At 71.8% G+C, this 54766-nt stretch carries 53 protein-coding genes and 1 pseudogene (2 of these 54 only partly in view); 25 read left to right on the top strand and 29 right to left on the bottom strand.

Annotated features, from left to right (window positions below; genetic code table 11):
• Nucleotides 1-8 carry the 5' end (the start) of a GNAT family N-acetyltransferase gene (locus AC0VY3_RS20345; RefSeq protein ID WP_475550217.1) on the bottom strand. 571 nt of this gene lie to the left of the window's left edge, so the window shows 8 of its 579 coding nt (coding positions 1-8); the start codon lies at nucleotides 6-8; its stop codon lies beyond the left edge, outside the window.
• Between the two features lie 130 nt (nucleotides 9-138).
• The gene (locus AC0VY3_RS20340) at nucleotides 139-1179 is read right to left on the bottom strand and encodes an SCO7460 family lipoprotein (protein WP_475550216.1); all 1041 of its coding nucleotides are present in this window, start codon (nucleotides 1177-1179) and stop codon (nucleotides 139-141) included.
• Between the two features lie 274 nt (nucleotides 1180-1453).
• On the opposite strand from AC0VY3_RS20340, the gene AC0VY3_RS20335 reads away from it, so the two are divergent.
• The 4 genes from AC0VY3_RS20335 (at nucleotide 1454) to AC0VY3_RS20320 (ending at nucleotide 6950) form a co-directional block, all read left to right on the top strand.
• A complete protein-coding gene (locus tag AC0VY3_RS20335; RefSeq protein ID WP_475550215.1) occupies nucleotides 1454-2599 on the top strand; it encodes a S1 family peptidase in 1146 nt (381 codons plus the stop codon).
• A gap of 429 nt (nucleotides 2600-3028) precedes the next feature.
• On the top strand, nucleotides 3029-4150 hold the full coding sequence (locus tag AC0VY3_RS20330) for a DUF1996 domain-containing protein (RefSeq protein WP_103507090.1): 1122 nt from the start codon (nucleotides 3029-3031) through the stop codon (nucleotides 4148-4150).
• Nucleotides 4151-4277: 127 nt separating this feature from the next.
• Nucleotides 4278-6044, top strand: coding sequence for a discoidin domain-containing protein (locus tag AC0VY3_RS20325; protein WP_103507089.1), 1767 nt, complete (start codon nucleotides 4278-4280; stop codon nucleotides 6042-6044).
• A 138-nt stretch (nucleotides 6045-6182) separates the two neighbouring features.
• Complete coding sequence (locus AC0VY3_RS20320; protein ID WP_103507088.1) at nucleotides 6183-6950, top strand: isocitrate lyase/PEP mutase family protein; 768 nt, start codon at nucleotides 6183-6185, stop codon at nucleotides 6948-6950.
• Between the two features lie 90 nt (nucleotides 6951-7040).
• Here the strand turns inward: AC0VY3_RS20320 and AC0VY3_RS20315 are convergent.
• The 4 genes and pseudogenes from AC0VY3_RS20315 to AC0VY3_RS20300 all read right to left on the bottom strand — a co-directional run bounded on the left by AC0VY3_RS20315 (nucleotide 7041) and on the right by AC0VY3_RS20300 (nucleotide 10908).
• Nucleotides 7041-7669, bottom strand: a pseudogene (locus AC0VY3_RS20315) (family 1 glycosylhydrolase).
• Nucleotides 7670-7689: 20 nt separating this feature from the next.
• Nucleotides 7690-8583 carry a carbohydrate ABC transporter permease gene (locus AC0VY3_RS20310; RefSeq protein ID WP_030089042.1) on the bottom strand — a complete coding sequence of 298 codons (894 nt, stop codon included), beginning with the start codon at nucleotides 8581-8583 and terminating at the stop codon, nucleotides 7690-7692.
• Nucleotides 8576-9586 carry a carbohydrate ABC transporter permease gene (locus AC0VY3_RS20305; RefSeq protein ID WP_103507087.1) on the bottom strand — a complete coding sequence of 337 codons (1011 nt, stop codon included), beginning with the start codon at nucleotides 9584-9586 and terminating at the stop codon, nucleotides 8576-8578. The genes AC0VY3_RS20310 and AC0VY3_RS20305 overlap by 8 nt, the downstream gene beginning before the upstream one ends.
• 11 nt (nucleotides 9587-9597) lie before the next feature.
• The gene (locus AC0VY3_RS20300; RefSeq protein ID WP_475550214.1) at nucleotides 9598-10908 is read right to left on the bottom strand and encodes an ABC transporter substrate-binding protein; all 1311 of its coding nucleotides are present in this window, start codon (nucleotides 10906-10908) and stop codon (nucleotides 9598-9600) included.
• A 141-nt stretch (nucleotides 10909-11049) separates the two neighbouring features.
• Here AC0VY3_RS20300 and AC0VY3_RS20295 point away from each other — a divergent pair, with 141 nt between their 5' ends.
• On the top strand, nucleotides 11050-12384 hold the full coding sequence (locus AC0VY3_RS20295) for an ROK family transcriptional regulator (protein WP_475550213.1): 1335 nt from the start codon (nucleotides 11050-11052) through the stop codon (nucleotides 12382-12384).
• Nucleotides 12385-12522: 138 nt separating this feature from the next.
• Here the strand turns inward: AC0VY3_RS20295 and AC0VY3_RS20290 are convergent, their stop codons facing one another.
• From AC0VY3_RS20290 to AC0VY3_RS20275, 4 genes are all read right to left on the bottom strand, one after another.
• Nucleotides 12523-13020, bottom strand: coding sequence for an NUDIX hydrolase (locus AC0VY3_RS20290; protein WP_475550212.1), 498 nt, complete (start codon nucleotides 13018-13020; stop codon nucleotides 12523-12525).
• A 75-nt stretch (nucleotides 13021-13095) separates the two neighbouring features.
• A complete protein-coding gene (locus AC0VY3_RS20285; RefSeq protein WP_146065781.1) occupies nucleotides 13096-15777 on the bottom strand; it encodes a hypothetical protein in 2682 nt (893 codons plus the stop codon).
• A 207-nt stretch (nucleotides 15778-15984) separates the two neighbouring features.
• On the bottom strand, nucleotides 15985-17139 hold the full coding sequence (locus AC0VY3_RS20280) for a LacI family DNA-binding transcriptional regulator (RefSeq protein WP_475550211.1): 1155 nt from the start codon (nucleotides 17137-17139) through the stop codon (nucleotides 15985-15987).
• Nucleotides 17140-17249: 110 nt separating this feature from the next.
• Nucleotides 17250-18002 carry an SDR family oxidoreductase gene (locus AC0VY3_RS20275; protein ID WP_242739340.1) on the bottom strand — a complete coding sequence of 251 codons (753 nt, stop codon included), beginning with the start codon at nucleotides 18000-18002 and terminating at the stop codon, nucleotides 17250-17252.
• 82 nt (nucleotides 18003-18084) lie between these two features.
• Between AC0VY3_RS20275 and AC0VY3_RS20270 the strand changes: the two genes are divergently transcribed.
• Entirely contained in the window at nucleotides 18085-18696 is a 612-nt protein-coding gene (locus AC0VY3_RS20270) for a TetR/AcrR family transcriptional regulator (RefSeq protein ID WP_475550210.1), read from the top strand.
• A gap of 193 nt (nucleotides 18697-18889) precedes the next feature.
• Entirely contained in the window at nucleotides 18890-20206 is a 1317-nt protein-coding gene (locus AC0VY3_RS20265; RefSeq protein WP_475550209.1) for a transglycosylase family protein, read from the top strand.
• Here AC0VY3_RS20265 and AC0VY3_RS20260 read toward each other — a convergent pair.
• A complete protein-coding gene (locus AC0VY3_RS20260) occupies nucleotides 20176-21354 on the bottom strand; it encodes a DMT family transporter (protein ID WP_242739334.1) in 1179 nt (392 codons plus the stop codon). The two genes, AC0VY3_RS20265 and AC0VY3_RS20260, sit on opposite strands and share 31 nt — an antisense overlap.
• A gap of 245 nt (nucleotides 21355-21599) precedes the next feature.
• Here AC0VY3_RS20260 and AC0VY3_RS20255 point away from each other — a divergent pair, with 245 nt between their 5' ends.
• A complete protein-coding gene (locus AC0VY3_RS20255; protein WP_475550208.1) occupies nucleotides 21600-22304 on the top strand; it encodes a (2Fe-2S)-binding protein in 705 nt (234 codons plus the stop codon).
• Between the two features lie 68 nt (nucleotides 22305-22372).
• On the opposite strand, the gene AC0VY3_RS20250 is transcribed toward AC0VY3_RS20255, so the two are convergent.
• Both AC0VY3_RS20250 and AC0VY3_RS20245 read right to left on the bottom strand, forming a co-directional pair.
• Nucleotides 22373-22735 (bottom strand): STAS domain-containing protein, encoded by a 363-nt coding sequence (locus tag AC0VY3_RS20250; protein ID WP_103507078.1) that lies wholly within the window; start codon nucleotides 22733-22735, stop codon nucleotides 22373-22375.
• A gap of 222 nt (nucleotides 22736-22957) precedes the next feature.
• Nucleotides 22958-23473: a MarR family winged helix-turn-helix transcriptional regulator gene (locus AC0VY3_RS20245; protein WP_475550207.1), complete on the bottom strand. Its 516-nt coding sequence runs from the start codon at nucleotides 23471-23473 to the stop codon at nucleotides 22958-22960.
• An 86-nt stretch (nucleotides 23474-23559) separates the two neighbouring features.
• Here AC0VY3_RS20245 and AC0VY3_RS20240 point away from each other — a divergent pair, with 86 nt between their 5' ends.
• Nucleotides 23560-24729, top strand: a complete 1170-nt coding sequence (locus tag AC0VY3_RS20240; RefSeq protein ID WP_103507076.1) for a PP2C family protein-serine/threonine phosphatase — start codon at nucleotides 23560-23562, stop codon at nucleotides 24727-24729.
• Here the strand turns inward: AC0VY3_RS20240 and AC0VY3_RS20235 are convergent, their stop codons facing one another.
• Nucleotides 24730-25113 carry a winged helix-turn-helix transcriptional regulator gene (locus tag AC0VY3_RS20235; RefSeq protein WP_103507075.1) on the bottom strand — a complete coding sequence of 128 codons (384 nt, stop codon included), beginning with the start codon at nucleotides 25111-25113 and terminating at the stop codon, nucleotides 24730-24732. It abuts the gene before it with no gap.
• A gap of 142 nt (nucleotides 25114-25255) precedes the next feature.
• Here AC0VY3_RS20235 and AC0VY3_RS20230 point away from each other — a divergent pair, with 142 nt between their 5' ends.
• Nucleotides 25256-25666 (top strand): RidA family protein, encoded by a 411-nt coding sequence (locus AC0VY3_RS20230; protein ID WP_103507074.1) that lies wholly within the window; start codon nucleotides 25256-25258, stop codon nucleotides 25664-25666.
• 16 nt (nucleotides 25667-25682) lie between these two features.
• Here the strand turns inward: AC0VY3_RS20230 and AC0VY3_RS20225 are convergent, their stop codons facing one another.
• From AC0VY3_RS20225 to AC0VY3_RS20205, 5 genes are all read right to left on the bottom strand, one after another.
• A complete protein-coding gene (locus tag AC0VY3_RS20225; RefSeq protein WP_103507096.1) occupies nucleotides 25683-26138 on the bottom strand; it encodes an ATP-binding protein in 456 nt (151 codons plus the stop codon).
• Nucleotides 26139-26235: 97 nt separating this feature from the next.
• Entirely contained in the window at nucleotides 26236-26679 is a 444-nt protein-coding gene (locus AC0VY3_RS20220) for a response regulator (RefSeq protein ID WP_103507073.1), read from the bottom strand.
• Nucleotides 26676-28307, bottom strand: coding sequence for a sensor histidine kinase (locus tag AC0VY3_RS20215; RefSeq protein WP_475550206.1), 1632 nt, complete (start codon nucleotides 28305-28307; stop codon nucleotides 26676-26678). The genes AC0VY3_RS20220 and AC0VY3_RS20215 overlap by 4 nt, the downstream gene beginning before the upstream one ends.
• Complete coding sequence (locus AC0VY3_RS20210; protein ID WP_475550205.1) at nucleotides 28297-29532, bottom strand: PP2C family protein-serine/threonine phosphatase; 1236 nt, start codon at nucleotides 29530-29532, stop codon at nucleotides 28297-28299. Before AC0VY3_RS20210 ends, AC0VY3_RS20215 begins: the two co-directional genes overlap by 11 nt.
• A 116-nt stretch (nucleotides 29533-29648) precedes the next feature.
• Nucleotides 29649-30545, bottom strand: coding sequence for an RNA polymerase sigma factor SigF (locus tag AC0VY3_RS20205; protein ID WP_103507070.1), 897 nt, complete (start codon nucleotides 30543-30545; stop codon nucleotides 29649-29651).
• Between the two features lie 234 nt (nucleotides 30546-30779).
• Between AC0VY3_RS20205 and AC0VY3_RS20200 the strand changes: the two genes are divergently transcribed.
• On the top strand, nucleotides 30780-32264 hold the full coding sequence (locus tag AC0VY3_RS20200) for an SDR family NAD(P)-dependent oxidoreductase (protein WP_475550204.1): 1485 nt from the start codon (nucleotides 30780-30782) through the stop codon (nucleotides 32262-32264).
• A gap of 361 nt (nucleotides 32265-32625) precedes the next feature.
• A complete protein-coding gene (locus AC0VY3_RS20195) occupies nucleotides 32626-32802 on the top strand; it encodes a hypothetical protein (RefSeq protein WP_158101233.1) in 177 nt (58 codons plus the stop codon).
• A 14-nt stretch (nucleotides 32803-32816) separates the two neighbouring features.
• Here AC0VY3_RS20195 and AC0VY3_RS20190 read toward each other — a convergent pair whose 3' ends face one another.
• From AC0VY3_RS20190 to AC0VY3_RS20180, 3 genes are read right to left on the bottom strand one after another with little or no spacing between them, the layout of a single operon-like run.
• Entirely contained in the window at nucleotides 32817-34268 is a 1452-nt protein-coding gene (locus AC0VY3_RS20190) for a lipase maturation factor family protein (protein ID WP_475550203.1), read from the bottom strand.
• A gap of 22 nt (nucleotides 34269-34290) precedes the next feature.
• Complete coding sequence (locus AC0VY3_RS20185; protein ID WP_103507067.1) at nucleotides 34291-34803, bottom strand: DUF1990 family protein; 513 nt, start codon at nucleotides 34801-34803, stop codon at nucleotides 34291-34293.
• Nucleotides 34800-35660 (bottom strand): YndJ family protein, encoded by an 861-nt coding sequence (locus AC0VY3_RS20180; protein WP_475550202.1) that lies wholly within the window; start codon nucleotides 35658-35660, stop codon nucleotides 34800-34802. The genes AC0VY3_RS20185 and AC0VY3_RS20180 overlap by 4 nt, the downstream gene beginning before the upstream one ends.
• 171 nt (nucleotides 35661-35831) lie before the next feature.
• Here AC0VY3_RS20180 and AC0VY3_RS20175 point away from each other — a divergent pair, with 171 nt between their 5' ends.
• The 4 genes from AC0VY3_RS20175 to AC0VY3_RS20160 all read left to right on the top strand — a co-directional run bounded on the left by AC0VY3_RS20175 (nucleotide 35832) and on the right by AC0VY3_RS20160 (nucleotide 41454).
• Nucleotides 35832-36947 (top strand): DUF6777 domain-containing protein, encoded by a 1116-nt coding sequence (locus AC0VY3_RS20175; protein WP_103507065.1) that lies wholly within the window; start codon nucleotides 35832-35834, stop codon nucleotides 36945-36947.
• Nucleotides 36948-37003: 56 nt separating this feature from the next.
• Nucleotides 37004-39067: a SpoIIE family protein phosphatase gene (locus tag AC0VY3_RS20170; RefSeq protein WP_103507064.1), complete on the top strand. Its 2064-nt coding sequence runs from the start codon at nucleotides 37004-37006 to the stop codon at nucleotides 39065-39067.
• 122 nt (nucleotides 39068-39189) lie between these two features.
• The gene (locus AC0VY3_RS20165) at nucleotides 39190-40557 is read left to right on the top strand and encodes a wax ester/triacylglycerol synthase family O-acyltransferase (protein ID WP_475550201.1); all 1368 of its coding nucleotides are present in this window, start codon (nucleotides 39190-39192) and stop codon (nucleotides 40555-40557) included.
• Nucleotides 40558-40593: 36 nt separating this feature from the next.
• Nucleotides 40594-41454 carry an Fpg/Nei family DNA glycosylase gene (locus AC0VY3_RS20160; protein ID WP_103506919.1) on the top strand — a complete coding sequence of 287 codons (861 nt, stop codon included), beginning with the start codon at nucleotides 40594-40596 and terminating at the stop codon, nucleotides 41452-41454.
• A gap of 48 nt (nucleotides 41455-41502) precedes the next feature.
• Here the strand turns inward: AC0VY3_RS20160 and AC0VY3_RS20155 are convergent, their stop codons facing one another.
• Nucleotides 41503-42138, bottom strand: a complete 636-nt coding sequence (locus AC0VY3_RS20155; RefSeq protein ID WP_475550200.1) for a zf-HC2 domain-containing protein — start codon at nucleotides 42136-42138, stop codon at nucleotides 41503-41505.
• Between the two features lie 71 nt (nucleotides 42139-42209).
• On the opposite strand from AC0VY3_RS20155, the gene AC0VY3_RS20150 reads away from it, so the two are divergent.
• The 4 genes from AC0VY3_RS20150 (at nucleotide 42210) to AC0VY3_RS20135 (ending at nucleotide 46097) form a co-directional block, all read left to right on the top strand.
• Entirely contained in the window at nucleotides 42210-42962 is a 753-nt protein-coding gene (locus tag AC0VY3_RS20150; protein ID WP_030088986.1) for a LytR/AlgR family response regulator transcription factor, read from the top strand.
• An 86-nt stretch (nucleotides 42963-43048) separates the two neighbouring features.
• Nucleotides 43049-43411, top strand: a complete 363-nt coding sequence (locus AC0VY3_RS20145; RefSeq protein ID WP_030622898.1) for a hypothetical protein — start codon at nucleotides 43049-43051, stop codon at nucleotides 43409-43411.
• Nucleotides 43408-44910: a sodium/solute symporter gene (locus AC0VY3_RS20140; protein WP_242739301.1), complete on the top strand. Its 1503-nt coding sequence runs from the start codon at nucleotides 43408-43410 to the stop codon at nucleotides 44908-44910. Before AC0VY3_RS20145 ends, AC0VY3_RS20140 begins: the two co-directional genes overlap by 4 nt.
• Nucleotides 44907-46097: a sensor histidine kinase gene (locus AC0VY3_RS20135; protein ID WP_103507232.1), complete on the top strand. Its 1191-nt coding sequence runs from the start codon at nucleotides 44907-44909 to the stop codon at nucleotides 46095-46097. Before AC0VY3_RS20140 ends, AC0VY3_RS20135 begins: the two co-directional genes overlap by 4 nt.
• A gap of 33 nt (nucleotides 46098-46130) precedes the next feature.
• On the opposite strand, the gene AC0VY3_RS20130 is transcribed toward AC0VY3_RS20135, so the two are convergent.
• The gene (locus tag AC0VY3_RS20130) at nucleotides 46131-46646 is read right to left on the bottom strand and encodes a hypothetical protein (RefSeq protein WP_103507231.1); all 516 of its coding nucleotides are present in this window, start codon (nucleotides 46644-46646) and stop codon (nucleotides 46131-46133) included.
• 112 nt (nucleotides 46647-46758) lie between these two features.
• On the opposite strand from AC0VY3_RS20130, the gene AC0VY3_RS20125 reads away from it, so the two are divergent.
• Nucleotides 46759-46956 carry a zf-HC2 domain-containing protein gene (locus AC0VY3_RS20125; protein ID WP_103507230.1) on the top strand — a complete coding sequence of 66 codons (198 nt, stop codon included), beginning with the start codon at nucleotides 46759-46761 and terminating at the stop codon, nucleotides 46954-46956.
• On the opposite strand, the gene AC0VY3_RS20120 is transcribed toward AC0VY3_RS20125, so the two are convergent.
• Entirely contained in the window at nucleotides 46890-47462 is a 573-nt protein-coding gene (locus AC0VY3_RS20120) for a sigma-70 family RNA polymerase sigma factor (RefSeq protein ID WP_103507229.1), read from the bottom strand. The genes AC0VY3_RS20125 and AC0VY3_RS20120 overlap by 67 nt on opposite strands.
• A 267-nt stretch (nucleotides 47463-47729) precedes the next feature.
• Between AC0VY3_RS20120 and AC0VY3_RS20115 the strand changes: the two genes are divergently transcribed.
• Nucleotides 47730-48938, top strand: a complete 1209-nt coding sequence (locus AC0VY3_RS20115; RefSeq protein WP_475550199.1) for a CapA family protein — start codon at nucleotides 47730-47732, stop codon at nucleotides 48936-48938.
• A gap of 16 nt (nucleotides 48939-48954) precedes the next feature.
• Here the strand turns inward: AC0VY3_RS20115 and AC0VY3_RS20110 are convergent, their stop codons facing one another.
• A complete protein-coding gene (locus AC0VY3_RS20110; protein WP_103509140.1) occupies nucleotides 48955-49416 on the bottom strand; it encodes a universal stress protein in 462 nt (153 codons plus the stop codon).
• Nucleotides 49417-49579: 163 nt separating this feature from the next.
• Between AC0VY3_RS20110 and AC0VY3_RS20105 the strand changes: the two genes are divergently transcribed.
• The gene (locus tag AC0VY3_RS20105; RefSeq protein ID WP_103509141.1) at nucleotides 49580-50422 is read left to right on the top strand and encodes a polysaccharide deacetylase family protein; all 843 of its coding nucleotides are present in this window, start codon (nucleotides 49580-49582) and stop codon (nucleotides 50420-50422) included.
• Between the two features lie 75 nt (nucleotides 50423-50497).
• Here AC0VY3_RS20105 and AC0VY3_RS20100 read toward each other — a convergent pair whose 3' ends face one another.
• On the bottom strand, nucleotides 50498-51160 hold the full coding sequence (locus AC0VY3_RS20100) for a class F sortase (RefSeq protein WP_103509142.1): 663 nt from the start codon (nucleotides 51158-51160) through the stop codon (nucleotides 50498-50500).
• 326 nt (nucleotides 51161-51486) lie between these two features.
• Between AC0VY3_RS20100 and AC0VY3_RS20095 the strand changes: the two genes are divergently transcribed.
• Entirely contained in the window at nucleotides 51487-51969 is a 483-nt protein-coding gene (locus AC0VY3_RS20095; protein ID WP_103509143.1) for a hypothetical protein, read from the top strand.
• 91 nt (nucleotides 51970-52060) lie between these two features.
• Here AC0VY3_RS20095 and AC0VY3_RS20090 read toward each other — a convergent pair whose 3' ends face one another.
• Both AC0VY3_RS20090 and AC0VY3_RS20085 read right to left on the bottom strand, forming a co-directional pair.
• On the bottom strand, nucleotides 52061-52618 hold the full coding sequence (locus tag AC0VY3_RS20090) for a hypothetical protein (RefSeq protein ID WP_103509144.1): 558 nt from the start codon (nucleotides 52616-52618) through the stop codon (nucleotides 52061-52063).
• 184 nt (nucleotides 52619-52802) lie between these two features.
• Nucleotides 52803-53567 carry a bestrophin-like domain gene (locus tag AC0VY3_RS20085; protein WP_242739290.1) on the bottom strand — a complete coding sequence of 255 codons (765 nt, stop codon included), beginning with the start codon at nucleotides 53565-53567 and terminating at the stop codon, nucleotides 52803-52805.
• An 803-nt stretch (nucleotides 53568-54370) separates the two neighbouring features.
• Here AC0VY3_RS20085 and AC0VY3_RS20080 point away from each other — a divergent pair.
• Nucleotides 54371-54766, top strand: the beginning of a protein-coding gene (locus AC0VY3_RS20080; protein WP_103509147.1) for an SCO0930 family lipoprotein. 570 nt of this gene lie beyond the right edge of the window; 396 of the gene's 966 nt are visible here — the first part of the coding sequence; it begins with the start codon at nucleotides 54371-54373; the stop codon falls past the right edge of the window.

The raw sequence follows: 54766 nt of genomic DNA, 5'->3' as shown, positions 1-54766 counted from the left end.
ATCGTCATGGTGCCACGATGCCACGAGGCGACGCTGCCACGTCGCAGCCGGTGACATCCGCTGTCCGAGCCGTCCGGAAGCCGCCCGCGCCGACAGGGAACACCCCGGCCCCAGGCTCCCGCCCGCCCACGACACCCCCTAGTACGGCGGCAGCCGCAGCACCCCCGTGCCCTCGCGGACGTCGTGCACGAGCCGGATCTTCCCCACCGGACTGCCGTGCTCGTCCGTGGTCACCAGGGCCGCGTCGTCGCTGTTGACGCACCGCCCGCTCGCTTCCGGCTCCGGGCAGAACAGGACGTAACCGGTCTGGCGGTCGACGCGGCCCGGCTCCAGCTGCCAGATCCACTGATAGGTGCTCATGACCACCCGGGGGTAGGTGGCGCGCAGCTGCTCCTTCACCGCGTTCTGCACCGTCTCGCCGAACTTCTGGCGCTCCCGGAACGGGCGGACCATCCGGGCACGGCCCGTCGTGTCGACGCGGCCCGCCTCGATCTCGTAACTCGCGGAGAAATAGGCGTGCTTGGTGAGCGAGCCCAGCAGGTTCGTCCGGGTCAGCCGCATCACCGTGGGCCAGGAGTCCTTGCCCCGGTCGCGGCGGTCCGCGACGGACGGGGAGACCACGTTCACGTACGAGGCCGTAGCCTTCGCGAGCGCGCTGTCCGCCCCGCTCGCGGTGACCCAGCGCTGGACGCACTCCCCGATCTCGCCGAGCACCCTCGTCACGGTGGCGTTCGTCAGCTCGGCGACGACGTAGGGCGCGGCGCCGGTCGTGCCCAGGGCGACGACCTCGTAACCACAGGCGTCGAAAGCGCCCTTGAGGGTACGGAAGTCGTCGGCCTGCTGCCGCCCGCGCTTCACCGCTTCGGCCAGTGCGCCGGCGCAGTCCTTGCGGTCGCACCGGCGCTGGTCCGCCCGGTCCGTGTCGATACGGAGCCGGACCACGGCGTCGCGGTCGTCGGTCACCGCGAACGTGACCTCCGAGCCTCCGGAGCCCGGGAAGAGCGTGCGCGCTCCGATCGCCCTCAGCTGACCCGGGAAGTGCTTATCGGCCAGCTCCTCCGCCGCCCTGCGGTCGTCCTTGGTGTCCACCACGCCGCACGCGCCCAGCAGCACGACCAGCGAACCCGCCAGTGCCCCGGTCAGCGCGGCTCTCCGCCGCCTGCGGCGTGATCCGGTCATGATCTGCTCCTCCAACTGGCCCTGTCCCTTGTTTCTGTGACAGTAGGACCAGTGTCTGCGGGCCGGATGAGTACACCTACTCAACCCGGCGCGCGACGTCCTCGCACATCTCTTCCCGGGTCGGCCCTGTGATTGGCATGGACCTGCCTATCGAACTCCGCTACAGTCCGGGACGGCACATCTGAGAGCGCTCTCAAGCGGCATGATCGGCGCGCTCCCGGACGCCTCCCGTTCCACCCCCACGTCGCTGGAACAAACAGGAAGGGTCACTCCCTTGAGACACGCAACCGTGCTGCGGACCGGTCTGTCCGCACTCCTGCTCCTCGGTGCCTGGGCCGCCGCCGGCCCGTCGTCCGCCTCCGCCGCCCCCACCGACTCCGCGCAGGCGCCCGCCTCCGCCGCCCTGCTCACCGCGATGCAGCGCGACCTCGGCCTCAGCGAGGGCCAGGCCCGGGCGAGGCTCGCCGACGAGAAGGCGGCCACCGCCCTGGAGCCGAAGGCCAAGCGCGCCGCGGGCTCCGCCTACGGCGGCTCCTGGTTCGACGCGGGCACCGGCAAGCTGACCGTCGCGGTCACCGACGCCGCCAAGGCCGACGTCGTCCAGGCCGCCGGAGCCGAGACCCGGCTGGTCGAGCACTCGGCCGCTCAGCTCGACGCAGCGAAGGCCCGCATCGACAAGCTGACCGCACCCGCCGGTGTGAGCAGCTGGCACGTCGACCCGGCGACCAGCAGCGTCGTCGTGAACGTCGTCGCCTCCGAGAAGCGTGACAACGATGTCCGATCCTTCGTCGCCAAGGCCCGCGAAGCCGGGCCCGTGACCGTGGAGACGACCTCCGAAGCGCCGCAGACCTTCGCCGCCGGAACGGTCGGCGGCGACCCGTACTACACGGGCAACGTCCGCTGTTCGATCGGCTTCTCCGTCCACGGCGGCTTCGTCACCGCCGGGCACTGCGGCGGCGCCGGCCAGTCCGTGCGCGGCTGGGACGGATCGGCCATCGGCAACTTCCAGGGCTCGTCCTTCCCCGGCAACGACTACGCCTGGGTGAACGTGGCCAACGGCTGGTGGACCGTGCCGGTCGTCCTCGGCTGGGGCACCGTCTCCGATCAGCTGGTCCGGGGCTCGAACGAGGCGCCGATCGGCGCGTCCATCTGCCGCTCCGGCTCCACCACGCACTGGCGCTGCGGCAACGTCCTGGCCAAGAACGAGACCGTCAACTACAGCCAGGGCGCCGTGCACCAGATGACCAAGACGAGCGTCTGCGCCGAGGGCGGCGACTCCGGCGGCTCCTTCATCAGCGGCGACCAGGCCCAGGGCGTCACCTCCGGCGGCTGGGGCAACTGCTCCGGCGGCGGCGAGACCTGGTACCAGCCGGTCAACGAGATCCTCAACCGGTACGGGCTGACCCTGCACACCGCGTGATCCGGGGGAGTCGTCCCGCCGTTCTCCCCGGCGGAGCGACTCCCACCGACGGGTGACCGGTGACCGGTGCTCACGGATGTCCGGTCACCGGTGCAGCGAAGGTATGAGTGAGCGGTCCCGCCCTTGCGCGGGACCGCTTTTTCCGTGTGGGCCCGGTCGCGTCCCGCTTCCTGTGCGGGCTGCCCTGGGCGGTGCCCCACTCGCCGCCCAACAGCCGTTGCGCGGTGCATCGTTCACAAGCTATTGACACCTTCTCAGCACCGGCGCAACACTGACACCGCCTTGGAGAGCGCTCTCCCAGATGATCCCGCGGTCCGCCGGCCTCGTGACGCGCAGGGTTGAGCCTCTTCCCGGCCGCACCGTCCAGCTCACCCTTTCCCCCCACCGTGCACCCGATGTGCAGGGATGAAGAGCGGCATGGAGGTCCCTATGGTGACAAGACTCAACAGAACGACCCTGGTGTCCGTCCTGATCGTGGCGACCGCCCTGGCGCTGGTCGTGCTCGGGCTGACCGCGATCACGAACGCCGGGGCGGCCACCGCCGAGGCGGACGGGCCCGCGTCGGACCGGCCCGCGGCGGCCTCGCACGTGATGCAGGGTCACAAGATGGCGCCGGCGAAGCCCGTGGCCTTCGGCGACGACCCCGACGGCGACGGCTACATACCGGCGGACCCGCCAGTCACCGGCGTGGAGCCGTCCGACGAGATCCCGCCGCACCGCTACTTCCACGAGTTCCAGGCCAACTGCTCGGTCACCCACACCGCCCCGGACGACCCGATCGTCTACCCGGGGCAGGCCGGCGCGTCGCACGACCACACGTTCATGGGCAACGACACCACGAACGCGGACAGCACCACCGCGTCCCTGGGCGCGGGCGGGACCGCCTGCCTGGCGCCCGGCGACCTGTCCGCGTACTGGATGCCGACCCTCTACAAGGGCGACGAGGAGATCCGTCCGATCGGCCCCCAGACCATCTACTACAAGGCCGGAGTCACCGACTACCGCACCGTGCGGCCCTTCCCCAAGGGGCTGCGGTTCGTCGTCGGCGGCCCCACGCAGACCGCCGAGGAGTTCCGCGACCACCCCGGCACGGTCGAGGGGTACGAGTGCGGCGAGAGCTACCACAACTACGACTTCCCGGCCGCCTGCCCGACCAGCCGGGACACCCAGCTCAACCTGCGCATGCAGGCGCCCAGTTGCTGGGACGGAAAGTACCTGGACACCCCCGACCACAAGGCCCACATGGCCTACCCGGTCGTGATGGGGGCCAACCAGGACGTCTGCCCGTCGAGCCACCCGGTCGCCCTGCCGATGATCGAGTTCAAGATGGCGTGGCCGGTCAACGGTGACATGTCGCAGGTGAGACTGGCCAGCGGCACCGGCCACTCCTTCCACTACGACTTCTTCAACGCCTGGGACGACGGCACGCTCGACGCACTGGTCGACCACTGCATCGTCGGTGCGCTCCAGTGCAACGCCCGTGGCTACGACGAGAACAACCCGGGCGAGGGCGCGGCCCTTGACGAGAACTACGAACTGCCCCGGCCCTGACGTCCGGCCCCGCCCCGTCGCGTCTCCCTCGTGGGTCACCGCGCCCATGAGGGAGAGCGCTCTCCCGTGCGTGCCCGTTCCTTCGGCCGTCTCCACCCGCACTCCCGTGAGGAGCCCTTCCCCCCCCATGATCATGTCCCGTTTCCGACGACCGGCCCGTTCCCGGGGCCGTACCACCGCGCGTCTCGCCGTCGCCGCGCTGCTGGCCGCCGCGGCGGCCGCCCTTCCGGCGCCCACCGCCCAGGCCGCCGGCAGTGTGGTGAAGGTGACCGGCTCCCGGGGCGCCTGGCAGCTGACCGTGGACGGCGCCCCGTACACCGTGAAGGGGCTGACCTGGGGTCCGTCCGTCGCGGACGCCGGGCAGTACATGCCCGACGTGAAGTCGATGGGCGTCAACACGATCCGTACGTGGGGCACCGACGCCACCACGAAGCCGCTTCTGGACACCGCGGCGGCCCACGGCATCAAGGTGATCGCCGGGTTCTGGCTGCAGCCGGGCGGCGGCCCCGGCAGCGGCGGCTGCGTCAACTACCAGACGGACACCGCCTACAAGAACGACATGCTCGCCGAGTTCCCGAAGTGGGTGGCGGCCTACAAGGACCATGAGGGCGTCCTCATGTGGAACGTCGGCAACGAATCCGTGCTCGGCCTGCAGAACTGCTACAGCGGCGACGAACTGGAGCAGCAGCGCGACGCGTACACCACGTTCGTCAACGAGATCGCCGAGAAGATCCACGCGGTCGACCCGAACCACCCGGTCACGTCGACCGACGCCTGGACCGGGGCCTGGCCGTACTACAAGAAGAACGCGCCCGACCTCGACCTGTACGCCGTGAACTCCTACGACGCCGTCTGCGACATCCGCGCCACCTGGGAGAGCGGCGGCTACGACAAGCCCTACATCGTCACCGAGGGCGGGCCCGCCGGTGAGTGGGAGGTGCCGGACGACGCCAACGGCGTACCGGACGAGCCCACCGACGTGGCGAAGGCCGCCGGGTACCGGAGCGCCTGGGACTGCGTCCAGGGGCACCCCGGGGTCTCGCTCGGGGCGACGCTCTTCCACTACGGCACCGAGTACGACTTCGGCGGCGTCTGGTTCAACCTGCTCCCCGCGGGCCAGAAGCGGCTCTCCTACTACGCGGTGAAGGAGGCGTACGGCGCGGACACCTCCGGCGACAACACCCCGCCGGTCATCAGTGACCTGAGCGTCGACAACGCCTCCGCCGTCGAGGCGGGCAAGCCGTTCACGCTCAGGGCGTCCGTCTCCGACCCGGACGGCGACGCGCTCACCCACCAGGTGCTGGTCAACTCCAAGTACATCGACGACAGCGGCCAGTTGACGGACGCGGGCTTCACCGACCGGGGTGACGGCTCCTTCGAGGTCACCGCGCCGGACCGGCTCGGCGTCTGGAAGGTCTACCTCAAGTCGACCGACGGGAAGGGCAACGTCGGGATCGAGACGAAGTCCTTCAAGGTGGTCCCGCCGCAGGCCGGCGGTGTGAACCTGGCATCCGGCAAGCCCGCCGAGGCCTCGTCCTTCCAGCCGGACAGCGTCGGCTGCCCCTGCCCGGCGGCCAACGCCGTCGACGGATCCTTCGACACCCGCTGGGCCAGCGAATGGGCCGACCAGCAGTGGATCCAGGTCGACCTGGGGGCGACCGCCTCCTTCGACCACGTCCAGCTGGCCTGGGAGGCGGCGTACGCCAAGGCGTACACGATCCAGACCTCGGAGAACGGCCAGGACTGGAACACCGTCCACACGGAGACGGCCGGCAACGGCGGCATCGATGACATCGAGGTCGCGGGCAACGCCCGCTACGTCCGCGTGAGCGCCACCGAGCGCGGCACCCCGTGGGGCTACTCGCTCTACGAGTTCGGCGTCTACCGGAGCTGATCCGGCGGGGCCGGGAAGGACTCCGCGCCGTCCCGTCCCCGCTGTCGGCGCGGCGGGAGCCCGCGGCGGCCACGGACATCCGTGGCCGCCGCGGGCTCGTCACGTCGTTCCCGGGCGATGCGGGGTAGCGTCTTCGGCATGGACTTTGGAACCACCGTTGAGCGCGCTCAACGCCTCAAGCAACTGCACGCCGACCACAAGCCGCTCGTGCTGCCCACCGTCTGGGACGTCTGGTCCGCGCGGACCGCGGTCGCCGCGGGCTTCCCCGCGCTGACCATCGGCAGCCACCCCCTCGCCGACTCCCGGGGGGCCGAGGACCAGGAGGGCCAGACCTTCGAGGAGGTGCTCGCCGCCGTCAGGCCGATCATCGCGGCGGTCGACGTCCCCGTCTCCGTGGACCTGGAGTCGGGCTACGGGCAGCAGCCCGCGGATCTCGTCGCCGGTCTGATCGAGGCCGGCGGTGTCGGGCTCAACATCGAGGACACCGTCCACTCCGAGGGTGGACGCGTGCGCAGCACGCAGGAGCACGCGAGCTACGTCGCGGGTCTGCGCACGGCGGCCGACGACGCGGGCGTCCCGGTCTGGGTCAACGGCCGCACCGACCTCTTCGTGCACGCGGAGAAGCCCTCCGACGTCCTCGACGAGGTGATCGAGCGGCTGCGGGCCCTGGAGCAGGCGGGCGCCGACAGTGTCTACCCGGTGCGCATCCAGGACGACGACGAACTGCTCGCGGCGGTGACCGCCGCCGTGGCCGTTCCGGTAAACACCACGGCGCATCCCGTGAAGCACGACCTGGAGCGCTTCCGTCGCCTCGGCATCGGCCGCATCACCTACGGTCCGCTGCTGCAGTTCGCGCTGACGGACGCGATGAAGGACATGCTGAAGCCGTGGGCGCCCTCCTCCTAGAGGCCGCCCGGCGAAGCGAAAAGCCCTCCGGCCGCGGCGAGAGTGCGCCGCGGCCGGAGGGCTGCCGGGAGGAGCGGGGGAGAGGCGGGGTCAGGCGGCCGTCCGGCCGGCGCGGCGTTCCGCGTGCTCCCGGACCAGCTCCGCGTACCGGAGTCCGCTGCTCTTGACCGTACGGCGCTGGGTCGCGTAGTCCACGTGGACCAGGCCGAACCGCTTGTCGTAGCCGTACGCCCACTCGAAGTTGTCCATCAGGGACCAGGCGAAGTACCCGGCCAGCGGGGCGCCCTTGGCGACCGCGCGGGCGCAGGCGGCGAGGTGCTCCTCCAGATAGCGGACACGCTCGGGGTCGTGCACCGAACCGTCCGCCGCGACGACGTCCTCGTACGCCGAACCGTTCTCCGTGACGTAGATCCGCTGGACGCCGTACTCCTCGGTCAGCCGCAGCAACAACTGCTCCAGGCCCTCCGCGTGGACCTCCCAGTCCATGTGGGTGTGCCGGGCGCCGGGGACGGAGACCTGCTCGGCCCGGGGCGCGGTGCCGGATAGTGGTCGCAGGCGATGTCACCGGTGTCGCCGCCCGCCACCTTTCCGGGGGTGTGCGAGAACGTGTCCCAGATCGAGGGGGAGCGGCCGTCCTCGGCCACGGCCCCCTCGATCTGGTACGCGGTGGTGGCGACACCCCAGGTGAAGTCCGCCGGGAGTGCATTGAGGTCGGACACGAACTGCCTTTCTGTGTAGGTCACTTGACTGCTCCCGCGGTCAGGCCGGCGACGAGGTAGCGCTGGAGGAGCAGGAACCCGACGACGATCGGGACGCTGACGACGAGCGAGGCGGCCATGACCTGGTTCCAGTACACGTCGTTCTGCGTTGCGTAGCCCTGGAGGCCGACGGAGAGGGTCCGGGTGGCGTCGTTCGTCATGACGGACGCGAAGAGCACTTCGCCCCAGGCCGTCATGAAGGAGTAGACGGAGACCGCGACGATGCCCGGCACGGCGGCCGGCACGACGACCTGGAAGAGCGCGCGGACCGGTCCGCAGCCGTCCACCAGAGCCGCCTCGTCCAGGTCGCGGGGGATGGAGTCGAAGTAGCCGATCAGCATCCAGATCGAGAACGGCAGCGAGAACGTGAGGTACGTCAGGATGAGGCCGCCCCGCGAGCCGTACAGAGCCACGCCGGTGCTGTTGCCGATGTTGACGAAGATGAGGAACAGCGGCAGCAGGAAGAGGATCCCCGGGAACATCTGCGTGGACAGCACCGTGACGGTGAAGACCCGCTTGCCCCGGAACCGGTAGCGGCTCACCGCGTACGCCGAGAAGACCGCGATCGTCACCGAGAGCACCGTCGCCGAGCCCGCCACGATCAGCGAGTTGACGAAGTACTTGGCGAGCGGCACGGTCTCCCAGATGTCGAAGTACGGCCGGATCGTCAGCGTGGACGGAATCCACTGGAACTTCCCCGACACGTCCTGCAGCGGCTTCAGCGAGCTGCTGACCATCACATAGACCGGCAGCAGGACGAAGCCGGCCAGCAGCGTCAGGACGATGCGGCGGGTCCAGAGGAAGGACTGCGGCGCGGCCATCGGCGAGCGGGCCCGCGACCGGGTGGTGCGGGTCGGCCGCGTGAGGCTAGACATCGGCGCCCTTCCTTCCGCGCGAGGTGAAGAACAGATAGACGGCCGTCACGACCAGCAGAAAGAGCAGCAGCAGGACCGACATCGCGGACCCGGTGCCGAAGTTCCAGGTGACGAACGACGACTGGTAGATGTGGATCGAGATCAGGTCCGCACTCTCCGGCGCCGACTTCCCGAACAGGACGTACGGCGTGTTGAAGTCGTTGAACGTCCACAGGAAGAGCACGAGGATCAGGACCTGGTTGACCGGGCGCAGCGAGGGCAGGGTGATCCGGCGGATCTGCTGCCAGATGCCCGCGCCGTCGATCGAGGCGGCCTCGTACAGCTCGCGCGGGATGTTCTGGAGCCCGGCCATCAGCATGAGGAAGGCGAACGGCCAGCCCTTCCACACCGAGACGATGATCAGTGTGTAGATGCTGTTCTCGCCGATCAGCCAGAAGGACGGCTCGTCGGTGATGCCGAGCTGATCGTGCAGGACGTGGTTGATCAGCCCGTTGTCCCGCTGGAACATGAACGCCCAGGTGATGACGGCCGCGTAGACCGGCAGGGCGTACGGGACGAGGAAGATCGCCCGCAGGACGCCCCGGCCCCGGAAGCTCTCCTGGAGGAGGATCGCCGCGGCGGTGCCCAGCAGCCAGGCGAACCCGACCGAGAAGAACGTGAAGACGCAGGTCACGAAGAACGAGTGGAGCAGGGCCTCGCCGATCGGCGCGTCGAAGTCGACGGCGATCCTGTAGTTGTCGAGGCCGGTCCAGGGGGCCGCGCCCCAGTTGTTGATGAAGAACTGGGTGAGCTGACGGAAGCTCATCACGATCCCGATGACCATCGGGATGATGTGGATGAGCAGTTCCAGCAGGACGGCGGGCAGCAGCAGGAGATAGGGCAGTCCGCCTTGGCGGATCCGGTCGGGGATGCGCGGCAGTCTCCTGCGCGCACCCCCGGCGCCCCGGCTCGTACCCGTGCCGGACTTGTCGACCTCGGGGTCCGTGGTGACGGTGGCGGTCATGGATCAGGGCCTCACTGCTGCATCGTCTGCTGGGCCTTTTCCAGGCGCGCCTTGACGGATTCGTCGGTGATGGGACGGCCGGCCGCCGCGTCCGCCCACAGCTCCTTGACCGCCGTGCCCACGGCCGTCTCGAACTGCGACTCGTTCGGGACCTGGGGGAGCGGGGCGGCGCTGGTGGCGAGGGTGTCGCGGAGGACCTTGAGGTCGGGGGCCCCGAACGCGGCGTCGGCCTGCGCGGCCTTGACCGGCGGGATCGAGCCGTAGGTCTTGTTGAGCAGCTTCTGCTCGGCGTCGCTCGTCATGAACTTCACGAACTTCTTCGCGCCGTCGATGTTCTTGGTGTTCTTGAACACCGCCATGTTGATGCCCGCGACCATGGAGTTGACCTGCTTGCCCGCGCCCGGCGCGCCCGAGGGCACCGGCACCGGGGCCGCGCCCCAGTCCTCCGGCTTCATGCCCTGGGCGGCGAAGGTGGAGGCGGCGGCCTGCCACAGCACCATGGCGGTCTTGCCCTTGGCGAAGTCGGTGAGCGACTGGTTCTGGGCGTACTCCGCGTTGCCCGGAGCGATGATCTTGTCCTTGGCCATGAAGTCGATGTACTGCTTCACCGCCGCGACCGCACCGTCCGAGGTGAACGTCGCCTTGCCGTCCTTGTCGAAGAAGTCGGCGCCGTGCTGCTGGCCCAGGACGAAGGTCTGGTGGATGTTGTTGGAGAGGTTGCCGCCCTCGGCGCCCAGCCCCCACTTGCCGCCCTTGGATATCTTCTTGCCGGTCGCGACCAGTTCGTCCCAGGTGGCCGGGGGCTTCTCGACGCCCGCCTCGGCGAACATCTTCTTGTTGTAGTAGAGGGCGTACGCCAGGGAGTAGAGCGGCACGGCGGCGGGCGGCTCGCCCTCCTTGCCGGCCGCGGCGACCGCCGAGTCGACGAAGCGGTCCCGGCCGCCGATCGCCTCGAAGTTCTTGTCGTCCCACGGCAGGAGCGCGCCGGTCGCCTGGAGCGAGGCCGACCAGGTGTTGCCGATGTTCAGCACGTCCGGGCCCTGACCGGAGCTGGTGGCGGCGAGGATCCGGTTCAGCAGGTCGGCCCACGGCACGACCTCCAGCTTCACCTTGATCCCGGTCTCCTTCTCGAACTTCTTCAGCTCGGGAGTGAGGATCTCCTTGTCGGCTTCGATGCTGGGGCCCTGGTTGGACGCCCAGTAGGTGAGGGTCTTCGGCGACTCGTTGCTGCCGCCCGAGGTGGTCCCGCCGCCACAGCCGGTGGCGGCTACGGCGATGGCGAGGGCGAGGGTGACGGCGCTTGCGGCTCTGACGTGACGCATGTGAGGTGGCCCCTTTCCGGGGATGGCTGCGTTCGGGAACCGAACGGCCTCCATGACTTAATTTATGCCGTGATTTAAGAGGTGAGAGAAGGTCGCGTCAAGGCCTGGGGCCGGGGTATGTTCTGGACGGGAAGGAGCAACATGGCCGAGCGCAACAGACGGACCGTGCGTGACCTGCGGCGGGGCAACCGGGCGAGGGTATTGCAACGGTTGTATTTCGACGGCCCGCTGAGCCGTCAGGAGCTCGGACCGGTCACGGGCCTGAGTTCAGGATCCATCAGCAACGTCGTCGCGGAACTCTCCGCCGAAGGCCTGCTGGAGGAGGCCGGCATCGTCGACTCCGACGGCGGCCGCCCGCGTACGCTGCTGCGCGTCGCCCCGGACGGCGGACTGCTCATCGGCATCGACATCGGCGAGACCCGGGTCCGGGTCGAGCTGTTCGACCTCTCCCTGACCGAACTGGCCCGCACCGAAAGGCTGCTGGCCCAGCACGGTTACGACGTCGACCGCATCGTCGCCCATGTCCGCACCGGTGTCGCGGACGTGCTGCGCGACGCGGGCGCCGATCCGCGCCGGCTCCTCGGCATCGGCATCGGGGTCCCCGGCATCATCGAGCGCGACGGCCCGGAAGGACCCGACGGCACACGCAGCGCGGTGGTGCACGGCCAGACGATCGGCTGGCGCGCGGTCCCCTTCGAGCAGCTGCTGCGCGAGGCGGTCGACGTGCCGCCCGAGGTGCCGCTCTTCATCGACAACGGCGCCAAGACGCTGGGCCAGGCCGAGATGTGGTTCGGCGGCGGCCGGGGCGCGGGCGCCGCCGCCATCGCCCTGATCGGCTCGGGCGTCGGCGCCTGCGTCGACCACGGCGACATCCTCGACGAGGACCGCACCAGCCTCGCCCTCGAATGGGGCCACACCACCGTCCAGTTGCGCGGCCGCCGGTGCCGCTGCGGCTCCATCGGCTGCCTGGAGGCGTACGCGGGCGCGGAAGCCCTGCGCGAGCGCTGGCGCGAGGCGGGCGGCCCGCTGCCCGAGGACGCCGACGACGAGACCGCGCTGGCGGCCCTGCTCGCCGCCGCCTACCCGGCACGCCGGGGCGCCACCCCGGACCCGGTGGCCCTCGCGCTGCTCGACGAGACGGCCGAATGCCTCGGCGCGGCCCTCGCCGACCTGATCAACCTCTTCCTGCCCGAGCGGATTCTGATCGGCGGCTGGGCGGGCCTGCTCATCGGCCCCCGCCTGCTGCCCGAGATCCGCCGGTACGCGAACGAGTACGCCCTGCGCCACGCGGCGGCCCGCACCACCATCGAGATGGGCCGCCTCGGCCCGGACGCGGTCACCGTGGGCGCGGCCACGCTGCCGCTCGCCGACTTCCTCACCCGGGGCGGCAGCCGCCCGGCGGCCGGCGTCACCGGTACGCCGCCGCGTACGGCAGCCCAGGCGGTCCGGGAACGCCACCGCACCCCGATGAGCTGAGCGTGAACGGAGCCGGGGGACCGGGGGACCGGGGACGCCCACGTGGTGCGTCGGTCGGCCGTGTGCCGGCTGCTCGTGTGCCGACAGGCCATGTGCCGGCCAACGCGTCGGCCGGCAGTGCGTCGTCGCTGCCGTGCTTCAGCGGGCCGTGTCCCCCGCGGGGCCAGGGCTCCCGGCCGCGCCGCCCGCGGCGATCCAGCGCGCGTCCACCATGCCCAGCCACGCGTCCTGGGCGTCGGCCAGCGGGTGCTCCAGGGGAAGCCGCGCGAACCGGCAGGCGAACCGCATCCCCGCGTCGGCCCCGTCACCGCGGACCCGGTGCTCCCAAGCGGAAGGCCCGCCCGGCGGGGCGTCGAGCAGGAGGAAGGTGGTCAGCCGGGGCTGCCCGGTCACGGGGTGCGGCCGCTCGTCCACCGTGATCCGCCGGACGACGCGGGCCCCCGTCAGCCCGGTCTCCTCGGCGACCTCGCGCAGGACGGCCGACTCCGGAACCTCGCCCCGGCCGACGCCGCCCGCGGGCACCTGGGTGCCCGCCTCGGGGAAGTCCGCGTGGTCGAACACCAGCAGAGCGGCCGAGGGGTGACGGCGTATCACATAGGCGGCGACCCGGATGCGGGGCGGGGGAGCGGTGGTCATGGGGACATCCTGGCGCACGCCGGGGAAGCGACGGGCGGGTGGGGCAGGTCCTGCGGCGGGGACGGCGGCTTTCGCTCAGCGCCGGCCGCCGCCTCCGGTCGTGCCGGTGCCGCCCGTGCCACTCCCGCCCGTCGTGGGGGCGGCGCAGCCCGTGCAGGGTCCGGTGCCCTGCCGGAGGTACCGGTGCTGGTTCGCCAGATCGACCGCAGGGGCCAGCGAGGAGTCCTCTGCGGGAACGCCGATGCCGAACCGCCCGTAGAAGGTGAGCAGGCCCGCGTCGGCCCGTTCGACCGCCGCCGCGGTGCGCTCGTAGGCCACCGCCGTCAGACGACGGACGTCGATGCGCACGAGCCGGCCGCCTTCGGGCGGAGGCTGCCCGATGCCCTCGCCCCAGCGGTGGAAGACCGTCTTCACCGGGCCGTCCTCCACCAGCCCGCCGAGGTACTCCTTGACCAGCTGCACGGCCTGGTTCTCGCCCACGTCGAGGGTGTCCAGGGCGCGGGTGATCGCGAGGGAGGCGAGCTCGGCGAACCGGTCGGTCTGCTCCTCCCGCTCCGCGCGCCGCTGCCGGCTCTCGTCGAGCTGCCCGAGCCGCCCGTCGAGGTCGTCGCCCTCCGGGGTCGGGTCCGCCTGTGGCGCCGGGTCGTCGACATCCAGCGTCCCGGCCTGAAAGCGTCCGGCTTGCCGGGCGATGTCCAACGCTGTCCGGTTCGCAGGCTCTCCGGGCGGCGAAGGAGCGATCCGGTGCGCGGCGATGATCACGTCGCCGATCTGTGCGGCGGCCCGGGGGTGCAGCACGACCTGCCGGTGGATCTCCTGGTACGCGGCCGCCGAGCCCTCGGCGTGTTCCCGGCGCTGCACCTCCAGTGCGTACCGCTCGTCCACCGACCGCTTCCACGCGCCTTCGGACACCGGAGCCACGACGACGAGGAAGATCAGCGCGACCATGATGCCGATGTTGATCCCGGAGAGGGAGCGCTGGACGAAGTTGGCGGTGAGGCCCAGCGGCAGCCGTGACGCGCCGAACCGCGCCGGGCGCAGCCGCCTGACCCGCGCGACGAGACCGGGCCGGCGCAGGAGGGCGTAGCTGCCGACGGCCAGCACGGTGTAGGCCGCCATCCAGTACAGCCAGTGCACCTCGGTCAGCCCCTGTACCTTCTCGACCACCTTCAGCACCACGGTCACCTGGGGCGGGGTGAACGAGAGGACGTTGGCCAGCCAGACCACGAGCAGGGTCAGCACCAGGCCGAGTTCCGCGGACAGGACGACGTCGGCCGCCGCCTGCACCGTCCGTCGCGGGGAGTCCTTCATCCACCGCCAGCCGCGCCAGGAGAGCCAGAGCGCGAGCGGGAAGAAGAGTCCGGCGGCCGGTGCGACGGTCAGTACGTCGCCGGATACCAGCTGCTCACAGGCGAGCACGGCGAGGAAGAGTCCGGGCAGATGCGGAAGGTGACGTACGGCCGGGCGCTCCGACCGTACGCACCGCATCAACCCGAGCAGCAAGGCCCAGCCGCCGAAGAAGAGCAGTACCACCAGGGGGATCAGCCGGGACGGAAAGGCGCGGAAAAGGACGAACAGCAGCGCCGTGGGCGCACCGACGATGCCCAGAGCGAGGACGGCCGCGGCGATGTACCGGCGGTGCCGGAACCAGCGGATCGCGGATTCGACGAGGATCTCGCCCCCGACCTTCGACACGGTCGTGAGGGCGGTCACGACGATCAGGCCGACCAGCACCCCGCCGATACCGCCGAGGATCGCCGTGACGACGGCGAGGAGGGCGGCCCCCAGCCCGTCGATCTCCTCCCGGGTGCCGAGGCGCCAGGCCGCCCACAGACCGATCCCGAAGGTGAGGTACTGGGCCAGGAGGTCCCGCAGTCCGTCGTCCCGGACAGCCGGAGCGGGGCCGGCCGGAGCCCGCGGGTCCGGGTGCGGGGTGTCCGGAACGGGTGCGTCCGGGGGCGGTGCGTGCGGTGTCGGTGGCGTCGGAACGGGCGCGGGCCGCGCTGCGCGTTCGTGCAGCCGACGGGCGAGGTCGAGGAAGATCTCCAGGTTGGGTATCCGGTACCGGTACCTCATGAAGTGCGTCGGGAAGTCGCTGCCGCGGGAGGAGACCATGAGGAGTCCCTCGGGCGAGAGGGCGAGCGAACGGACGTCCTCCCAGGCCGTGAAATCGTCCCGGCCGCGCCTGCGCCGTACGGTCAGTCCGTCCCGGCTCAACACGAGATCTCCGAAAGCGACTTCGCCGCCGTCGAGAGCCGTGGCGGTGGCCGGTGCCAGCCGCGCGTTCCGGACGCCGTGCAGGATCGCCGGGTTCCACTTCTCGTCCTGGAGGACCTGGGCGCCCCGGATCACCGTGCGGGTGCGCAGGCCCTTGATCCGCTCCCCGCCGAGTGCGGGTCTGCGGTCCGTCGGCCCCAGCGTGACGACCGTGCCTTCGGGGGTGGACAGTTTGAAGCGGTTCCAGCCGTCCGTGAAGACCGCTGTCGACTGCCAGGGGTAGACCACTTCCCGGCCGCCGGCGGCGACCGCGACGAGGCCCTTCTCGTAATGGCGGAACTCCACCCTCGTATGGCGTCGGTACCAGAGCACCCGTACGGCGAAGGGCACCAGCAGCGCCAGCCCGCCGAGCACCGCGGGGAGAAAGGCTCCGTCCCGGCCGAAGATCGCACCGAGGAGGAGCGTCAGGAGATAGGCGAGGACCGAGAAGGGGGTCAGGAACAGCAGCAGCGACGCGTACGCGGAGGGCTTCCTGCGCATCGGCCGATAGGTACGCTGATAAGTGCCCAGCTCCGGGTGCTCCGGGTGCTCCGGTGGTTCCGGATGCACCGTGTCGCTCTCCGCGCCCATGAGCTCACCCGTCCCGCGGCGTGACCCGCGCAACTCCTTTTCCACCGCGGCCGGTTGACCAGGCCGGTCGGCACGTTAGCACCCCGCCGCGCGGGTGAGCCGCAGAGGGTGCACGCCCTAGGCCGATCCCCGTACCACCAGCTCCGGTTCGAAGATCACGGAGGTCACCGGGCCGTCCGGCCGGGCCAGCCGGTCCAGCAGCAGGCGCGTCATCTCGGCGGCCATCCCCTCCACCGGCTGGCGGACCGTGGTCAGCGGCGGGCGGCAGGCCAGGGCGGCGCTGCTGTCGTCGAAGCCCACCACCGCCACGTCCCCCGGAATCGAGCGGCCGTGCTCCCGCAGGACATGGCAGGCCCCCAGAGCCATCAGGTCGTTGGCGGCGAACACCCCGTCCAGGTCGGGGTGTTCCGCCAACAGCCGTTCCATCGCCGCCTCGCCGCTCTCCTGGGTGAACTGCCCCTCGGCGATGGGGATGTACGGGTGCCCGTGGCGCGCCATGGTGTCCCGGAAGCCCGTCAGGCGGGCCTCGCCCGCCGGTACGTCCAGCGGACCGCTGATCGTCGCGATCCGGCGGCAGCCCCGGCCCAGGAGATGCTCGGCCGCCAGCCGCGCGCCGTCCCGGTGCGCGAGGTCGACATAGCTGACCGGGACCGGCCGGGCGGGGCGTGCGAACAGGACGGCCGCCAGACCGGCGTCCGCGATCAGGGCGGGCAGCGGGTCCTCGGCGTGCGTCGAGACGACCAGGGCCCCGTCCGCGTTGCCTTGCCGCAGGTACGCCACCACCTCCTCGCGCGCCCGTGAGGTCTCCGCGAACATCAGGACCGGGTGCATTCCGCGCGGACGCAGGTAGTCGACCACCCCGGTCACCACCCGGCCGAAGAACGGGTCGGCGAACACCTGAGCGGTGAACGAGCCGGAGACCCCGCCGCTGCCCTCGTCCTTCCCGGACGCCCGGCCGCCGGACCAGGCCCCGGGCCCGCTCCCGCCCCCGGACGCTCCGGTGGTGGAGTCCCCCCGGGACGCTTCCGGCTCGACGCCCGCGCCCGACACCACCAGGGCGATGGCGTCCGCCCGCCGGGTCACCAGGGACCTGGCTGCCCGGTTGGGGGTGTAGCCCGTCACGGAGACCGCCTGCCGCACGGCCTCCTGGATCACCGGGTCCACATTGCGCACCCCGTTGACGACCCGGGAGACGGTGGCGCGCGAGACGCCGGCCGCCCGCGCCACGTCCTCCAGGGTGGGCGCTCCGGCCGAGCGCGGATCATCCGTCATGAGCGCCTTTATAGCACTGGTGGAGAGCGCTCTCCATGTGGTGGCTGTCCGGTTGTTCCGAAACGGTGCGCCGAACCTTCGACCGGCGGCCGGCAGCTCGACGAAAGACCCTAGGCCAGTGAACCGCCCGTCGCGTCGATCCAGTGGCCCGTGACCCACCGGCCCTCGTCCGAGGCCAGGAAAGCCACCACGTCGGCGATGTCGGCCGGGGTGCCGACCTTCCCGAGGGCGGACAGGGCGGCCGCGTCGGCCCAGGCCTCGTCACTCGCGCGCAGCCAGTCCGCGTTGACGGCGGTGTCCACGATGCCTGGCGCCACCGCGTTGACGGTGATGCTCCGCCTGCCCAGCACTTTGGACAGATAGCGAGTGAACACGTCCAGCGCGCCCTTGGACATGGCGTAGGCGATCAGGTCCGGCATCATCGCCGCGTGGCTGAGGCCTGTCGAGATGTTGATGACGCGTCCACCGTCCCGCAGTCGGTCGAGCCCCTGCTGTGTGAGGAAGAACGGCGCCTTCGCGTTGACGGTGAACAGCCGGTCGTACTCCTCCTCCCCGATCTCCGCGAACTTCCGCGACGTGCCGATCCCCGCGTTGTTGACGAGGATGTCCAGGCCGTCCGTGTGCGCGTCGAAGGCGGCCCAGAGTGCGGCGGCGGCATTCGGGGCCGTCAGCTCCGCGCCGAGCGCGAACGCCTTGCCGCCTGCCGCCTCGATGGCGGCCACGGTCTCCGCGGCCGCTGACTCGTTGCTGCCGTAGTGCACGCCGACGACCGCTCCGTCTCGTCCCAGCCGTTCGGCTATCCCTCGTCCGATGCCCCTGCTGCCGCCGGTGACCAGTGCCGTCTTCCCCGTGAGCGAGCCCATGGCTCCGCCCTCCCTTTTTGATTAGCGGTCGCTACAGAAAGGACCGTAGCACGTTCTCTAGCGGTCGCTATAGAATTCGCGCATGGCGACGAGACAGCGCGGCAGGCCACGGTCCTTCGACCGGGAGGCCGCCCTCCAGCAGGCGACGCTGACCTTCTGGGAGCAGGGATACGAGGCGACCTCGATCGCGGACCTGACGCGAGTGATGGGCATCGCGGCACCGAGTCTGTACGCGGCGTTCGGCGACAAGCGCACCCTCTTCGGGGAGGTCGTCGAGAGGTACGCGACCCACTTCGGCGGTTTCGGCGACCGTGCCATGGCCGAGGAGCCGACCGCGCGACGCGGCGTCACGCGGATGCTGCGCGAGGCGGCGGCGGAGTACACGACGGCCGGCCGGCCGCACGGCTGCATGGTGCTCAGCGCCGCGGAGAACTGCTCGTCGGACGAGGTGGTGGCGGCGCTGCGCGGCCGACGCGAGCGGAACGTGACGGAGTTCCGGCTGCGGATCCAGGCGGACATCGATGCGGGAGTGCTGCCCGCGCACGCCGACGCGGCGGCACTCGCACGCTATACGGCGGCCGTCATCCAGGGAATGTCGCAGCAGGCGCGGGACGGTGCGAGCCGCGCGGAGCTGGAGACGCTCGCGGAGGTGGCCATGCGGGCCTGGCCGGAGGAGTCCGGAGGGGTGCGGTGATGGCTGAACACCTCGAGGAGTGAAGGAAGTTCGCGGCTCCGTCCGGATGTGCTGTCAGCGGGCATCCGGGGATCGGATTCCGGCCACGGACCGACCGGGGGCGGCCGAGTATCACGTTTTGCTTGTGATCAGTCACAGCGCGGACCTACGTTGCCCCTTGCGAGATGTCCCAAAGCCAGTGGGGGAGCCAAGTATGGCCGCGAACGGACGGCACCGCAGGTATCAGCCCAGCCGGATCAACCGTGCCTCGCTCACGGTGACGGCGGGCGGCGCGGGCATCGCGCTCCCGCTCATCACCGCGGCCTCGGCGGGCGCCGCACCGGTGGACACCTGGGAGAAGGTCGCCGCCTGTGAGTCCAGCGGCGATTGGGCGGTCAACACGGGCAACGGCTATTACGGCGGGCTGCAGTTCAGCGGCTCCACCTGGGCAGCCTTCGGCGGCACGCAGTACGCGCCGCGCGCCGACCTCGCCACCCGCGACCAGCAGATAGCCATCGCCGAGAAGGTGCTGGACGGCCAGGGCCCCGGCGCCTGGCCCACCTGTTCCGTACGGGCGGGGCTCACCCGGGGCGGCGACGCGCCGGGGTCCGCCCCGGAGGCGGGGCCCGACACGCAGAGCGCGGGAAACCGGCCCGTCCGGGCCGCGGCGCCGCAGAGCGCGCCCGCCAGGCAGCCGCAGACCCGGCCCGCCGAGGCGACGCCCACCCACGTACCGGGCAAGCGTGACTCGTACACCGTCGCGAGCGGCGACTCCCTCTCCGGGATCGCGTCCGCCCAGCGGGTGCGCGGCGGCTGGCAGAGCCTCTACGCGGCCAACCGCGGCGTCGTCGGCGGCGACCCGGACCTGATCTTCCCCGGCCAGCGGCTGAGTCTCGACCAGAAGGCGGGGGAGGGGAAGAGCTCCGGCAAGCCCGCGCGGCAGACCGCCCCGAAGCCCTCGGCGGACCGGCCCAAGGCCGCACCGAAGCAGGAAGCCCCGAAGCAGCAGGCGCCCCAGAAGGCAGCACCCAAGAAGGAAGCACCGAAGCAGGAAGCGCCTAAGAAGGAAGCGCCGAGGAAAGAAGCGCCCAAGAAGGAGGCGCCCGCACCGGAGCGCGCCGTGAAGCACTCCGGTTTCAGCGCCCCGGTGGCCGCCGGCACCGGCACCCCCTACCGGCAGGCCGGTTCCTGGTCCAGCGGCTATCACACGGGCGTGGACTTCCCCGTGCCCACCGGGACATCGGTGAAGTCGGTGGCCCCGGGGCACGTCGTCTCGGCCGGCTGGGCCGGAGCGTACGGCTACGAGGTCGTCATCCGGCACAGCGACGGCAAGTACAGCCAGTACGCCCATCTCTCCGCGCTCCATGTGCGCGCGGGCCAGACGGTCTCCGGCGGACAGCGCATCGCCCGCTCCGGCTCCACGGGCAACAGCACGGGCCCACACCTGCACTTCGAGGTCCGTACGGGCCCCGGCTACGGCTCGGACGTCGACCCGCTCGCCTACCTCCGGGCCGGCGGCGTCAGGGTCTGAACCGTCCGCTCGGAGCGGGGGCGCCGCAGGGTGGACCCGCCCCGCCGACGCTGCTCCGCGAGCGGGCCCGGCGCACCGAACTCCACCTGCGGCACCGCCTGTCCCGGCGGCAGGGGCGACGATGTGTGCGCCACGGGCAGCCGCCCCGACGCGGGTTCCGGCACGCCCGGTGACGGCGAGGGGCGGCCGCCCTCCCGCCCCTCCGCGCCGGATGCCGCGTCCTTCGAACCGGAGCCGTCGGCCGGGCCCGTCGCCGCAGGCGCTGCCGCCTCGGCGTCGACCGCCGCAGGGTCCGTCGGCGTCCGGGGTTCCTGGGCGGGCTCCTTGCCCATCCGCTCCAGAGTCAGCATGATCAGCCCGCCCGCGGCCACGGCCCCGCAGAAGAGGGCCAGAGCGGTGCCCGGGACGCCGAGGCGGAAGTGCTCGCCGAACAGCGTGATGCCGATCGCGGCGGCCACCACCGGGTTGACCACCGTCACCGTCGCGAGCGGAGCCGTGAGCCCCGCGCCCCGGTAGGCGGCCTGGGACAGGAACAGGCCCGCCGCCGCGAGCCCCGCGATCACCAGCAGCGGCAGAGCGCCCGAGCGCACCGAACCGGACGTCCACTCCACGGCCACGGTCTTCGTGAACACCGAGGCCATCCCGAACGCCCCGCCCGCCCCCGTGGCCAGCACGATGCTGCGCAGGACCGGCCGGCGCAGCGTACGGGCGAGCACGACGAGCGCGCCGACGGCCCCGAACGTCACCGAGGCCAACAGCACCTGCTCGGGACCGTTCAGGGTGTGCGGCTCGGCGTTCCCCGTGAGCGCCAGCAGTCCGCCGAGTCCCGCCGTCGCCATCAGGGCGCCGCGCCAGGCCGTCGCCCCGGCCCGCCGTCCGACGAACAGGGCCGCCATCGGCAGGGCGAAGACGATCGTCAGCGCGCCGAGCGGCTGGACCAGGCTGAGCGGCCCGTAGGCGAGCGCCACCACGTGCAGGACCGCACCGGTCCCGTTGAGCAGCACGGCGACCCACCACACGCCGTTGCGCACCAGGGCGCGCGAGGAGTTGTCACCGGTCGCGGCCACGCGCTCCTGGATGATCGCCCCGGCCGCGTACGCGACCGCGGAGATCAGTGACAGCAGCACGGACAGCGCAAGGGAACTCATGTACACCACGATGTCCCGTCCGGGGCCCCACGTCGTCGTCCTTGAGACTGCACTTCGGCCTACTGCCCCAGTAGTACGCCCGGCGGACCGACGTCCTCCTCCCGACGGTAGTCCTGCCGCCCCCAGCCGTCAGAAGTTGTCGCGCGGCGGATACGGTGAGCCGCGAGGACGACACAGCCGGTGGCCGAACGGCCGACGGCGCACGCGGCCCGGGGACGGACCGGGAACCGATGGGGGAGCAGGGCATGGACCTGGTGCTACAGGCGTCGGTCGGCGGATTCTTCGCGCTGCGGACCACCCCGGCGCCCGGCGGCGGACACCGGCCGCTGGAGCGGTTGTACGCGGGCGAGAACGGCCCTCTCGCCGCGCGTGTCGACAAGGTCGCGGCACGTCTCGCGGCCCCCGAGCGCAGGGTCGCCGCGTCCATCGCCCATCTCGGTCTCGCCGCCCGGCTCTGGTCCGTCGCCCTGGGCCCGGCCGCGCTCTTCGGGCGGATCCCCGCCCTGCCGCCCGCCGCCCTCCACTGGGACCCGTCGTCCACCTCGCCGGAGGACCTGTGGCTGTCGGAGGTGACGGAGCTGCCCGGCACGGCTGCCCGGATCCGCGAAGAGGTCCAGTACGGGCATCTGGTTCCGCTGGCCGAGGCGTTCCGGTGCGACGGGAACATCTCGCCGCAGCTGCTGTGGGGCAACGCGGGGTCCGCGCTGGCCGGAGCCGTACGCGAACTCGTCGCCTTCGCACGCGCCCAGGACCGGCCGGACGTGGCCGCCAGGGCCCGGGCGCTGGCGGCCGAACTGTTCGACGACGCGGCACTGCGCGGCACCGGCGCCCCGCACGGTCCGGCGTTCCGGCGGCGCAGTTGCTGCCTGTACTGGCGCTGCCCGGGCGGCGGGCTGTGCGGGGACTGCGTGTTCGACCGGGCTCCCGGACCCGCTCGGGCGGAACCGTAGCGTCAGGAAGGCAGTCGTCGGCCAGGAGGCCGGTCCGTCGGAAGGGCAGTCGGTCGGAAGGCGGTCCGTCAGGAAGGCAGGACCGCGTCGATGGCATCGTCCACGGCCGGCAGGACGGGCAGCGCGCTGTCGAGACCGATCATGTCGATCAGGCGTCGCACGAACGGGGACGGGGCTGCCAGCCGCAGCCGGTCGCCCAGCGCGGTGTGGCCCTGGAGGAGCACGTTCACCGTCGTCGAGTCCGCGAAACCGACGCCGGAGAGATCCACGACGACCGGGCCGGAGCCGTCGTCGGCCGCCGAGGTCAGGGCGAGGCCCAGCGGTGCGACGCTGTCGATGTCGAGGTCACCCGACACGGTGAGGACCAGAGCGCCCCGCTCCTGTCGGGTGGTGATTCTGACGGCTCGGTCTTCGTTGGGCGATGAAAGCACGGATGGCACCTCGGGCGGGTCGGAAGGGAGCGGCGAGCCGTTCTGTCGGACGGGTCGGCGTCGTTCCGTCCCTGGTCGCGGCGGGGTACGGGGCAACGATAGAAGTAACAGTTGCCATTTGACAACATTCCCCAAGGGGTAACAATCTGATCCGCGACGGTTGCTCGGGTGACCGTCGAAGGTCGGTCGACCGATGGATGCGGAAGCGGGAGCCGGATGAAGCTAGGCGCTGTCGGCGACATCGCCGCGGAGCGGGGCCGCGGCCGTATCCCCGCGCGGGGAAAGACGTTCCGAAGCGGCGGCGTGGAAGGCCGCGAGGCCCTCGGCGAGCGCGGCGAGCGCGGCGGGATCCATCCGCTCCAGCACGGCGTTCAGCTCGGCGGCGCGCAGGGCCCGGTACTCTTCGAGAAGGGCTCGGCCGCGCAGACTCAGTCGCAGCTCCACCTCCCGTCGGCTGGTCGGGCTGGGCGCACGCTGGAGGAGCCCCATCGCCTCCATCCGGTCGCAGAGCCTGCTGACGGAGGGGGCACTGGAGCCCAGGGCCTCGCCCAGCGCCCGCAGATTGGTGCCTTCCTGCCGCTCGATCACGAGCAGGGCCCGAAGCTGGGAGGGCGATACGGTTCCCGAGGCGGCGGATTCCTGGCCCCGTCCCCACAGCACCTCCAGCAGCTCCGAGGCGGCGACCGCGTCGGCGGACGCCTGTTCGCGGCTGCTCGGGCGAAATCCTCGGTGGGGCATTCAGCCACTGTGTCACCCGTCAGGCCCGCTTGTCAGCCCGGGCCCGGCCCCTACGACGTCGCAGGACGAAGATTGCGCGAGAGACCGTGAACAGACGAACGGACATCGAGGCCGCCGTGCGGGCCGCCGCGCCGCACGCCCTGCTGGCCACCCTGCGCACCGAACTCTGCGGCGTCTACGGGGCGCTCGCGGTGGAGCTCCATCTCGCCGACTACGGTCTGCGGGTCCTGAAATCCCTGGACCGGCCCGAGGGCGAGAACGAGCCGCTCTCCCTGCACAACAGTCCCGAGGGCCGGGCGTTCGGCAGCCAGGAGCCCCGCGAACAGCAGGTCCGGCACGACGACGCCGTCGACCACCACCTGCCCGTGACCGTACGCGGCGAACGGCTCGGCATTCTCACCGTCCGGCTGCCCCAGGCCCTGTCCACCCCGGAGCTGGTCCGCGAGCTGACCCACATGGCCGACCTGCTCGGCCACGAGATCCTGGTCGCCGAACGGGACACCGACCTCTACCAGCGCGCCCGGCGCACCACCCGGCTCACGCTCGCCGCCGAGATGCAGTGGCAGCTGCTGCCCGCCCGCGCGTGCACCGCCGCCGAGTTCGCGATCGGGGCCCAGCTGGAGCCCGCGTACGCCATCCACGGTGACAACTTCGACTGGGCGGCGGACGCCGACGAGCTGACCGTCGCGGTCACCAACGGCATGGGCGAGGGCATACAGGCCTCCCTCCTCACCAATCTCGCCGTCAACGCCCTGCGCAACGCACGCCGGGCCGGCATCGGCATCGCGGACCAGGCGGCCCTGGCCGACCAGGCCCTCTACGACCAGCACCGCGGCGCCTCCCATGTCTCCACCCTGCTGCTCCGCTTCGAACTGGCGACCGGGCGGGTCGGCGTCGTCGACGCGGGTTCGCCGCAGCTGTGGATCCAGCGCGGCCGCACGGTCCGCCGCGTGGAGCTGGAGGCGCAGCTGCCGCTCGGCATGTTCGAGGAGTCGCGGTACACGGTCCAGGAGTTCCGGGTGGAGCCCGGCGACCGGCTGCTGCTGTTCAGCGACGGCGTCTACGACGCGGTGTCCCCGCTCGGCGAGGCGTACGGCGAACGCATGCTGGCCCGCGCCATCCAGTCGACGCGGCTGCTTCCGGCCGCCACCGTCCCGCGCGCGATGCTCGGCGAACTGGCCGAGTACCGGGGCACCGAGACGCCCGACGACGCACTGGTGCTGTGCCTGGACTGGTTCGGCCGGCAGGAGGGCTAGCTAGGGCGCGTCGAAGGCGCGGCGGGAGGCCTCGATGTGCGTGATGTGCTCATGGGTCCAGTCGCACATCACATGGACCGTCCGGCGCAGGCCCTGCCCCGGCTCCGTGAGGGAGTACTCGACCCGCGGGGGCACGGTGGGATGCACACACCGCTCGACCAGTCCGTAGCGCTCCAGCATCCGCAGGTTCTGGGTGAGCATCTTGTGGCTGATGCCCTCGACCGCGCTCCGCAGCTCGGTGAAGCGGAGTGTGCCCTCGCCCAGGGCCTCGATGATCAACAACGCCCACTTGTTGGCGACGTCGGAGAAGATCTCCCGCGCCAGCGAGTCCGCGCGCCGCAGATCCGCATCCTCGGGTGAGCCGCTGAACTGCTTGGTCACCATCAGGTTCCCCCGTCACCGAAAAGTGCGTTCTTCCATGTCAGCTCATACTCTCCTACGGTTCCTGAGTAACCACAAGTGACCGGCGAAGGGCCGGTCCGGTGGACAATGGGGGCACGGTCCCCGGAACGAGGAGGCGGGCAGTATGGCCATCACCCTGGTGAACCCGAGCGGACTGCCGGAGATCGGCGCGTACAAGCAGGTGTCGGTCGCGACCGGAACGAAGCTGGTCTTCGTCGCCGGACAGGTCGCCTGGGACGCGGAGGGCTCCACCGTCGGTGTGGGCGACCTCGCCGCGCAGGTCGAGCAGTGTTACGTCAACGTCGGCACGGCCCTCGCCGCGGTCGGCGGCAGCTTCGAGGACCTGGCGAAGCTGACCGTGTACGTCGTGGACTGGACGCCCGAGAAGATGCCCCAGTTCATGGAAGGCGTGGCCCGGGCCGCCGCGCGCCTGGGGACCACCCCCGTACCGCCCGGCACGCTGGTGGGCGTCGCGGCCCTGGATATCCCGGAGCACCTGGTCGAGGTCGAGGCCACCGCCGTGCTCGACGCCTGAGGGACGCCGTCCCGGCTCAGGTGCTGAGCTGGAACTCCGCCCGGATCCGCTTGCCCACCGGCACCCGCTCGGCCGTGAGCCGGTCGCACAGGGCCACGACGATCTCCATGCCGTGACCGCCCAGACGGGACGGGTCGGGGGCGTACAGCACGGGCATCGCGGTGCTGCTGTCGTACACCGTGACGCTGATCTGCTGCGCGTTGCCCTCCAGCTCCAGGAGGTAGGGGCCGTGGCTGTAGCGGTCGGCGTTGGTGACCAGCTCGCTCACGGCCAGCATCAGGTCGCTGCGGGTGTGCTCGCCGATCCGGGCGAGGCACTCCACGGCGAGCCGCGTCAGAAAACGGTCGGCGAGCGCACGGGCCAGCGCGATACAGCCCGGCTCGCCGTCGAAGACCTCGGCGCTGAGCAGTACCTCGGCGGCAGCCAGCCCCTGACCCGGGTCTTCCGGTGGGGAGGTGACCTGTTCGTTCATGTGCTCCAGCCAGGGCGCCGAGTTGAGGTCGCAGACCTTTTCCGCCATTCGTCTACCCCTGGCGAAGGATCCCACTCCAGGAGATCCGGACCCGATCCTACGCACGTCCGGGCAGCCGCACCACGGTCACGAAGAACTCGTCGATCTGGCGCACCGCCGCGATGAACTGATCAAGGTCCACCGGCTTGGTCACGTACGCGTTGGCGTGCAGTTTGTAGCTGCGCAGAATGTCCTCCTCGGCCGAGGAGGTGGTGAGCACGACCACCGGGATCAGGGCGAGCTCGGGGTCGCCCTTGATCTGCTCCAGCACCTGCCGGCCGTCGTACTTCGGCAGGTTCAGGTCCAGCAGCACCAGGTCGGGGCGGGGGGCCTCGGTGTGCTCGCCCCGCCGGTAGAGGAAGTCCAGCGCCTCCTGGCCGTCGCGCACGACGTGCAGGGTGTTGCGGATCTTGTTGTCCTCGAAGGCCTCACGGGTCATCAGCTCGTCGCCGGGATCGTCCTCGACGAGCAGGACCTCGATGGGCTGGACAGGGCTGTTCACGAAGGATCTCCCGGCTGGCTGGTGAGCAGGGCGGGAGCGAGCAGCTCCGCCGTGGTGTGCGTGGGCGCGTCGGGCGCCACAGGCAGGGTGAAGTGGATGCGGGTGCCTTCGCCCGGTTCGGGCTCCAGCCAGATCCGGCCACCGTGGAACTCGATGATCTTCCGGCAGAGCGCCAGGCCGATGCCCGTGCCCTCGTACGCGTCACGGGCGTGCAGCCGCTGGAAGATGACGAACACCTTGTCCGCGAACTCGGGCGCGATCCCGATCCCGTTGTCCGACACGGTCAGATGCCAGTCCTCGCCCTCGCGTACGCAGTCGAGCGAGATCCGGCACGGGACGTCCTCCCGGCGGAACTTCACCGCGTTGCCGACGAGGTTCTGCCAGACCATGGTGAGCGCGGTCGCGTCCCCGAGCAGTTCGGGCAGGGACTCCGGCCGCTCGATCACCGTCCCCGACTCCTCGATCGCGAGGTTCAGATTGGCCAGGGCCCGGTCCAGGGCCTGGTCCAGATCGACCGGTTTCCAGCTCTCCTGCACCCGGCCCACCCGCGAGAACGTCAGCAGGTCGTTGATGAGGACCTGCATCCGCTTGGCGCCGTCCACCGCGAAGGCGATGTACTGCTTGCCCCGCTCGTCGAGCTCGTCGCCGTACCGCTTCTCCAGCAGCTGGCAGAAGGAGGCGACCTTGCGCAGCGGCTCCTGGAGGTCGTGCGAGGCGACGTACGCGAACTGCTCCAGCTCCGAATTGGAGCGGCGCAGCTCCTCCGTCTGCTCCGCGAGCAGGGCCTCGCGGTCCTGCGCCTCGGCCAGTTCGTCGGCCAGCCGTTGCCGCATCTCCTCCACCGCCCGGGCCACGGCCTGGACGTCGGACGGGCCCTTGATCTCGATCCGGGTGCCGAAGGCCCCGGACCTGACCCGCTCGGACGCGCCGCGCAGCCGGTTCAGCGGGACGCCCACCACCCGGTGGAACAGCAGGCTCAGCGCCACCACGGTCAGCACGAAGACGGCGACCAGCGCGATCAGCACCCGGTCACGGGTGGTGTGCGCCGAGCCGAGATCGGCCCGTGCCTGGTCGCGGGCCTCGGCGAGATGCCCCTGCTGGTCGCCGTACGCCTGCCGCAGCTGGTCGAAGTCCGCCTTGCTGCGCTGCAACTGCGCTCCGGTGGCGGCCTCGCTCGGCCCCATCTCCCGGACCGTCCGGACCAGCGGCTCGGCCTTGCTCCGCCGCCACTGCTCCGCCGCCGCGGCGATGGCGTCGAGATCGGCGGCGTACCGGTTGTCCGGCCCGACCAGGCGGCGGACCTGCGCGAGGCGATCCTGCTCGGCCTCCTTACCCGCCTCGTAGGGTTCGAGGAAGGAGTCGTCGCCGGTCAGCGCGTACCCCCTGATCCCGGTCTCCTGGTCGAGCAGGGCGTTCTGGAGCTGGAAGGACGCCGATCTGGCGGGCTGGATACGGTCCACCAGTTCGGTCGTACGGTCGGAGATCCGCGCCATCACGAGCCCGCCGGTCACCAGGCAGCCGCAGACCACCACGATGAAGCCGCCGAGCAGGAGATGGACCCAGTTCTGCACCGACAGCCGCGCGGCGAAGCCGCCGGCCGCCGGGTCCCTCGTCGTGTCACCGCTCATCGGACTCCGCTCCCCAGCCCAGATGCAGAACGGCCACATCGTCCGCGAGACCGCCGTAGGGCGCTGCGCCCTCGGCGGCTCCCGCCACCAGGGCGTCGACGAACGCACGGGCCGGCAGATGCCCGTTGGCCCGGGCCATCGCGAGCAGCCCTTCCTCCCCGAGGCGGCTGTCCGGGCCGTCGCGCCCCTCGAAGAGCCCGTCCGTCAAGAGCACGAGGCCCGCGCCGGGCGTCAGCGGGACGTCTACCGTCGGCCACCGGCCGGTCCCGGGCAGCAGCCCGAGCGCCATCCCTCCCTCGGGCTCCACCCAGGTCACGTCCGTGCCCTGACGGAGCAGCAGGCCGGGGTGACCGGCCCGCAGGATCTGGACGTGCCGCTGCCCGGGCGGGAACGCCAGCGAGGTGACGGTGGCGAACACATGCGAGTCCGAGCGCTCGGCGACCAGGATCTCCTCCAGCAGGGCTATCTGCTCGGGCTGGGACGTCCCGCACAGCACGGCGGTGCGCCAGGCCACCCGCAGACACACGCCGAGCGCGGCCTCGGCCGCCCCGTGCCCGGAGACATCGCCGATCACCGCGTGCACCGTGCCGTCCGAGGTCTGCACGACGTCGTAGAAGTCACCGCTCAGCAGCCCGTGGACCCGCCCCGGCTCATAGCGGGCGCGCGCCCGGAAGCGGTCGTCCCGCAGCAGGGGGACGGGCAGCAGTCCGCGCTCCAGCCGGGCGTTCTCCTGTGCGGTCAGCCGGTTGGCGCGCAGTGCGGCGGTGGCCCGTTCCACTTCCTTGCGCTGGAGGGCGTAGCGGATCGCGCGCGCCAGCACCTCAGGGTCCAGGAGGCCCTTGACCAGGTAGTCCTGGGCGCCGCCGGCGACCGCGCGGAGCCCGGTGCCGGACTCCTGCAGACCGGTGAGGACGACGATCGCGGCCTCGCTGTCGGACTCCAGTATCTGGCGCACGGCGTCCAGGCCGTGGACGTCGGGAAGGTGCAGATCGAGGAGCACGCACACTGGGGTGGTGGACGCGTCCAGGAAGGCGCGCGCCTCGGCCAGGGTCTTGCACCAGGTGAGGGCGGAGTCCAGCTCGCTGTCGGTGAGCATCTCCTCGACGAGCAGCGCATCGCCCGCGTCGTCCTCCACCAGCAGGATCGACGCGTCGAGGTTCCACGGCGGAGCCTCGACGGGTTCCGCCGTCCTGGCCTGCTGGGAGGGAATTCCGGAGATGCCCACAGGACCTGGTGATGTGCCCACGGGCGACTCGGTCAACCCTCCACCCCCTCGTACGACGGCGCGGCTCGTCCGGCCTGATCGTCAGGAAGCATAGGCGAGCGACGGAACCCGCGGACTCACACCTCGACGCTCATCCCCTTGCGCAGCTGCCGGACGATCCTGCTGAGCAGCCGCGACACATGCATCTGGGACACACCCAGCTCCGCGCCGATCTGCGACTGCGTCATCTCCGCCCCGAACCGCATCTGCACGATCCGGCGCTCCCGGTCGTCGAGCTGGTCCAGCAGCGGAGCCAGGGTGTGCAGGTTCTCGACGGTCTCCATGGCCGGATCCGTCTCGCCCAGGACATCGGCGTACGCCCGCTGCTCCTGGCCGGAGTCGCTGTCCGCGGAGGGAGTGTCCAGCGAACCGGCCGAGTAGCCGTTGGCCGCCACGAGCCCCTCGATGATCTCCTCCTCGGGGAGGTCGAGGTGGGCGGCCAGCTCCTTGACGGTGGGGTCGCGGTCCAGCTCGGCGGAGAGCTGCTCCTTCGCCTTGGCGAGGTCCACCCGCAGCTCCTGGAGCCGCCGCGGCACATGCACCGACCAGGTGGTGTCGCGGAAGAACCGCTTGATCTCCCCGACGATGTACGGCACGGCGAAGGTGGCGAACTCGACCTCGCGGGACAGGTCGAACCGGTCGATCGCCTTGATCAGGCCGATCGTGCCGACCTGGATGATGTCCTCGGTGTCGTCGCCGCCCCGGTTGCGGAACCGGGACGCGGCGAAGCGCACCAGCGAGAGGTTCATCTCGATCAGGGTGTTGCGGGCGTACTGGTGCTCGTGGGTGCCCTCCTCCAGGACCTGGAGCCGGTCGAAGAAGATCTTCGACAGGGCCCGTGCGTCCTGCGGGGCGATCTTTCCGGCGTCCTCGACCCAGGGCAGCTCTCCGGTGACGTCCGCTGTCCGCGCACCGGTCCGCTCGTCGCCCGGCGGCGTCGTCGTTCCGGTGGCTCGCGCTGACATGGCCGTCATGGTGTCGCCCTCCCTGCTGTCCAATGTGTCGGACGGTCGCCTGCCCGGTGCCCGCGAAGTCATGCCTCTCTTTTTCCGCTTCTTTCCTGCGGGCCTTTCCGCGCCCCTTCCGCAGGAGGCCGCTCGTACACCGCTCGAACGGAGCAGTGGCCCGCGCATGGCAAACTTGGGCGGGGTGTGTTTCGGCCTGCGGTGAACCACGATCCGCGGCGAGAAGATGACAGAGGAACGGCAATGACGGTGACAGAGGACAGCCCGGAGCTCGCTCCCGGAATCGAGGAGTTCGGTCCCGGTATCGACCCGGAGCGGCTGGCCGTCTGCCTGAGCGTGCTCGACGAGCTCGACCGGATCGAGGTGGACCACCCGGACGCCATCGCCGTCCGACGGGCCACCGCCGGGATCTACCGCACGGTGAAGCAGCGCCGCCGCCAGGAGCGCCGTGCCGCGAAGACCGCCCACGACCGGGCCGTCACCGAGGCCACGGCGACCGGCTCGGCCGAGCGCATCGACGACGAGACGCAGGGCGTGCTGCCCTCCTCCTCCGCCCAGGCCGAGATCGCGGGCATCCTCCAGCGGCCCCGCTCCTGCTACATCTGCAAGACGCGCTACGTCGAGGTCGACGCTTTCTACCACCAGCTCTGCCAGTCGTGCGCCAAGGAGAACCGCGCCCGCCGCGACGCCCGTACCGACCTGACCGGACGCCGGGCGCTGCTCACCGGCGGCCGGGCGAAGATCGGCATGTACATCGCGCTGCGGCTGCTGCGCGACGGCGCGCACACCACGATCACCACCCGCTTCCCCAACGACGCGATCCGCCGCTTCAAGGCGATGGAGGACAGCGACGAGTGGATCCACCGGCTGAAGATCGTCGGCATCGACCTCCGCGACCCGGCCCAGGTCGTCGCGCTGGCCGACTCGGTCGCGGCCGAGGGCCCGCTGGACATCCTGATCAACAACGCGGCCCAGACCGTCCGCCGCTCGCCCGGCGCGTACAGCGAGCTGGTCAACGCCGAGTCGGCCCCGCTGCCCGCCGGTGAGCTTCCGGCGGCCGAGGTCATCGGCACCTTCGGCAGCGGCACGGTCGACCGGGTGGCCGCGTTGCCCGCCGCCCGCAAGGAGAACCTGAGCGCCCAGGAGGTCACGGACCTCGCCCTGGTCACCGGTTCCGCCTCGCCGGCCCGGATCGCCGCGGGCACCGCGATCGACGCGGGCGGCCTCGTCCCGGACCTGCACGACACCAACAGCTGGGTCCAGACGGTCGAGGACGTCGAGCCGATCGAGCTCCTCGAAGTCCAGCTCTGCAACTCCACCGCGCCGTTCATCCTGATCAGCGGGCTGCGCCCGGCGATGGCCGCCACCGCGGCGAAGCACGCGTACGTCGTCAACGTCTCGGCGATGGAGGGCGTCTTCAGCCGCGGCTACAAGGGAGCGGGCCACCCGCACACCAACATGGCCAAGGCCGCGCTCAACATGCTGACGCGCACCAGCGCCCAGGAGATGTTCGAGAAGGACGGCATCCTGATGACGGCCGTGGACACCGGCTGGATCACCGACGAGCGCCCGCACCCGGACAAGATGCGCCTCGCCGAGGAGGGCTTCCACGCCCCTCTCGACCTGGTCGACGGCGCGGCCCGGGTCTACGACCCGATCGTGCGCGGCGAGGGCGGCGAGGCCCTCTACGGCTGCTTCCTCAAGGACTACGCCCCCGCGAACTGGTAGCCCGAACGGCTCAACCGGACCGGCGGACTCCGCGCGGCGACCCGAAACCCGGCCCAGGATGGTTCCTGGGCCGGGTTTTTGCCGTGAACAGTGGCCGAAAGTGACCTACCGCACACATTCTATCGAGCGCGGCGGCGCTCATTTGGTTACGCTGAGGCGAACGGACGCCACCGAGGGGCCCACGAAGGTTCCTCGACCGTCCTGGGACACGGTCGGAAACCCGGCCGCTGTTCCGCCCCGAACCGGCGCCACCGCGACCGACACATATCACCATCCCTGCCCCGCACAGGGCGGTCGCGCCACGGCATCGGTGCCGGAGCGTCGGCGGCGCCCTGGGTGACGCGACACAGAGGAGTGCGCGGTGACGACACCGGAACTGACCGAACGCGAAATGCGCCCTGCCGAACGGACCGCCGGGCGGCCCGGCCGCCCCGAGCAGCTGCGGAACATCGAGGTCTGGGCCAGGTCCGCCCCGATCCGGCTCGCCGGATACGAGGACGACCTCGCCGAGCCGCACATCCTGCCCGGCATCGACTGACCCCCGAGGATCTCCTAGGGCCTGCGGCCCGTCCCCCCGCCCTCCCGCTCCGGCGGCAGCGGCCGGGAGACGGGCCGCAGGAATTCCCGGACGTAGGTGCGGTGCCACCAGCACCCGGTGGCCCGCAGCTCCCGGAGCCCGGTGAACCGGTAGCGGTAGACCCGGGCGCGCACCTGCCGGGGCGGTCCGTCGGGGAACGGGTTGTGACCGAGCAGCCGGAGCGTGTCCCGGTCGCCCTCCAGCAGCCGCTCGGTGAACGGCCCGAACCAGGAGCGGGCGTACGCGGGGGAGAGCGCCGCGAACCACATCATCCAGTCGAGCCGCAAATGGTACGGGGCGAACAGGCGCGGAAGCCGGCGCGGATCGCCCGGCTTGCCGCGGAAGCCGTACTCCCGCCACTCGGCGCCCTCGTGCACCACCGGATCGGCGCTGCCCTCCACCACGACCTCCAGCCGCATCCGGCTGATGGAGCCGAACGCGCCATAGGTGTTGACCAGGTGCAGCGGATCGTAGGACCGGTTCATCGCCTGCCGCCGCGAGAGCAGATTGCGCACCGGGCGGTAGCTGAGCACCAGCACCAGGGCGGTCACCGCGAAGACCATCACTTCGTACCAGAGGGGCGGTGCGACCTGGGCCGGCGGCGGACCGGCCGGCGGGGTCCAGTCGATCGCGGAGAGCGCCAGTGCGATGGTGAGCCAGTTCAGCCAGGCGAAGTTCCCCGACAGGACGAGCCAGAGCTGGGTGAGCACCATCAGTCCGGCGGCCGCGCTCGCCACCGGCTGCGGGGTGAACAGCAGGAAGGGCACCAGCAGCTGGGTGACATGGTTGGCGGCCACCTCGATCCGGTGCACGGGCCGGGGCAGATGGTGGAAGAACCAGCTCAGCGGCCCCGGCATCGGCTGCGTCTCGTGATGGAAGTCCAGGCACGTCAGTTCGCGCCAGCACGCGTCCCCGCGCATCTTGATCAGCCCCGCGCCGAACTCCACCCGGAACAGCAGCCACCGCAGCAGCCACAGCACCAGCACCGGCGCGGCCGTGTCCCCGGAGCCGAGGAAGACCGCCAGGAACCCGGTCTCCAGCAGCAGTGACTCCCAGCCGAACCCGTACCAGACCTGCCCCACCTGGACGATCGACAGATACAGCACCCACGGCAGCGCCCAGAGCAGCATGCCGCCCCACAGCGGCAGCGAGCCGTCGAGACCGGCGATCAGCGCGACCGAGACGGCGCAGCCGCTCCAGGCGACGGCGGCGAAGAAGCGGTCCGAGTAGTGCAGCCGGAAGAGCCCCGGAGCGGCCCGCCAGGGCGTGCGCCGCAGCAACGCGGGGACGGGCAGCATGCCGCGCTCGCCGATCAGCGCCCGGAACTGGAGCGCGGCGGAGAGGAAGGCGACCAGATAGACCACGGCCAGCGCCCGCTGGAAGATCAGCCGGCTCAGCCAGTAGCCGTCCGCGGTGAACCATTCCATCCCTGCCAGTATCGGCCAGGAGTCAGCCCGCGGCGACGATCCGGCGCAGCGTGCGGCCGAGCCTGCGCGCGTACCAGTGCTGCACGCGCGGTACCAGCGGCCCGGCGAGCCGGGTGTACCAGGAGGCGGGGCGCGAGAACGCCAGCACCGTGAACCACACGGTCCCGTCGTCCGCGAGGTCCACCACGAAGCACTCCTCGCCGCGCTCCGGATGCCCGGCCCGGGTGCCGTAGCCGAAGCCGGTGCGTCCGTCCTCCCCGTACGCCGTCCAGACCACCTCGCAGGGAGCCGTGAAGCGCAGCGGTCCAAGCCCCAGGGAGACCCGGACGCTGCCGCCGGGCTCCGCGCGCCGGGCCGGGGCCTCCACCCGTGCGCCGGACGCGCGGTGCATCCGCCATTCGGTTATCGCCGCGCCGGCGGCCGCGAGGTCCGCCTCGCCCCGGCCGACCCGGGTGCGGTGGTGGAGGTGGTGGTAGCCCCGGGGGAGCGGGCCGAGGCGGGTCGCGCCGACCTCCGGGTAGGTGAGGGTGCTCATGCGGTCCTGCCTCCGGTGCGGGTGAGTCCTGCGGTGCGGTCGGTTCGTTCGGTACGGATGCGCCGCCAGGCCAGCAGTGAGCAGAGCGCGAAGCCCAGCGCGTTGCCCAGGCCATGGGTGGCGGCCATCCAGGTCAGGGTGGGGTGGGGCAGCCCGGTCGCCTCGCCGAGCGCCCAGCTCAGCGCGAGCAGCATCGTCGCCACCAGGACGGCGGCGGAGGTGAGCAGCAGGAGCCGGGTCGTCCGGTCCCGGCCGTCGGCGCGCCCCATGCGCCAGGTGAGCAGGCCGACCGTCCACATCCCGGCCGTGAGGACGACCGCCCCGACGAGTTCGGCCCAGTCGCCGATGAAGTAGCCGGCCAGCACGAGCAGCGTGCCGACCGGCACGCTCAGTGCGGCGAAGCGGCCCGCCGGGCCGTCCGAGACCCGGCAGACCAGACCGGCGATCAGGGCGGCGGCGAACCCGGCGTAGTGGAAGTGCGGCACGGTCAGCGCGAGGATGCCGAGGTCGAACCCGAAGAGCTCGTGCCCCGAACGCTCGGCGACCAGGGCGGTCGCGGCGACGGCCGGGGTGACCAGTGCGGTGAGCATGGCGACCCCGGCGGGGTCGAGGTCCTGGGCGCGGACCGCCCGGCGTGGGGCGTGCAGGGCGAGCAGGACGGTGCCCAGTGCGTAGCAGCAGGCGAGCGCCGTGGCCGTGGTGCCGCGCGGCAGCCAGAGGGCGAGGGAGCCCGGTACGGCGAAGAGCGGCCAGAGCCGGCGGATCCGCTCCAGCTCCTGTCGCCCGGAGAGCCGCAGCCCCGCCGGTACGACGACGAGCATGCCCAGCATCACGATGGCGTTGACCAGTGCGGACATGACGGACCCCCCCTTGCTTTGAACGTGTTCAAGTTCTGGATGTGAGAGTAGAGGGTTTCTTGAACGCGTTCAAGACGGGGTGGTGGCCGGTCGTTCCGCTTGCGGGTCCGTGTCCGGTGCGGCACAGATGGTGACACCCATTCGTTCCTCAGGGACAGGCAGGAGAGCTCTGTGCGCTCACCAGGACGTTTCCGGCGTACCGCGCTCGCCGCGGTGTCCGCCGGAGTGCTGCTCGCCGTGGCCGGCTGCGACAACGGCGGTGACCGGACGGCCAAGGGCACCACGGGCACCGCCGAGGCCAAGGACGTCCTCCTCCAGTCGCTCGCGTCCCCGGGTCCAGGACCGTTCACCGCCTCCACGGCGCGGGCGACGGCCTCCGCTTCCCCCACCGGGGCACCGGACGCCGAACCGACCTCCGCCACCCGGACGGTCCATCCGGTCTCCGGCGCCGTCCCCGGGCTCTACGGCGGCACCCGTTCGGTCGCCGCCTGCGACGTCGAACAGCAGACGACCCTGCTGACCGACGACAAGGACAAGGCGAGCGCCTTCGCCGAGGCGGCGGGCGTCGAAGCCGTGCAGATCCCCGGCTATCTGAAGTCCCTCACCCCGGTCGTCCTGCGCGCCGACGCCCAGGTCACCAACCACGGCTACAGTGCCGGCTCGGCCACCGCCTTCCAGGCCGTGCTCCAGGCGGGCACCGCCGTCCTGGTCGACAGCCGGGGAATGCCCCGCGTCCGCTGCGCCTGCGGCAACCCGCTGGGCCCGCCCGTGGTCGCCGACGGAGAGGTCGCCCATCGCGGTGAGCGCTGGCCCGGCTACGACCCTGCGCGCATCCTCGCCATCGAGCCCGGCGTCAAGGCGGCCACCAGCCTCATCATCGTGAACGCCGACGACAACAGCTGGATCGAGCGGGCCATGGGCGACAGCGGTGGCCGCGACCGCGCGCCGGACGACCCGCCGCCGTTCGAGCCCGACGCCGAGCTGCTCTTCCCGTCGCCCGGCAGGCCCACCGAGTCCGCGCCCCCGGACTCGCCGCCGTCCGAACCGGCGCCCTCCGAGCCGCAGGCGCCGACGGACCCCGGCCCCGATGAGTCCTCCGACGACTTCGGCGACCCGCCGCCCGAGGAGCCATGGGACTACGAGGAGGGCGACCCGGACGTCGCGCCCGAGCCGACCCAGGTCTTCCCCGCCGAACCGGAGGAGCCCGTGGGGCCCGACGGGCTCATCGGGCCGGACGGGCCGGACGAGCCCATGGAGGCGGGCCTCGGCGACGTGTTCGCCGGCTGACCCGAGCGCCGTAGAACCAGTCGAAGAATCAGACAAATGGTGGCAGAGTGGCCGATATGGATGATCGGGTAGCGGGTGCCCTGTCACTCCCCGACGACTGGCCCGCCCACCCGGACCTCAGCCTCGCCCTGAACCGTATGGGCAGCTTCGACTGGGATCTCGACACCGGCCTCATGCACATGGACCAGGCCGCCCTGGGTGTGTTCGACCTGACCCCGGACGAGTACGACGACCGGCCGGCCTCGCTGTCGCCGCGCGTGCCCACGGACGAGGCCCAGCGGCTGGACGGGATGGTCTCGCACGCCCTGAAGAGCGGCCGCACCAACTACGGCGCGTACTTCCGCATCCTGCGGCGCGACGGCACCCTGCGCTGGACCCACACCCAGGGGTTCGTCCGTCGGGACGGGACCGGCCGCCCGCGCCGCATCATCGGAATCGTCCGCGACGCCACCCAGGAGCTGGCCGACTCCACCGCCCGGCGCGAGCTGGACGACGAGCGCCGCCAGCGCACCAGCCTGGTCGAGGGCACCACCGCCGCGCTGGCCCACGCCCGTACGGTCAAGGACGTCATCGCCGTCCTCAAGAACTCCCAGGGGCTTGCCCACCTGGGAGCCACCAGCCTCGTCATGGGCCTGCTGGAGTCCGGCCGCATCCACCTCGTGGCCGACGGCCCCGAAGGCGCGTACGTCCCCGGCACCCGGTACACCCGGGTGGACGAGCAGTACCCGATGAGCGAAGTGGTCCGCACCCTGTCCCCGCGCTTCATCGAGTCCGCCGAGGACTTCGCCACCTCGTATCCGGTCCTGTGGCCCGACATCAGCCACCTCGGGATCACCTCCGCCGCCTATATGCCGCTGATCGCCCAGGCCCGCCCGATCGGCGCGCTCGGCCTCCTCTACCGGGACAAGGCGGGCTTCACCGCCGACGAGCGCAACCTGCTGATGGCGCTCGGCACCTCGATCGCCCAGAGCCTCCAGCGCGCCATGCTCTACGAACAGGAGCATGACCTCGCCGAGGGCCTTCAGCAGGCGATGCTGCCGCGCCGGATCCCGTCCGTGCCCGGGGCGCAGGTCGCCGTCCGCTACCGCTCGGCCCGCCTCGGCCGCGACATCGGCGGCGACTGGTACGACCTGATCCCGCTGCCCGGCGGCCGGGTCGGCGCCGTCATCGGGGACGTCCAGGGGCACGACACCCACGCCGCCGCAGTCATGGGGCAGCTCAGGATCGTCCTGCGCGCCTACGCCGCCGAGGGGCACAGTCCCGCCACGGTCATGGCGCGCGCCTCCGTCTTTCTCCATGAACTGGACACCGACCGCTTCGCCACCTGTACCTACGCCGAGGTGGACCTCACCACCGGCGTCGTCCAGGTGGTCCGCGCCGGACACGTCGACCCGCTGGTGCGGGACGTGGACGGGAGCTGCCGCAGGATGCCGTCCGACGGCGGCCTGCCGCTCGGCCTCTCGGCGGAGTTCGGCCGGCTGGAGTACCCGGTCTCCACCGTCGAGCTGGACCCCGGCCAGACGATGATCCTGTTCACCGACGGCCTGGTCGAGCTGCCGGGCTCCGACCTCGACGAGGGCATGCAGCTGCTCACCACCCTCGTCACCAACGGCCCCCACGACCTGCAGAAACTGGCCGACCAACTCTGCGACGCCGTCGACGGGCGCGGCGGCCAGGACGATGTCGCGGTCCTGCTGCTGCGCCGCCGCGCCGCGCACGCCCCGCAGCCCGGCGGCCGGCTCCAGCAGCACGTCGCCCAGAACGACCCCGAGGCGCTGAGCTCCTCCCGGCACATGATCCGCGCCGCGGTCCGGGCCTGGGGGGCGAAGGACCGGGCCGACGAGATCGAGCTCGCGGCCGACGAACTGATCACCAACGCGCTCATGCACACCGACGGCGGCGCGATCGTGACGATCCGGGTGCTCGCCGGAACCGAGCGCCGCCTGCGCGTCGACGTCGAGGACCGCTCCAGCGCGCTGCCACGGCGACGTGACGCCGGGGAGTCCGGGGTGTCGGGGCGCGGCCTCATGCTGGTCGACCGGCTGGCCGACGTCTGGGGCGTGGAGTCGCGGGGCAGCGGCAAATGCGTTTGGTGCGAGTTCCTCATCCCGGCCCGCTGAACCCCGCACGCCGGCGTAACAGTACGTAACATGTCTGTGCTTGACCGTAACCGACCGCAAAGGATTGACTGCGGGCACCGGCCGCACTCGGCCCTGCCGCCTTCGACGACATGAGGCCCCCGTTGGGTACCGAGCTACTCGCCCCGCTCGATCTTGCATTCTGGCACCTCGAATCGGACGCCCATCCGATGCACCTGGGCGCGCTCGCCGTCTTCGCCCCGGCGCCCGGCGCCGGTCCGGAACGGATCCTCGATCTGCTCGGGACCCGCGCCGCCGCGATCCCCCGGCTGCGCATGTGCGTACGGGACGTCCTGCTGCCGGTCGGCGGCAAGGCCTGGACGGTGGACAAGGGCTTCGACGTGCACCGGCACGTCGAACGCGTCGTCGTGGCCGACGGCGACTTCATGGCGGAGGCCACCCGGCTGGCCGGCGAACTGATGGAGCGACCGCTCGGGCGGGGCCTGCCGCCCTGGCGGATGTATCTCATCGGCGGGGCGGACGGCGGGCCCTTCGCCGTCCTGGTCAAGCTGCACCACGCCCTGGCCGACGGGATGCGGGCGGTCGCCATCGGGGCCGGGATCTTCGACGAGATCGCCGCCGTCACCAGCGCCCGCACCGTCGCCCGGGGCCGCCCCGCCGTCCCGCCCCGCTCCTGGCTGCCCGACCCCCGCGAAATGGCGGGCATGGCGCTCGGACGGATCGGCGAGGTCGGCCGGGCCCTCGGCGTGGGCGCCTCCGTCGTCCGCGCCGGCCGCCTCGACCTGTGGGGCCCGTCCGCCTTCACCGCGCCCTCCAGCGGCACCCGCCGCCTGGCCACCGCCGACCTCGACGCCGGAGACCTCCAGCGGATCCGGCGGGTCGAGGGCGGCACCGCCAACGACATCCTGCTCGCCGTCGTCGCCGGGGCGCTGCGCCGCTGGATGGCCGGGCGCGGCGAGGTGCTGCCCGCCGCCGACCCGCGCGCCCTGGTCCCCGTCTCCCGGCGGCGGCCCGGCGGTGCCGCCGCCTCCGGCAACCGGCTCTCCGCCTATCTGCTCGGCCTGCCGGTCACCGCGGCCGACCCGCGCGAGCGGCTCCGGGCGGTCCGGACCGCGATGGAGCGCAACAAGGCGGCCGGCCCGCTCAAGGGCGCCGGAGCCGTCGCCGTACTCGCCGACCAACTGCCACCGCTGGCCCACCGGTTCGGCGCACCGCTGGCCGCCAACGCGGCCCGGATGCTGTTCGACGTGCTGGTCACCAGCGTGCCGCTGCCCCGCTCCGCGCTCTCGCTGGGCGGCTGCCCGCTGACCGCCCTCTACCCCATGGCGCCGCTGGCCCGGGGCCAGTCCCTGGCGGTCGCCCTGTCCACCTACGGCGGGCGGGTGCATGTGGGCCTGGTGGCCGACGGCAAGGCGCTGCCTGATCTGGACCGGCTCGCCGAGGCCGTCGAGGAGGAGTTCACCGAGCTGCACGCCGTCGTCACCGGCACGGACCGCACGCCGGTGTCCTGACAGGCAGCCGCCGATGGGCTGCGGCAGTCTTGAGCCATGCCCGAACTGCCCGAAGTCGAAGCCCTGCGGGTCTTCCTCGACGACCATCTGGTCGGCAAGGAGATCGCCCGCGTCCTCCCGCTGGCGATCAGCGTCCTGAAGACGTACGACCCGCCGCTCTCCGCCCTGGACGGCAGGACCGTCACCTCGGTCGCCCGGCACGGCAAGTTCCTCGACATCGAAGCGGGCGGGCTCCACCTCTGCACCCACCTCGCCCGGGCCGGCTGGCTCCGCTGGAAGGACTCCTTTCCGGCCGCCCCGCCCCGCCCCGGCAAGGGGCCCCTCGCCCTGCGCCTGGTCACCGCGGACGGCGACGGCTTCGACCTGACCGAGATGGGCACCAAGAAGCGTCTCTCGGTCCACCTCGTCCACGACCCCATGGACGTCCCCGGCATCGCCCGCCTCGGCCCGGACCCCCTCGCCGACGCCTTCGACCGCGACGCGTTCGCCGCGCTGCTCGCGGGGGAGCGCCGCCAGATCAAGGGCGCGCTGCGCGACCAGTCGCTCATCGCGGGCATCGGCAACGCCTACAGCGACGAGATCCTGCACGTCGCGAAGATGTCCCCGTTCAAACGGACCGCCGACCTCGGCGAGGGCGACGTCGCCCGCCTCCACACGGCGCTGCGCACCACGCTGAAGGACGCCGTGGCCCGCTCCAGCGGGGTGGAGGCCGGAAAGCTCAAGGCCGAGAAGAAGAGCGGGATGCGGGTCCACGGACGTACCGGAGAAGCCTGCCCGGTCTGCGGGGACACCATCCTGGAGGTCTCCTTCAGCGACTCCTCGCTGCAGTACTGCCCGACCTGCCAGACCGGCGGAAAGCCGCTGGCGGACCGCAGGCTCTCCAAGTTCCTGAAGTGACCGCCCCGGCCCACCGCACTCTCAGCCACACCCCCCCGGCTCACCGGCTCACCGCGTCACCGTCACCAGCCGCCGCCCGCCCGCCGTCCGCACCTCGAAGTGGTCGATGCCCTCCGGCCGCAGCGCCGCCCCGCCCGACACCTCCACCGGCCCCTCGCCCGCGCCCCCGGCCGACCAGCTGCCCACCGTCTCCTCGCTGCCGTCCCGGCCCACCGCGACCAGCGCGCACACCCCCACCACCGGAACCCGCGCCACCTCCAGCGCCACCGCCGTCCCCCATTCGTGCCCCGCGGCCGTCACGACCGCCGCCACCCCCGACGCCCCGTCGCTCCCGGACCACCGCTGCACATCCGCCCCGTCCGCCGGGCCGCCCGAGACACCGGCCACCCACGCGGGACCGCCCACCGCCAGCACGACCGCGGCCGCCACCAGGGCGAGCCGCCGTCGCCCCGCCCTGCGCCGCGCGGTCGCCACCACGGCCGTCAGACGCTCCGCGAGACCGGGCCCCGGGGCCGCCGGCGGCCCCGCCACCGCCAGACCGTCCCGCACCCCGGCGAACTCCCGAGCCCGCTCACGGCAACCGGGACAGTCCCCCAGATGCTCCTCGAACCGGAAGGTGTCGGTGCTCCCGAGCACGCCCAGGGCATAGGCCCCCACCCGGATGTGGGGTTCGGTCGTCTGCATGTACTGCGGTACGGGAACAAGCCACACATCACTCAAGCCATCAGGCCCCCGAGCCCCTAAACTCCGGCCTCATGCTGCGCGTACTCGCCGTCGACGACGAACAACCCGCCCTGGAGGAACTCCTCTACCTCCTGCGCGCCGATCCCCGGGTCCGCAGCGCCGAGGGCGCCACCGGTGCGACCGAGGCACTGCGCCGCATCGGCGGCGCGGTGGACGCCGGCCCCGACGACCCGTCCGCCATCGACGTGGTCTTCCTCGACATCCACATGGCCGGACTCACCGGACTCGACGTCGCCCAGCTCCTCGCCGGATTCGCCGCGCCCCCGCTCATCGTCTTCGTCACCGCGCACGAGGGCTTCGCCGTCCACGCCTTCGACCTCAAGGCCGTCGACTACGTCCTCAAACCGGTCCGCCGCGAACGCCTCGCCGAGGCCGTCCGCCGGGTCGCCGAGCAGGTGGGGGACCGGTCCGCACCGGTCCACGACAGCGCGGGCGACCAGATCCCGGTCGAGCTCGGCGGCGTCATCCGCTTCATCCCGATCGACGAGATCGCGTACGCCGAGGCGCAAGGAGACTACGCCCGCCTGCACACCGCCGGCGGCAGCCATCTCGTCCGCATCCCGCTCACCACCCTGGAGGAGCGCTGGCGCTCGCGCGGCTTCGTCCGGATCCACCGCCGCCACCTCGTGGCGCTGAACCGGATCGACGAACTGCGCCTGGACGCGGGCAGCATGAGCGTGCGCATCGGCGAGGCCGAGCTCGCCGTCAGCCGCCGCCACACCCGCGCCCTTCGCGACCTCCTGATGCGCCAGGGCGGCCGCTGACCGAAGCCGTGAGGCCGCCGCTGACCTGGGGCGACCTTCCTCGTTCCCTTCCCAGCACCACCCGCCGACGCCTACACTCCGAGCCCATGTCCGCAGAGCCAACGCCCCGGCGCGAAGTGGTCACGGGGGAGCCGCGGCGGGTGCGCCCGCTGCCCCGCTACCGCACCCAGTCGGAGATCGACGAGCAGACGGCCCTCGGTGGTGCCTATGTGCGCTCGCTGATGCGCGGCCAGCTGCGCGCCGGGCTCACCGTCTTCGGCGTCCTCGCCCTCGTCGCGGGCACACTCCCGCTCCTCTTCGCCGCGCTGAACAGCTCCGCCCTGGTCTGGGCGGTCCTCGGCTTCGCCACCTACCCGCCGCTCACCCTCGCCGCCTGGTGGTACGTCCGCCGGGCCGAGCGCAACGAACGCGACTTCGCCCGGCTGGTGGAGGGCCGCCCCGCCCCGTGAGCACCCCCGACCACATGGCGTCCTGGGTGGCCGTCGCCCTCGTCGTCCTCGCCACCGTCCTCGTCGGCGGCTTCGGCCTGCGCATCTCCCGTACGACCTCCGACTTCTACGTCGCCTCCCGCACCGTCCGCCCCCGCCTCAACGCCGCCGCGATCAGCGGCGAATACCTCTCCGCCGCCTCCTTCCTCGGCGTCGCCGGGCTCGTCCTCGTCCACGGCCCCGACATGCTCTGGTACCCGGTGGGCTACACCGCCGGATATCTGGTGCTCCTGGTCTTCGTCGCCGCGCCGCTGCGCCGCTCCGGGGCGTACACCCTGCCGGACTTCGCCGAGGGCCGGCTCGAATCACGGCAGGTCCGCCGCCTGGTCAGCGCGCTGGTCGTGGGCGCGGGCTGGCTCTACCTCGTACCGCAGCTCCAGGGCGCCGGACTCACCCTCAAGATCCTCACCGGCGCACCCGGCTGGCTCGGCGACGTCCTGGTCGCTACGGTCGTGACCGCCGCCGTCGCGGCCGGCGGCATGCGCTCCATCACCTTCGTCCAGGTCTTCCAGTACTGGCTGAAGCTCACCGCCCTGCTGGTCCCGGCTCTCTTCCTGGTCCTCGCCTGGCAGGGCGACGGCCGGCCCCGGGTCAGCTTCGACGCCCAGCTCGCCGTCTTCCGTGCCGACCATCCGCTCTACGCGACGTACGGGCTGATCGTGGCGACCTTCCTCGGCACCATGGGCCTGCCGCATGTCGTCGTCCGCTTCTACACGAGCCCCAACGGCCGCGACGCCCGCCGCACCACCGTCGCCGTCCTCGCCCTGGTCGGCCTGTTCTATCTGCTGCCGCCGGTCTACGGGGCGCTCGGCCGGCTCTACACACCCGAACTGCGGTACGGGGGAGACGCGGACGCCGCCGTTCTGCTGCTGCCCGCCCGGGTCATCGGCGGACTCGGCGGCGATCTTCTCGGCGCGCTGATCGCCGGCGGGGCCTTCGCCGCGTTCCTGTCCACCGCCTCCGGGCTCACCATGGCGGTCGCCGGGGTCATCACCCAGGACGTGCTGCCCTCGCGCGGGGTACGGCACTTCCGGCTCGCCACCGTCCTCGCCATCGCCGTGCCGCTCGCCGGTTCCCTGCTGGTGAGCCGGGTGCCGGTGGCCGACGCGGTGGGCATGGCCTTCGCCGTCTCCGCTTCCTCCTTCTGCCCGCTGCTCGTCCTCGGCATCTGGTGGCGACGGCTCACCCCGCCCGGGGCCGTCGCGGGGCTCCTGCTCGGCGGCGGGTCCGCGCTCCTCGCGGTGGCCATCACCGTCAGCGGAGCCGTACGCCCACCGGGCTGGCCGCACGCCCTGCTCGCCTGGCCCGCCGTCTGGTCCGTCCCCGTAGGGTTCCTCGCGATGATCCTCGTCTCGCTCGCCACCCCGGGCCGGATACCTCCGGGCACCAACGCCGCCATGACCCGCTTCCACCTGCCCGAGGCCCTGACGTCGGCGCGCGGCACGGTGAGGGAACGATGACCGGGGCCGCGATCGCCGTCCTCGTCGTGCTGGTCGCGCTGCTGCTCGGCACCGGGTTCTGGCTGGGCCGCCGCACCGCCCGCCCGCTGCGTCCCAGCGACGTCGGCACGCCCGTCGAGCACGCCACGTTCGAGACCCTGCACACCGCGTCGCTGGCCGCTCCGCCGCTGCGGGCCGGGCTCACCGAGGAGAGCGCCCGGCGCTCCGCCCGCAGGCTGCGTTCCCTCCTCGGCACCGACGCCCTCTGCCTCACCGACCGGGAGCGGGTGCTGGTCTGGGACGGGGCCGGGCATCACCACGGCAAGGACGTGATGGAGCACCTGAAGGTGCTGCTGGACAACGGCCGGGGCACCGCCTTCGACAGTGGCTGCGCCGACCTGGACTGTCCGCTGCGCTGGGCCGTCGCCGTGCCGCTCACCGTGGAGAACCGGGTTCTGGGCGCGCTCGTCGCCTACGCCCCGCGCGAGTCGGCGGTGCTGGCCCGGGCGGCGGGGGAGGTGGCGCGCTGGGTCTGCGTCCAGTTGGAACTGGCCGAGCTGGACCGCTCCCGCACCCAGCTCATCGAGGCGGAGATCAAGGCCCTGCGGGCGCAGATCTCCCCGCACTTCATCTTCAACTCGCTCGCCGCCATCGCCTCGTTCGTCCGGACCGACCCCGAGGAGGCCCGCGAACTGCTGCTGGAATTCGCCGACTTCACCCGCTACTCGTTCCGCCGGCACGGGGAGTTCACCACGCTCGCGGACGAACTGCACTCCATCGACCAGTACTTGGCCCTCGTCCGCGCCCGCTTCGGTGAACGCCTCGCCGTGACCCTCCAGGTCGCCCCCGAGGTGCTGCCGGTCGCGTTGCCGTTCCTGTGCCTCCAGCCGCTGGTGGAGAACGCCGTGAAGCACGGCCTCGAAGGGGCGGTCACCCGCAGCCGGATCACCATCAGCGCCCTGGATGCGGGTTCGGAGGCCGAGGTGGTCATCGAGGACGACGGGACGGGCATGGACCCCGAGCGGCTGCGGCAGATCCTGCGCGGCGAGGGCGGTACGTCCACCGGCATCGGGCTGCTCAACGTGGACGAGCGGCTGCGCCAGGTCTACGGCGACGACTACGGCCTCGTCATCGAGACCGGTGTCGGAGCGGGCATGAAGATCACGCTGCGGCTGCCCAAGTACCGTGCGGGCGTGCACGGTTCCTGAGAACGGGGCGCAGGCTTCGAAAGGATGGGGCCGTCAGCACAGATGGACGGCCAGATGTCCCAGCGGCAGCCCCAGCTGCCAGGCGGGCGTCCAGACCCGGACCTCGCCCTCCTCCGCGGCATCGGCCGACGGCCCCCAGGAGGCGGGGCCGATCGCTTCCAGGTCCGCCGCGAGCAGTTCGGTCTCCTCCAGCCAGCGCCAGGTCGCCCGTGCCAGCGCCAGATCAAGATCGCCGGGCGCGGCGTACCGTCCTGCCTCCGCCAGCCGCTCGCAGACCCAGCTGCGCCAGGTGCACTCGTACGCCGTGAGCATCCGCAGTTCGTCGACCCGGCGTTCGGGCAGGGCCCGGGCGGCGGAGGTGTCCCCGGGGAACGCGCACAGGAACATCGTCAGCGCGAGCGCGTCGCGTCCGGCCCGGAACTCCAGCGTCGACGGTTCCATCAGATCGCCGGTCCGTAACAGCTCGTCGGCGATGTACTCGGTGGACAGCCAGGTCATCGGTACCTGGAGCCCGTTCCCGCCGGTCCCATCCGTATCCTCGGGACGCATCCCGTCTCGCCTCTTTCCGTGCTCGGTACCGGGCTTCACGCAGCATTGAACCGGGGGCGGGCGCCCCGCGTGGGCAGAAGGGGAGGATCGCCCAGGAGATACGAGGCTGTGAATGAGTGCCGACCCCGGCGACGACCCGCATGTGCGCCTGCTGCTGGGCGCGTACGTCCTGGACGCACTGGAGGCGGAGGAGGCCTGCCGGGTCGCCCGCCATCTCCAGGGCTGCGACGCCTGTACCCGGGTCTATGTGGAGGTGGCCGAGGCCTCCGCCCTGCTGGCGCTGCTCCGGGCCGAGGACCTGCGGGAGTAGCCGGGCAGGGTGCGGGAGAGGACCCGCAGGGCGTAGTACGAACGGGACTTGACGGTCCCGGCGGGGATGCCGAGCACCGTGGCCGTCTCGCCGACGCTCAGCCCGCGGAAGTAGATCTGCACCAGCACCGCGCGGTGCTCGGGGCTGAGGGTGCGGACCGCCTCGCGGACGTCCAGGGCGCGCACGGCACGGTCGGCGGTGTCCAGGGCGTCCGGGGTGCTCTCCAGCACCGTGGCGCTGACCTCGACCGGGCGGGCCTGGCGGGAGCGCCGCGCGTCGATGGCGAGGCGGCGGCCGACGGTGAACAGCCACGGCCGCATCGAGTCGTAGGGCGCGTCGAAGACCTCGGGATGCTGCCAGGCGCGTACGAGGGTCTCCTGCACCAGGTCCTCGGCCCGCTGCCGGTCCCCGAAGGTGAGGCCGAGGAGGAAGTGGAACAGGGCGGGGCCGTGTTCCCGCTGCAACTCCGCGAGGGTCCGCTCGTCGGTCGTCGTCGTGGTGTTCATGAACGTCCTCTCCCGCCGAGGCCCCTGACGGCCTCGTTGCCGACTGGCGTATCCGAACGCATTCGGCGGCGCGGGAACAGGCGGTGCACCGAGGCGTGCGACGAGCGGTCGCTCAGTGCGGCGAATGGTGCGGTGAACGGTCGAAGGGCCGTCGGGGTCTGCCGGTACGACCAGTTCAGCTAGGTATGCGGCAATGCTCCTTGCTTATCCGATATGAAAATCTGTGTAGTCGGATGGTCCTCATCATCCGAACATGGAGTCGAGCAGATGACGCAGCGCATCCGACCGGGCGCCGTGGCCGCCCTCGCCCTTCTGCTCGCCGCGGCCACCGGCTGCACCGGCCAGCAGCACCCGGCCCCCGCACCGAGCGGACCGCCCGCCGCCGCCCGGGGCGCGGGCGGCCAGGACGCCGACGGGCCGCGCCCGTTCACGCTGCTGGCCGCGGGCGACGTCCTGCCGCACTCCTCCGTCATCGACCAAGCGGCCGCCGACGCGGACGGAGCCGGTTACGACTTCGCCCCGATGCTGGCGGGCGTCGCCCCGGTCGTCTCCGGCGCGGACCTGGCGTTCTGCCATATGGAGACGGTGTACGGGAAGGAGGGCGGCCCCTACACCGGCTACCCGAGCTTCAAGTCGCCGCCCGAGGTCGCCGCCGCCCTGCGCGCCACCGGGTTCGACTCCTGCTCCACCGCCTCCAACCACACGCTCGACGACGGGGCCGAGGGCGTCTCGCGCACCCTCGGAGCGCTGGACGAGGCGGGGATCCGGCACGCGGGCTCCGCCCGTACGGCCGCCGAGGCCGCCCGGCCCACGATCCTGCCCGCCGGGCCGGGCAAGGGCGCGGCCAAGGTCGCCCACCTCGCGTACACCTACGGCACCAACGACATCCCGCTGCCCGCCGGCCGGCCCTGGACGGTCAATGTCACCGACGAGCACAAGATCGTCGAGGAGGCCCGGGCGGCCCGGCGCGCCGGGGCCGACGTCGTCGTCCTCTCCGCCCACTGGGGCACCGAATGGCAGGACGAGCCCGACGCACAGCAGCTGGAGCTGGCCCGACGGCTCACCGCCTCCACCGACCGGGGCCGCCCCGACATCGACCTGATCATCGGCACCCACGCCCATGTGCCGCAGGCGTACGAGAAGGTCAACGGCACCTGGGTCGTCTACGGCATGGGCGACCAGGTCGCCGGAGCGATGATCAACTACGAGGGGGCCCAGGACCCGCGCGGCAACCAGAGCTCGATGGGCCGCTTCACCTTCGCGCCGCCCGGGAAACCCGGTGAGCGCTGGACCGTGAAGAAGGCGGAGTTCGTGCCGCAGTGGTACGACACCGCCACCGGACGCGCCGTCAACCTCAACGCCTCCCTCGACTCCTCCGACGAAGGGGCCGAACACCTCCGCGAGATCCGCGACCGCATCCGTACCGTGGTGCTCGGCCGGGGAGCGAAGGGCGACGGGCTCGTCATGGGCAAGTAACGGTCGCCGGCGGGGCCTACGGCACCACGGTGACCGGCCAGCGCCCCGCCTTCACCAGGCGTACGGCCACCGAACCGATGAAGCGGTGCCCGGCCGACTCCGATGCGCCGACCACCACCGCGTCCGCCTTCAGCTCGTCGGCCGCCGTCACCAGGCCGTTGTAGGGGTCGCCCCGGAAGGTGTGGAACTCCCAGCGCATGTCCCACGCGTCACTGAAGCGCTCGGTCGCAGCGCGGATCTCGGCGGCCAGGTCCTCCGCGACCTCGCCCGTGGTGTCGCCCACCGGCACGCCCAGCGCGGCGCCCGCCGTCAGGACCGGCTGGACGTACACCAGCGCCAGCATGGCGTTCTGCCGCCGGGCGAGTCCGGCGGCGTAGGCCGCCGCGCGCATCGACGAATCGGAGCCGTCGAGCCCCGCGACGATCACCTTGGGGCCGTCCGTACCGCGTTCGAACTGATGAGGCTGCTGCTCTGTCACGGCTCCGAGGCTATCGGCTCGTCCGGAAGGCGCCGATGCGGGACGGCGACGGGCTCCGGGGAAGATGAACATACTGCGTCGATCGGGTACAAAACATTCGGCGTCCGTGTCGGCCTCCGTGTCGACGGCCGGAGCGGACGTCCGGCCGTGCGAGCAGTTGGCCATGAGAAGTGATCACACCGGACCCGAGCGCCGCACCCTGCTGAGGGTCGCCCTCGGCCTCGGAGCCGCCACCGCCGTGCATCTGATCGCCGCCGATCCGGCGTCGACGCCCAGCCGCCCCGCACGCACTCCGCCCCCCGCGGCCGCGGGGCCTCCCGGACAGGTCCGCGGCCGGCCTTCCCCGTACCGGCTCGACCCCATGACCGCGAACACCCCGCCCCGGTACAGACCGGCCCGGCCGCCCGTGCGCACCCGGCCCTTCGAGCACCTTCCCGAGCTCGGGCACTCGATGGTCCTCACCTTCGACGACGGCCCCGACCCGCGCTACACCCCGGGCATCCTGGCGACCCTGCGCGAGCACTCGGTCCGCGCGATGTTCTTCGTCTGCGGCGAAATGGCCGAAGGCAACGCGGACCTGCTGCGCGAGATGGCCGACGACGGCCATGTGGTGGGCAACCACTCCTGGTCCCACCCGCTGATCCCGAAGCTCTCGCGCTCCGCGATCCGCGACGAGCTGGGACGGACCAGCGAGGTGGTGGACCGGGCGCTCGGGACCGCGCCGCTGTGGTACCGCGCCCCGTACGGTGCGTGGAACCGCAACTCCTTCGAGATCGGAGCCGAGTTGGGCATGGAGCCGATGGCCTGGACCGTGGACACGCTCGACTGGAAGACACCGGGGACCGGCACGATCGTCCGCCGGGTGCTGGACGGCGCGGCGCCCGGCGTCGTCGTCCTCTCGCACGACGCGGGCGGCGACCGGTCGCAGAGCGTCGCGGCCCTGCGCCGCTATCTGCCCCGGCTGCTGGACTCCGGCTACCGCATCACGGTGCCGCACCGCGTCTGAGCCCGGGAGCGCCCGCTCGCTCATGGCTGTGCCCCCGGCGGACCGCCGGGGGCGCGCCATGGAGGGAGCTTCGGGTCAGCGGGTGTCGACCAGCCGTGCGAAGACCACCACGTTGCCGTCGTAGCCGCCGGCCTTGGAGTAGCCGCCGCCGCAGGTGATGACCCGCAGCTCCGCGTGGCCGGTGTCACCGTAGACCCGGGCGCCGGGGAAGTCGTTCTTGGAGAAGACCTCCACCCCGTACACCTCGAAGATCCCGACCCGGCCGTCGTAGCGGGAGACCTCGACGCGGTGGCCCTTCTGGAGCGAGCCGAGGCCGTAGAAGACCGCGGGCCCGGACATGTTGTCGACATGGCCGACGACCACGGCGGTGCCCTTCTGACCGGGGGCGATGCCGTTCTGGTACCAGCCGGCGAGGTTGGGGTCCTCGGCGGGCGGGGCGTCGATCCACCCGTTGGCGTCCAGATTGACGTCGATGATCGGGGCGTCCACGTCGATGGAGCCGATCTTCACGCGCGAGGCCGGGGCGTACGGCAGCGGCTGCACCGGCTCGCCCTCCACCGGCGGTCCCGCCGTGTCCTTGCCCAGGTCCAGCGAGGCGGCCGCGGCGGGCTGCGGCGGGCCCGCCTCCCCGAACTCCGTGCCGTTGCGCATGAGGGCGAGGCCGCTGAGCAGCACCAGGGCGATCGCACCCCATGGCACACGTCTGGTCCGCTCGGCGCCAGCGTAGTCCCGGCCCATGCTTCTCCCTTCGTCGCGACGCTGTGAACGCTAAGGGCGCCGGGTCCGGGCGGCGATCAGAGAGGGGCGAACGGGTGGCGGCCGGGTTGGGGGTCCACCGGATGACTGCCCATCGGAGTAATGAGCAGATAAAACTTCTGATGGTCTGTGACCTGCGGATCCGTCAGGTTCGAGGGTTTTCGTACGGCGTGTCGCGTCACCGGGGTGGAGCAGTGCCGAAGTGCGGGACGACGATCGGCTGGTGAGTGTTCGTCATGGGAGGCGTTCTCGTCGATCCAGCCCGGGGGACAAGCCCTCGGGGGCGTTTCCCGCTGGAGGTTCACACGATGCGTGCTTCACGCGCTCTCGCGGTCACCGCGACAGCTTTCGCGGCCGTCGGTCTCGCGGCCCCCATGGCCGTAGCCACCAATGGTCCGGTCAATGTCGCCGTCAACCCGCAGGCCGTCCACCAGGGCGGCACGCTCAAGGTCACCGCGCAGGGCTGCGGTCACGGCGGCAAGGTCTGGTCGAACGCGTTCCCGACGACCACTCTCTCGGCGGGCGACGGCACCAACTACGCCCATGCCCGGGTTCGTAACAACACCACGCCGGGGCAGTACCACCTCTCGGTGAAGTGCAACGACAACGAGCGGATCGCGACGCACAAGTTCACCGTGCTCGCCGGCAACGGCGCGCAGGGCGGGCTCGGCGGCACGATGGGCCCGAGCTCCGTGGAGATGCAGGTCGGCGGCGGTCTGGTGGCCGCTGCGGCCGTCGGCGGCGCGGTCTTCCTCGTCCGGCGCCGGCGGACGAGCCATGCGGCGTTCTAAGGCGTCGAACCTCCCGCCCGGCCCGATACGCCCGTCGCCCCGAGTCCTGGATCAGGACCCGGGGCGACTGTCGTGCGCCGCATGCTCGCGGTCAGTGGCGGCGGTCGGCGGAGCGGCGACGCGCGAAGTAGAGGGCGCCCGAGGCCGCCGCGACCACCAGGGCCGCGCCGGCGGCGACCTCCACCGTGTCGGTGGTGCCGGAGCTTCCGCCGAGGCCACCGCGTACGCCGCCCGGCACGAGGGCCGTCGAGCTGGCGGTCGGGACCGTGGTGGGGGTCGGGGTGGGGGTGCTCGTGGCGCCGCCGGTGATGGTCAGGTTGACGTTCCGGGACGTGCCCGTGGAGCCGCAGGCGAACGTCACCGCGTAGACGGCGCCCCGGCGGGCGTCCGTGTCGACGGTGGCGGTGGCCGTCGTGCTGCCGCTCGGGATGGTGACGGTGTCGAAGATGCCCGAGCTGACGGTCGTCTCGCCCGTGCAGCCACCGGCGCCGAGGGTGACCCGGCCGCCCGGTGCGATGACCGAGGGGCTGATCGTCGGATTGAACGTGCTGGAGGCCCCGTCCGGCGCGGCGAAGGCGGCGGACGGGGCCAGCAGCGTCAGAGCACTGGCGCCGAGCAGGGCGAGCGGTGCGACACGTATCGCGCGCATGGTGGATCCTCCGGGTTCCCCGAGGGGCAGCTGCGGAACCAATTTCCACATAGCAGGAAAAATGCACCTCGATGCCCGACACGCTAGGAGTGGTCCCCCCGGCCCGCGATCGGGGTCCGGCGAATGGGTCAGCGGTGTCCCCCGGCCGGCGCACGGAGCGCCTCACCGGCCAGGGAGCGGGCGGTCAGCGGACGGCCCCCGGGAACATGTCGAGGAATGGTTCGGCGGTGGCCGAGATACCCCGGCCGAAGGGTGCGTCGAAGTCCCAGATCAGGAAGAGCAGAAAGGCGATCAGGGCGCTGAACAGGCCCGCCAGGAGCAGTTCGCGGAAGGTTCTGCGGATCTGGAGGGTGAAGATCAGCCCCACGGTCACCAGCGCCCCGATGATCAGCCCGAACCAGACCACCCCGGGCATCGTCGCCCCGGCGTTCTGCCCCCGTGCACTGCGCGCGTCGTCGGCCGCCGCCACCTGGTCGACCAACGGCTGGTACGCCTGTCCCTCGTGGTCGGTCTTCGGTTCGTAGTCGGTGACGTCCGCCCGCACCCTGTCCAGCAACTGCGTACCGCGCTCGGTCAGCGTGTTCCGCTCCGACATCACCTTCCACTCGTCGTGGACGACATGGCTGACATAGGCGTCGACGTCCGCCCGGATACGGTCGCGGACCTCGGCCGGGTAGACGGAGGCCCGCGCCTGCACCTCGTGCAGCGCCTGCGCCTCGAGGCGTACGGATTCCTGGGCGGCGCTGCGGCCCTCCCAGACGCCGGCGATGGCGAGCCCCAGGACGATCGCGTAGACCACGCCGATCATCATCGTCATGTACTCGATGACGTCGGGCGTCTCGGACGGGTCGTCGTCGTCCCCGACGCGCCGGTTGTTCAGGACGGCGATGGTGAGGACGACCGCGCAGGCGGACGCCATGGCAATGCTCAGTACGAGCCATTCGGACATGCATCTCTCCTGGTCAGCGGGTTGACCGCGGCCGCAGTACGGCGACGGCGAACACCGCCGGGGCGGTGATGAGCAGCGTCAGGGACACCAGTGACGGCCCGCTCCTCGGCTGTTTGCGGATCGGTCTGCGGTACGTCGGCAGGGCGACGGCCCGGGGTTGCGGAGACTCGGTCCGCGCCGGGGGCTTCGGCGAGGGCGAGGGCGAGGGCTTCGGTGGCGGTGCGGGCGCCGCGGGCGCCGGGGGCGGCGGAGGTGGCGGAGGTGGCGGTTCCGCGACCACTGGTGGAGGCGGCGGCGGTGGAGGTGGTGGTGGAGGAGGCGGGGGAGGAGGTGGCGGTGGCGGTGGCTTCGGTGGGGGTGGTGGCGGAGGTGGCTCCGGCTCGGAGACCGCGACGCAGCCCCCGTCGCCCGCCACGGCGACCGAGGAGCCGCCGTCGCCCTGCCCGATCGAGGCCACCGCGCAGTTGTCGGCGGTCGCGGGCAGCGGTACGGCTGTCAGCCAGAGGAGTGCGGCGACCGTCGTGAGCCGCCCGATGCGTGATCCGTACACGGTCGGGAGCATGATCCACGCCGCCGCGGTACACGCGGTTCCGCCGGGTGATTCGCCTGATCGTGGGGATAATCGGCCATTCGTGTTTGCGCCCGTGTTCGCCTCCGTGTTCGCCCCGCGATCTTCGGCCGCCGAAATTCTTCTCGGTCCTCCTTTGAACGCGACCCTGTCGATGCCCCGTACCTAGGGCCATGAACGGCGCGGTCCCGCGCCGTCATCGGAAGCGATACGACGAAGCACCACGGGAGTCGACATGAACACCTGGCGCAACGCCTCGCTCGCGGTCACCGCCGCGGCTCTGTTGACGCTCACGACGGCGTGCGGTCAGGAGCAGGGAGACGCATCGCCCAACGGCCAGGCGGTGGGCAACGCCGCCCCGGCCCAGCAGCCCGCCGACAGCGGCTACGGATCGGCCGGCGGGGGCTACGGCTCCGGGGCCGACACGGAGGCGGCGGAACCGAAGGAAGCCGGTCAACTCGCTGTCCAGGACAGCAAGAAGCTCGGAAAGGTCCTCACCGACAGCGAGGGCTTCACGCTCTACCGCTTCGACAAGGACACCGCCAACCCGCCGAAGTCGGCCTGCGAGGGCGAATGCGCCAAGGTCTGGCCGGTGGTGGCCGCGGGCAACGCCACCGCCGCGGCCGGCACC

The organism is Streptomyces sp. iso_384 (assembly GCF_056172905.1).
Note: the sequence above shows the minus strand (reverse complement) of the source record. Positions and strands in the feature narration are given on the sequence as shown.

Excerpts from the sequence above, each read along its gene's own strand:
- AC0VY3_RS20340 (WP_475550216.1), bottom strand. The coding sequence starts at position 1,179 with ATGACCGGATCACGCCGCAGGCGGCGGAGAGCCGCGCTGACCGGGGCA.
- AC0VY3_RS20330 (WP_103507090.1), top strand. The coding sequence starts at position 3,029 with ATGGTGACAAGACTCAACAGAACGACCCTGGTGTCCGTCCTGATCGTG.
- AC0VY3_RS20325 (WP_103507089.1), top strand. The coding sequence starts at position 4,278 with ATGATCATGTCCCGTTTCCGACGACCGGCCCGTTCCCGGGGCCGTACC.
- AC0VY3_RS20320 (WP_103507088.1), top strand. The coding sequence starts at position 6,183 with ATGGACTTTGGAACCACCGTTGAGCGCGCTCAACGCCTCAAGCAACTG.
- AC0VY3_RS20310 (WP_030089042.1), bottom strand. The coding sequence starts at position 8,583 with ATGTCTAGCCTCACGCGGCCGACCCGCACCACCCGGTCGCGGGCCCGC.
- AC0VY3_RS20305 (WP_103507087.1), bottom strand. The coding sequence starts at position 9,586 with ATGACCGCCACCGTCACCACGGACCCCGAGGTCGACAAGTCCGGCACG.
- AC0VY3_RS20300 (WP_475550214.1), bottom strand. The coding sequence starts at position 10,908 with ATGCGTCACGTCAGAGCCGCAAGCGCCGTCACCCTCGCCCTCGCCATC.
- AC0VY3_RS20295 (WP_475550213.1), top strand. The coding sequence starts at position 11,050 with ATGGCCGAGCGCAACAGACGGACCGTGCGTGACCTGCGGCGGGGCAAC.
- AC0VY3_RS20290 (WP_475550212.1), bottom strand. The coding sequence starts at position 13,020 with ATGACCACCGCTCCCCCGCCCCGCATCCGGGTCGCCGCCTATGTGATA.
- AC0VY3_RS20285 (WP_146065781.1), bottom strand. The coding sequence starts at position 15,777 with ATGCGCAGGAAGCCCTCCGCGTACGCGTCGCTGCTGCTGTTCCTGACC.
- AC0VY3_RS20280 (WP_475550211.1), bottom strand. The coding sequence starts at position 17,139 with ATGACGGATGATCCGCGCTCGGCCGGAGCGCCCACCCTGGAGGACGTG.
- AC0VY3_RS20275 (WP_242739340.1), bottom strand. The coding sequence starts at position 18,002 with ATGGGCTCGCTCACGGGGAAGACGGCACTGGTCACCGGCGGCAGCAGG.
- AC0VY3_RS20270 (WP_475550210.1), top strand. The coding sequence starts at position 18,085 with ATGGCGACGAGACAGCGCGGCAGGCCACGGTCCTTCGACCGGGAGGCC.
- AC0VY3_RS20265 (WP_475550209.1), top strand. The coding sequence starts at position 18,890 with ATGGCCGCGAACGGACGGCACCGCAGGTATCAGCCCAGCCGGATCAAC.
- AC0VY3_RS20260 (WP_242739334.1), bottom strand. The coding sequence starts at position 21,354 with ATGAGTTCCCTTGCGCTGTCCGTGCTGCTGTCACTGATCTCCGCGGTC.
- AC0VY3_RS20255 (WP_475550208.1), top strand. The coding sequence starts at position 21,600 with ATGGACCTGGTGCTACAGGCGTCGGTCGGCGGATTCTTCGCGCTGCGG.
- AC0VY3_RS20245 (WP_475550207.1), bottom strand. The coding sequence starts at position 23,473 with ATGCCCCACCGAGGATTTCGCCCGAGCAGCCGCGAACAGGCGTCCGCC.
- AC0VY3_RS20235 (WP_103507075.1), bottom strand. The coding sequence starts at position 25,113 with ATGGTGACCAAGCAGTTCAGCGGCTCACCCGAGGATGCGGATCTGCGG.
- AC0VY3_RS20230 (WP_103507074.1), top strand. The coding sequence starts at position 25,256 with ATGGCCATCACCCTGGTGAACCCGAGCGGACTGCCGGAGATCGGCGCG.
- AC0VY3_RS20225 (WP_103507096.1), bottom strand. The coding sequence starts at position 26,138 with ATGAACGAACAGGTCACCTCCCCACCGGAAGACCCGGGTCAGGGGCTG.
- AC0VY3_RS20215 (WP_475550206.1), bottom strand. The coding sequence starts at position 28,307 with ATGAGCGGTGACACGACGAGGGACCCGGCGGCCGGCGGCTTCGCCGCG.
- AC0VY3_RS20205 (WP_103507070.1), bottom strand. The coding sequence starts at position 30,545 with ATGACGGCCATGTCAGCGCGAGCCACCGGAACGACGACGCCGCCGGGC.
- AC0VY3_RS20200 (WP_475550204.1), top strand. The coding sequence starts at position 30,780 with ATGACGGTGACAGAGGACAGCCCGGAGCTCGCTCCCGGAATCGAGGAG.
- AC0VY3_RS20190 (WP_475550203.1), bottom strand. The coding sequence starts at position 34,268 with ATGGAATGGTTCACCGCGGACGGCTACTGGCTGAGCCGGCTGATCTTC.
- AC0VY3_RS20185 (WP_103507067.1), bottom strand. The coding sequence starts at position 34,803 with ATGAGCACCCTCACCTACCCGGAGGTCGGCGCGACCCGCCTCGGCCCG.
- AC0VY3_RS20180 (WP_475550202.1), bottom strand. The coding sequence starts at position 35,660 with ATGTCCGCACTGGTCAACGCCATCGTGATGCTGGGCATGCTCGTCGTC.
- AC0VY3_RS20170 (WP_103507064.1), top strand. The coding sequence starts at position 37,004 with ATGGATGATCGGGTAGCGGGTGCCCTGTCACTCCCCGACGACTGGCCC.
- AC0VY3_RS20160 (WP_103506919.1), top strand. The coding sequence starts at position 40,594 with ATGCCCGAACTGCCCGAAGTCGAAGCCCTGCGGGTCTTCCTCGACGAC.
- AC0VY3_RS20155 (WP_475550200.1), bottom strand. The coding sequence starts at position 42,138 with ATGCAGACGACCGAACCCCACATCCGGGTGGGGGCCTATGCCCTGGGC.
- AC0VY3_RS20150 (WP_030088986.1), top strand. The coding sequence starts at position 42,210 with ATGCTGCGCGTACTCGCCGTCGACGACGAACAACCCGCCCTGGAGGAA.
- AC0VY3_RS20145 (WP_030622898.1), top strand. The coding sequence starts at position 43,049 with ATGTCCGCAGAGCCAACGCCCCGGCGCGAAGTGGTCACGGGGGAGCCG.
- AC0VY3_RS20135 (WP_103507232.1), top strand. The coding sequence starts at position 44,907 with ATGACCGGGGCCGCGATCGCCGTCCTCGTCGTGCTGGTCGCGCTGCTG.
- AC0VY3_RS20130 (WP_103507231.1), bottom strand. The coding sequence starts at position 46,646 with ATGCGTCCCGAGGATACGGATGGGACCGGCGGGAACGGGCTCCAGGTA.
- AC0VY3_RS20125 (WP_103507230.1), top strand. The coding sequence starts at position 46,759 with ATGAGTGCCGACCCCGGCGACGACCCGCATGTGCGCCTGCTGCTGGGC.
- AC0VY3_RS20120 (WP_103507229.1), bottom strand. The coding sequence starts at position 47,462 with ATGAACACCACGACGACGACCGACGAGCGGACCCTCGCGGAGTTGCAG.
- AC0VY3_RS20115 (WP_475550199.1), top strand. The coding sequence starts at position 47,730 with ATGACGCAGCGCATCCGACCGGGCGCCGTGGCCGCCCTCGCCCTTCTG.
- AC0VY3_RS20105 (WP_103509141.1), top strand. The coding sequence starts at position 49,580 with ATGAGAAGTGATCACACCGGACCCGAGCGCCGCACCCTGCTGAGGGTC.
- AC0VY3_RS20100 (WP_103509142.1), bottom strand. The coding sequence starts at position 51,160 with ATGGGCCGGGACTACGCTGGCGCCGAGCGGACCAGACGTGTGCCATGG.
- AC0VY3_RS20095 (WP_103509143.1), top strand. The coding sequence starts at position 51,487 with ATGCGTGCTTCACGCGCTCTCGCGGTCACCGCGACAGCTTTCGCGGCC.
- AC0VY3_RS20090 (WP_103509144.1), bottom strand. The coding sequence starts at position 52,618 with ATGCGCGCGATACGTGTCGCACCGCTCGCCCTGCTCGGCGCCAGTGCT.
- AC0VY3_RS20085 (WP_242739290.1), bottom strand. The coding sequence starts at position 53,567 with ATGTCCGAATGGCTCGTACTGAGCATTGCCATGGCGTCCGCCTGCGCG.